Below are 55250 nucleotides of genomic sequence, written 5' to 3'. Positions count from 1 at the left end.
TGCTGTTTCTGTTGAACTGGCATGGAAAAAGGGCAGCCCCACCGGGCCGCCCTTTCCCTGTTCTATCCGAGAGGGATTAGAAGCGGAAACCGATACCGACGACGCCGGCGTCACGGCCGCCAGCATTGTCTTCATATTCGGTGCGCTGATATTCAGCCGAGATATAGGTGTTGCCGGTCACGGCGAATTCCACGCCGCCGCCATAACGCACGCCTTCCAGATTGGTGCTGCCCAAGCCGGCGACCTCGAAGCGGGTGGTGGCATAGCCGACCTTGCCGAACGCCAGAACGCGCGGGGTCAGGATGTAGCCCAGGCGCACCGAAGCGGCCAGATCGCGGCTGACATCCAGACCGGCCTCATCCACGGTGGAATCGCCGAACGACACTTCCGGGCCGAAGGTGATGTTCGGGGTGACGGCCAGATCGTAACCGGTGCTGACGCCATAGCTGAAGCCTTCTTCGCCGCCAACTTTGTCATAGCCCAGCGTCACGCCGGCGCGCGGGCCGGTGAAGGGCGCGGCGTCCTGAGCGAAAGCGGGAGCGGAAACGGCGGCAGCAGCAAGGGCTGCGAAAATCACAGTCTTCATAAAATCCTCATGTCATCAGAAACGAACAGTCCGGTGATGTGGACTGCCGCTTGTTCTCTTTACGGGGATGACGTTGCGTGTCGTTATTTCATCGTCATTTGGAATACCGAGATAATTCGGTTCATCCCCCGTCCTGCACGCAGCGACATGCATCGCTGACGGCGCGCATATGTAACGCGATCGTGATTGTTGCAATATGGATATGAACTTTACAAATGTATGATGCTTTTCCGCAACAGTATGAGTTTGCATGAAAATGGGGCGGCCCCAGCGGGACCGCCCCTTGTCATACCCAACGGCACCCAACTCAGAAGCGGAAGCCGATCCCCACCACGCCCGCATCGCGGCCGCCGAAATTGTCTTCATATTCGGTCCGCTGATATTCGGCCGAAATATAGGTGCGCGGAGTCACCGAATATTCGACGCCACCGCCATAGCGCACGCCTTCCAGCGTCTGGTGGTCGCCAGGGACTTCGAAGCGGCTGTTGGCGTATCCTACCTTGCCGAACGCCAACACCTGCGGCGTCACGACATAGCCAAGGCGCACCGATGCGGCGAGATCGCGGCTCGCATCCACCCCACTGAACTTCGCCGTTGACTCGCTGAGCGAGACTTCCGGACCGAAGGTCACATGCGGGGTGACGGCCAGATCATAGCCGGTCGACACGCCATAGCTGAAGCCGTCGTCGCCCTGAACCTTGTCATAGCCCATGGTAATGCCGGCGCGCGGACCAGTAAAAGGCGCGGCATCCTGAGCAAAGGCAGGAACAGAAACGGTGGCAGCAGCAATCGCTGCGATAATCGCAGTTTTCATGGTATTCCTCATGACTTGTTCGATACCCTGAACCGGGTGAGATCGATTTATGTTCTCAATCGGTTTTTAAAAGAGACGGATCTGATAAATATTTTCATATCATCCCTATTGAACTTACAGGGCATCTATCCATAGGAGCTTCAAAAAATCCGGAAACTTTACTCGATCCCGGCAGCGGCGCTTATGGACCCACAATCTGGCTCCCACATGAACGGGATCATGAAAAATGATTCATGCGCGTAACGGCATCGTCCTTTTTGACGCTGTTGGTGCAAAAGGGTAACAGCAGCCTATGGATAGCGCCTCATCCGAGCCGATAGCCGCCGAACCGAAGCTGGTGCTGCGCCACAAAGGACCGACGCGCCTGTGGCATTGGCTGAATGCGCTGCTGCTCTACGTGCTGTTCGCCAGCGGGCTTGGCATCTTCAATGCGCATCCCCGGCTTTATTGGGGGCATTATGGCGCGAATCTCGACCGCCCGTGGCTGGTGCTGGAGCGGTTCGGAAGCTGGATCACGCTGCCCGCCCACTATAATCTGGCGATGTCGCGGCACTGGCATCTGAGCGCCGCGCCGATCTTTGCCTTCGCGCTGCTCTTCTACATGGTCTGGAGCCTGTTCGGCGGACATCTGGCGCGCGACCTGGCCTTCCGGCGCGACGAACTGGCGCCGCGCCATGTCTGGCAGGACATAAAGGACCATGCCCGGCTGCGTTTCCCAACCGGCGAAGCGGCGCTGCGCTACAATATGTTGCAAAAGGCCAGCTATATCGGCGTGATCTTCGTCGCGCTGCCGATCCTGATCCTGACGGGCCTCACCATGTCGCCAGGCATGAACGCGGCATGGCCCTGGCTGGTCGACCTGTTCGGCGGGCGCCAGTCGGCACGCTCGATCCATTTCATCACGGCCTTCATGCTCGTCGCCTTCTTCCTGGTGCATATGCTGATGGTGGTGCTGGCCGGGCCCCTGAACGAAATCCGCTCGATGATCAGCGGACGCTATCGCGTGCCGGAGGCGCGGCGATGAGCCTGATCCTCGACCGTCGGACCCTGGTACTGGGCGGCGCCGCGACGCTGGCGGGATGCGACCGGCTGGCGAAGAACGAGACGGTGCGCGAGGCGCTGTTTTCCGCCGGGAATTTCCACAAATGGGCGCAGCGCAGCCTGATGGCCCGCGACGCGCTGGCGCGGGAATTCCGGCCGGACCAGATTTCTCCCTTCTTCCGCCCCAACGGCACCGCCAATCCGAACACAGCCGAATATAAGGCGCTGTGGCGCAACGGCTTTGCCGACTGGCGGCTGCATGTGACCGGACTGGTGGGACGGCCGCTTTCCCTCTCCTTGGCGCAGCTCCACGCCCTGCCCCATCGGGAGCAGATCACGCGCCACGACTGCGTCGAGGGGTGGAGCGCCATCGGCAAATGGCGCGGCGTGCCGTTAAAGCCGATCCTCGACGCGGCGCGGCTGCGGGACGGGGCGCGGTACATCGTCTTCCACTGCGCCGACGATATGGGCGGCGGGCGCGGCTATTATGAAAGCATCGATCTGGTGGACGCCTTCCACCCGCAGACGATCCTCGCCTTCGCGCTCAACGACGAACCCCTGCGCGTGGCCAATGGCGCGCCGCTCCGGCTGCGGGTGGAGCGGCAACTGGGCTACAAGCAGGCGAAATATCTGATGAAGATTGAAGCGGTTGCGAGTCTGGACGGCATAGGCGGCGGCAAGGGCGGCTATTGGGAGGACCGCGCCGGCTATGACTGGTATGCGGGCATTTGACGGCAGCGGAATGACCTGACAGGGTGGCCCCATGAAATTGTTCGATCGCGTCATCAAGCGGCTGGTCACGCGGGGCCAGCTCAGCATCTATTATCATGACGGCAGGAAGATCACGGTCGGAACCCCCGAACCGGGCTTTCCGTCGCTGGCGCTGAAATTCCACGATGCGCGTGTGCCGTTCGACATCGTCAGGGACCCGCGCCTCGGCATGGCGGAGGCCTTCATCGATGGACGCGTCGCGATAGAGGGCGGCGGGATCATGGAACTGATCTCGCTCATCCGCATGAACAATGCCTGGGAAACGGGCAAGTCGATCAGCGATCTCGGCTCCGTCAAGCGCGGCTTCAAGGCGATCCGGCGCAAGCTCTGGGCCGCCAATCACCGGGCGCGGGCGAAAGCCAATGTGGCGCATCATTACGACCTGTCGGGCGCGCTCTACGCCCTCTTCCTCGATCGGGACCGGCAATATAGCTGCGCCTATTTCCCCGATGCCGACAATGAGGCGGGGATCAGCCTGGAACAGGCGCAGGAGGACAAGAAGGCGCATATCGCGGCCAAGCTGCACCTGAAGCCGGGCATGAAGGTGCTCGACATAGGCTGCGGCTGGGGTGGCATGGCGCTGTACCTGCATCGCACCTGCGGCGTCGACGTGACCGGCATCACCCTGTCGGAAGAGCAGCTCAAGGTCGCGCGCCAGCGGGCGCAGGATGCCGGCGTGGCCGACCATGTCCGCTTCGAACTGATCGATTATCGCGACATGGACGGGTCGTTCGACCGCATCGTGTCGGTCGGCATGTTCGAGCATGTCGGGACCAAGGATTACCGCACCTTCTACACCAAGTGCCGCGAGCTTCTGACGCCGGAGGGGGTGATGCTGATCCACACCATCGGCCGGGTCGACGGGCCGGGCATCACCGACGCCTTCACCCAGAAATATATCTTCCCCGGCGGCTATATCCCCGCCCTGTCGGAGATGATCCAGGGCAGCGAGGGCACGCGGCTGATGGTCACGGATGTCGAGGTGCTGCGCATCCATTACGGCCTTACCATCCGCGAATGGTACAAGCGGACGCTGGCGCACAAGGCGGACATCGTCGCCCTGTACGACGAGCGGTTCTTCCGCCTCTGGACCTTCTATCTGGCGGGCGCGGCGACCGTGTTCGAACATGGCGGCATGGTGAATTACCAGGTCCAATATGTCCGCGACCGCCGCAGCCTGCCGATCACCCGCGACTATATGCTGGAGGCGGAAAGCGCCCTGCGGGGCCGCTGATCCATCCATGAATATTGGCTGACGACACCGTTCCCGGACGGTTCAGTAAGGCCGGTGCATCTTCCCTTCATGACCCCGGCGACGGGCGTGCATGCTGAGGAGAGAAAGAGATGAACATCTTGTGGAAGGGCGCTGCGGCCCTGGGCCTGGCGATCACCGCCATGGGGGCGAGCGTGGCCCCTGCACAGGCGCAATATTATGGCGGCTATGGCTATCGCGACGGGTATCGCGGCAACCATTGGGACGATAGGCGTTGGGACGATAGGCGCTGGGACGGCAGGCGCGACTGGCGCCATGACGACCGCCGCTATTGGCGCGGCGACCGGCGCTCCTGGCGCGGGCATTACCGCCAGCGTTGCTGGACCGAATGGCGCTACAATCATTACCGCGACCGGCGCGTGAAGGTTCGGGTCTGCAATTGATCTGGCCGCATCGGCTGGTTGATGCCATGCGATCCTCCCTGCGCGCAGCGTGGGGAGGGTGCAGGAGAGGCACCCGCCTCTGTTCGACACCCGCGAAGTGAATGGGGAGGGGAAGCTGCGCGGGTTGCGCCATTTTCCTCTCCACCCGTTTCCCCATCGACTGGCAATTGCACCCGGCATCCGCTTGCGGCATTTTGACGCGATGACCGATCCCATGCCCGTCATTCAGAGCCTGCTGTCGGGCCTGCCCATCTTCCTGCTGCACCTGGGTTCCGCAACCTTGGCCTGGCTGGCGGCGCTGGCGCTTTATATGTGGATCACGCCGCATGACGAATTCGCACTGATCCGGGCAGGCAATGCTGCCGCGGCGATCTCGCTGGGCGGGGCGGCGATCGGGTTGGCCGTGCCGTTGGGCTTTTGCCTCGCGGGCTCGGTGAATGTCTGGGACATCATGATCTGGGGCAGCGTGACGCTGATCCTGCAACTCATCGCCTTTCGCGTGGTCGATTTCCTGCTGGGCTCGCTGCCGACCCGCATCGAGGCGGACGAACGGTCCGCCGCCATCTTCCTCGCCATGATGAAGGTCGCCATCGCCTGCCTGACCGCCGGCGCGGTCGCGGGTTGAGCCGTGGCGGGCCGGCGCTTCGGCTGTCTGCCCGGCCTGCTCGGCATCATCCTCGCCCTGCTGTGGATCAGCGAGGTCATCAGGCCAACGCCGCTGCATGTCGAGGCTTTCGACCCGCGCTCGCCGCGCCGTCCGATGCCGCAATGGAGCGATGAGAGCTTCGTCATCGAGGAACGGACGGAGGCGCCCGCCGACAGCATGGGCACGACCTTCGCCATCGACCGGGACGGCGCATGGCTGACCGCCGAGCATGTCACCCATGGCTGCACCCGGGTCGGCATAGAGCAGGGCGGCTTCGCCCGCCCCGTGTCGCGCCTGGTGGAAAGCCGGGAGGCGGATGCGGCGCTGGTGCGCGGGGGCGTGGCGAGCGACCACGCCCTGCCGCTGTCGGACCGCATGCCGCCGCCCGGATCGGTCGGCTATCATATGGGCTTTCCGGGCGGACAGCCGACGCTCGTCATATCCGAACTGATCGGCGCCGCCCGCGCCCGGCGCGGCGCAGGCGAGGAGACGCAGCCCGTGCTCGCCTGGGCGGAGCATGCGCGCATTCCGATGGGTGACGGCACGCTGTCGGGCATCAGCGGCGGTCCGGTCTTTGCCGAGGACGGCCATGTCGTCGGCGTCAACAGCGCCGCCACCGACCGGCGCGGACGCATATTGACCACGGCGCCCGATGCCATGATGCGGCTGGTCATTGCCAGCCGGGCGGTGGGGGAACGGCCGGTCGCCTATCCCTTCCTGGATCTGGCCGATGCGCATGCCCGCTTCGAATCCTGGCTGGCGCAGGGGGTGATCCGGCGCATCTTCTGCGATGTCGACGATGGACCGCAGCAGTTGACGGCGGGCAGGCCTAAGGGCTAGGTCGCGCCAGATTGACAGGATTTGGACCATCATGAGCGATACGCCCCCCGACCGCCTTTCCACCAACCCGAAGAGCCCCTTTTTCGACATGGACGTGCTCCAGCGGGGCATCGGCATCCGCTTCAAGGACCGCGTCCGCAACGATGTCGAGGAATATTGCATTTCCGAAGGGTGGATTCGCGTGGCGGCGGGCAAGACCCGCGACCGCCACGGCCAGCCGCTGACGATCAAGCTCTCCGGGCCGGTCGAGGCGTGGTTCGAGAATGCGGACGAGGGCGCCGGGGAAGCAGCGGACAAGGCGGAATAGAGTTTCGTCTGCGCTGAAGAAAAAAGGACGCCGCCTCGCCAGAGGGGTGCGCCCTTTTATTCAGCCGCGTTCCGATGAGACGAGAGGCTCATGAGAGCCCGTTCGGACGCCATGTTTTCAGGATAGCCGGGACCGTGTTGCTGCCCGCGCGGGAGCATCGGGCCGCTTCAACGCAGCGCCGCGTCTCGCTTCACGTCCGCGATGATGTCGCGCAACGAACGGGCGGAAGGCGCCGCATCGGCATAGCGGATGGCACGCAGGTCGACCGCCAGCCGCGGCTGGGCGGCGGACCTGCGCAACGGAGCGCTATCCTCCTCCGGATCGTCCTTGGTCACCGTCATGCTGGCGAAGCGCGTGCTGACGCCCAGCGCCGGATCGGTCCGGAACTCGCGCAATTGCGGTTTGTCGGGATAGATGAAGCCGAAGGTGGGGTTGCTGCGCGCGCCCATCCGGTTGGTCGGGCTGTGCCAGACGCGCACCTCGCTCCAGTCGCCTTCTTCGGATACGTCGACGGCGAGAACATCCTCCTCGATCGCGCCCGGCACCGACCAGTTGGCATGCCGGATCAGCACGCGCCGGTCGTCCAGCACCCTGCTGACCACCGCGACATGGCCCAGCACCATCGGGCCGACGGGACGGAAGGCCAGCACCGCGCCCGTGCGGGGCGCATGCCCGCGCTTATAATGATTTTCCGCCTGGTCCCACCAGGTCAGCGCGTCGCCATAGATCTGGACGCCCGACACGGTGCGCGCATAGGGCACGCATTGCAGCACGGTCGCGCCCAGCACAGGCGTCGCTGTCAGGCCGGCCAGCAGCAAGGCCGCCCAGCGCATCATTCCCACTTTCATGCGACCCCAAAAGTCTCAGAATCGCCCCACCGCCGACGAAATTAGGCGGCGACCATTAGGAAATGGTTAAAATGTCAGAAAGCACCCCGCGCGGCGTCGGAGCCTGCCGTCGCGCGATCCGCCATGGCGATCTGCACCGGAGCGTCGCTCGCCTTGTGCGCGTAGATGAAGCCTTTGGCGGGGTTCGGCCGCAGACCCAGATCCCCGATCGGGCCATACCAGACGCGCACATCGGTCCAGTCATTGTTCGGGGACACGTCGATAGCGCGGACATTGCGCTCTACGCCGCCGCGATAGGACCAGTTGGCATGGGTCAACAGCACTTCGCGCTCGCTGACCACCTTGCTGACCATGGCGACATGGCCGACCGGCATCGAACGGCTGGCCGAGAAGGCAAGGACGGCGCCGACACGGGGTTCATGGCCGCGTTCATAGCGGCCATCGGCCTGACCCCACCAGGTGTTGGCATTGCCATATAGCTCGATGCCGGAAACCTGCCGGGCGAAGGGCGCGCACTGGAGGACGCCGGCCGCGGCCGGGGTCGTGATCAGGGCGCCGAGTGCAAGCGTTGCCGCTGCGACAATAGCGCGAAAACCACCGATCATAGGAATGCGACCCCCGACTATTTGAACGACTTAACCCCGTGCCATGCTTTAGGGCAGACGCCGGACGCGTTGAAAAGCAGCCAGCGACGAGTCGTTGTTGCGGCGCGTCAATCTGCGGAACGAAAGACGTGCCCCGCCGTTACGCAAAACCGGCTCGCCACAGGCAAGTCGTTGAAAAGTGCGGATTCCGTCCCCGTCATCCAGACCTGACCGCCGGTTTCCCGCAGCCGGTCGAACAGCGCGGCCCGCCGCGACGGGTCGAGATGCGCCGCCACTTCGTCGAGCAGCAGCACCGGCGGCTGGCCGCGATGAGCCGCCACCAGAGCCGCATGGGCGAGCAGGATGGAGAGCAGCAGCGCCTTCTGCTCGCCGGTCGAACAGAGCGCGGCAGCCTGCGCCTTGGCGGCGTGAACGACGGCGAGGTCTTGCCGGTGCGGGCCGGACAAGGTGCGACCGGCAGCGGCATCGCGGCGTCGTTCGCGGGCCAGGCGAAGCCCCAGGGGCTCGTCGCCCTCCCCTTCCCCCTCGATCGCCAGCAGCGGACGGGCGAAGGGATGGTCGGGCTGGTCCTCCAGCGCGGCCTGCAAGCGGCCGACCAGATCGGCGCGGGCGGCGGCAAGCGCCGCGCCATGCTCGTCCATCTGCGTTTCAAGCGCGCTCAGCCAGGAAGGATCGGCGGCGGACAGATCGTTCAGCAGCCGGTTGCGCGCCCGCATCGCCGCCTCGTAGCGGGCGCTGTGCGCGGCATGGGCGGGGTGAAGCGCCAGCGTCAGCCGGTCCAGGAAACGCCGCCGCCCGCCGGGACTGTCCATGAACAGCCGGTCCATCGCCGGCGTCAACCACACGATGGACAGATGATCCGCCAGCGCATTGGCGGAGGATGCGACGCCGCCGATCCGCACCTGACGCCGGTCGGGGGTGGAAGCGAGAACCCCCGTACCCAGCATCACGCCGTCCACTTCCGCCGCTATGCCGAAACCGCCCGCCCCATCCTGCCGCACCATGTCGCGCAGGGCCGCGCCGCGCAGGCCGCGTCCCGGCGCCAACATCGACACGGCTTCCAATATGTTGGTCTTGCCCGCGCCATTGTCCCCGGTCAGCACGATGAAACTGTGATCGGGCATGATCAGCGCATCCGCATGATTGCGGAAATCGCTCAAGGTAAGACGGCCGATCATGAGGCGGCTCTAACCAGTGCGGCGGCTTTGGGGAAGCTTGGAGTAAGCATTCCGCGCTCCTGCGCAGGCAGGAACCCAATTCTGCCGCCCGATCCCGTTTCCCGCCTTTGCAGGAACAGGCCGAAGATCAACTACACCGCTTCCGCGTCACCGCCCGGCCGTCGTCGATCACCGTCAACTCCCGCCCGCTGGCCGAGGGGCGCAATTCCAGCTTCCTGTTCCAGCTCTGCCCTTCGCCGGTGAAGGCCGCGTCGATGCGGATGCGGCCGTCCGGGCCGTGGGACACGCCGGTCGCCTTCCCCTCGCTCTCCAGAAAGACCAGGCTGGTCGGCGTGATCGTCAGCTCCAGCTCGGTCGCGCGGTCGGCACAGCTTTCGTCCAGGCCCGTCCATCGCCCCTGCACGCTGGCGGGGATGGTCGACCCCACCGGCACGGGCTTGGATGGAATCTCCGGCGCGGGTTCAGCGGTCTGGATACCGTTCGCGCCTTCGGGCACCTGCTGCACTTCGTTCATCGCTTCGTCGACGATATTGGTGGCGATGCCGGGCTGATCGCCCGGCTTGTCGCCGCACGCCGCAAGGACGAGCAGCGGCAGGAGAATCATCGCGCGCATGGGAGGAAAACCGGCATTCCGCCAATGGGTTCCGGCCAGCGCGCGTTCCTGCTTCATCCCTGCCACACTCCTTCTCGGCCACTTCTCAGCCACGGCTTACGCCATGGCGCGCCGGAAGGGGCTGACTTTTCTTCCCCCGCGATCCGGCTGGGCTACTGGCGGACTTGCGCGCGGCGAACGTTGCAGTCATCACCATGGCCGAAGGGATGGACTATCGGAAGCCCCCCACCGCCTGAATGAAGAGGAAGCCGATGATGAGAAGCCTGAAGATCGCTCTCGCCCTTGCCGCTGCCGCCGTCGGTTCGCAGGGCGCCATGGCGGCGCTGGCCGTCGGGGCCAAGGCGCCCGACTTCACCACCCGCGGCGCGCTGGCGGGGAAGACCTTCACCCTGACCCTGTCGCACCAGTTGAAGCGCGGGCCGGTGGTGCTTTATTTCTTCCCCAAGGCGTTCACCCCCGGCTGCTCCGCCGAAGCACGGGAATTCGCCGAACATATCGAGGATTTCAGGAAGGCTGGCGCGACCGTGATCGGCATGTCGGCCGATCCGGTGGACGATCTGGTCGCCTTCTCCACTAAGGAATGCGCGGGCAAGTTCGCCGTGGCGTCGGCTGGTCCCAACATCGTGTCGGGCTATGACGTGGCGCTGAAGATGCGGCCGGGCATGACCGACCGCACTTCCTATGTCATCGCGCCCAGCGGCCGCATCGCCTTCGTCCATAGCGAGATGAACTATGCCGGCCATGTGAAGAGCACGCTCGCCGCCGTCGAGGCGATGAAGCAGAAATAAGGGCAGCCGCCGCCCTGCAAAGCCGTCATGCCGAACTTGTTTCAGCATGACGGTAGAGAATGAACATATGGCAAGGGCGCTGCTTTCAGCTCAGTCCAAGCCGAACGATCCTATCCCTTCACATATTTGCCGAACCAGCCGAGCGTCGCGTCCCACGCGGCCTTGGCGGCGGCTTCGTTGTAGCTGGGGCGATAGTCGGCCATGAAGCCATGGTCGGCGTCAGGATAGACGGTGATCGCGTCCGGCGGCGACTTGCCCGCGATCTTCAGCGCGGCCTGCATCTTCTCGACGTCAGCCACCGGAATGCCCTTGTCCAGCGCGCCATATTGGCCAAGCACCGGGGCCTTGAGCCGGTTCACCTGCTCGATGACGCTCAGCGGCTGCAATTCGGTCTTGTCGCTGATCAGCCGGCCGTAAAATGCGACGCCCGCGTCCAGTTCCCCGCTGTGGGCGGCGTAGAGCCACACGACCCGCCCGCCCCAGCAAAAGCCGGTGATGCCGCGCCGCCTGCCGTCCCCGCCATGGCTGCCCGCCCAGGCATAGGTGGCGTCGATGTCCTTCAACACCTGCTCGTCGGAGGCCTTGGACACGATGGTGCCGACCAGTTGCCTGAAATCAGCCACCTTGGTCGCATCGCCATGGCGCGCGAACAGGTCGGGAGCGATGGCGTAATAACCCGCCTTCGCAAAGCGGCGGCAGATATCGCGGATCCATTCATGCACGCCGAAAATCTCATGCACCACGACGATGACGGGCGCAGCCTTACCGGCGGCGGGACGAGCGACGAAAGCAGGCATGGCAAAGCCGTCGCTCGCCCCGATCGAGACGCTTTCTTCTTTCAACCCTTCACCGGAGGTCTGGACCGCGCTGCTGGACACAGGCCGGCAGGCAGCGGCGAAGCCCGCAGCGAACGCCCCGCCCACCAGCAGCTTGCGCCGGTCGAGGCCGGTCGAACCGATCCAGTTGCTGTCTTCGGGCAAACGTTCCGGCTGATCCCGTTCATCGGTCATGCGCGTCTCTCCTCAAGCCATGGCGGGAGAGCCTAGAGCATCATGCAGAAAAGTGGGAACCGGTTTTCTGCATGATGCTCCAGGCTTTTGTTTTGCCGCGTTTTCCGAGCCAGCAGATCATTCTATCCGCCCGGAAAACGCTCCAGCCGCGCCCGGGCCTCGCGCAAGCCATTCTCAACTCAGGAAATCACCGCTCTCGATCCGTTCCAGCCTGACGACGTCGCGATTGTAGATATAGGTCCATGCCTCCACCGGCCCATGTTCGCCCAGGACGATCAGCCGTTCGCGACGATATTCATGCGGCTGGGGGAAGTGGGCAGCGCATTCCTCATAATCGTCGAGCGCGGCAAGCACCGCCTCCGGATCGGGGAGCGCGAACAGGTCGCCCGTCACGTCACCGGTCCCGCCAGGCACGAAGCCCGGATAGGCCGCCACGCGATAGAGCGCGCCTTGCGCGACGGCTGGGCCGACAGGACGGGCCGCATCGCCCAACCAGCGGGCCATCGGGTCGTCGCAGCCGGGCCGGAGCGTGCCGTAGACGAAGAGAAGCGGTTCCTTCAGACGATCACCCCGCAAATATTCCCGACTTGCAGGAAATTTGCCCAATTAGCGGAAAATTTCCCGCCCAAAAACGATGGATGGGCCGCGAAAATGCCTGAAATCGGGGCGAAATCGAAATTGGCACGGCTCCTGCAATCTTCCCGGCATCACGGCCGGACGGTCCGGCCAAGCACAAATCAGGGAGTATATCATGTTCGCCAAGCTTCAAAACGCCGCCTTTGCTCTTACCGGCGCCCTGCTGGTTTCCGCGCTCTTCATCGGCGCCGCCGTTCCGATCGCGCCGATCGCCTGATCCCGCCATATCTCTTCAAGAAGGCCAGATTCATGAACAACAGCTTCACCCTCGACCGCCGCAATGGAAAGATCATGGGCGTGTGCGCCGGGCTTTCCAACCGCACCGGCCTGGATGTCACGCTGATCCGGATTGCGCTCGTGCTGCTGACGCTGTGCGCCCTGGGTCCGGTCGGCGTCGTCGCTTATCTGCTGGCGGGCTGGCTGGCGGAGGGTTGATCAAGTCCCGCGATAATGAAAGAGCCGCCCATGGCAATATCCAGGGCGGCTCTTCCGATGTCCATCAAGGACTCTTTGGATCGGGTCATGTTGCGTTCAGGCAAACAGCACCGAATAGAAGGTCAGCATCTGCGCGCCGACCGCAACCATAAGGGCAACGCCCTGAACCGTATGTCGCATATCATTCGTCCTGCAAGTCATTGTTATTTATCGCCACCGGGGGCGAGCGGGCCTATGCGCCCGACATGATGTTGTAACAATCGCAAAGGACGATTTCGCAGTTGCAGCAAATGCAACAGTCGATGTTACTGCAAAGCCACAATCATGGCCTGCGCTGCGGCAGGGGCGCGGACCTTCGCTCCGCTGATGAAGAAGGCGTAGACATCGCCTCTGGCGGCCCGTTCGCGCGCCGCCTCCGCCCAGCCCTTGATCTCCTCCGCCGAATAGCCGGTCGGCTCCTCCTCCCGCGTGCGCATCAGACGAGCATAGGAAAAGCCGACCTCCTGGCCTTGCAGCGCTGGATATTCCGGATGGTCGGCATAGACCACAGCCGCGCCGGCCCGCCGCGCGAGGTCGAAAAAGACGGGATCATCGAAACTCTCATGCCGCACCTCCAGCGCGTGGCGCAAAGGCACGCCGTCGATGCTGGCCGGCAGCAGCTTCAGGAAAGCGCCGAAATCCTCCGCATCGAATTTCTTGGTCGGCATGAATTGCCAGAGGATCGGCCCCAACCGGTCGCCCAGCTCGACCAGACCCTGGTTGATGAACTTTGCAATGGATTCTCCCCCCTCCGCCAGCACGCGCCGATTGGTGCAGTAGCGCGACGCCTTGACCGCGAACTGGAAACCATCCGGCACGGCTTTGGCCCAGCCGGCGAAGGTCGCCGGCTTTTGCGTGCTGTAATAGGTGGCATTGATCTCCGTCGCGGTCAGATGCTGGCCCACATAGGCCAGTTCGTCCTTCTGCCGCAGCCCTTCGGGATAGAAGGTGCCGCGCCATGGTTCGAAGATCCAACCGCCGATGCCGACCCTGATCTTTCCGCTCATCCTGGACTCTCCTTTCCCGCCATCCTGATCGGCAAAGGCGATCAGAGCCAGAGGGAAAAGCTGTTGGCACCTATTGCGAACGAATCTTAATTGAGCGGCAACAGGAGCACAGAGCCATGTCCACAGACCTGATCAAGACCGCCACCTATCTCAGCATCCACATGACCGTGGGCTTCTCGGTCGCTTATCTGATGACCGGTTCCGTCGCCATGGCGGGCGGGATCGCGCTGATCGAACCGATGATCAACGCCGTCGCCTTCTTCTTCCATGAGCAGGCGTGGAAGAGGATCACCGCTCGTCCGCCACGCGGCGCGGGGCGGGAATGGGTTCGCGATCAGGCCGCCTTCGCCTGAAAGCCGCAACCTTCGACGGAATCCTGAGGGCGGCCTGCCCGTCGGGCCATGGCGCTGCCCATCATGCGCCGCTGCCGGGCAAGGGCGCAAAAACGATCCGCAAACGCCCGATCCGATCACTTTGCGGATCGAATTCGAAAAGGTCGATCAGGTCGGTATCGACATCGGGCTGGCCATGCCGGCTCCAGCGATAGGCGAAATGGGCAATCAGCCGCTCGGGCTGCGTCGGACTGACGTACAGGCTGTGCAGATCGACGCTGGCGCTGATCGTGTCCGCGAACAGCTTTTCGTAAAATGGGCGGACGGGCTCTTCCCCATAGACGGGCGAAATCACCGTGCCATCGGCTGCAAAGCATTGGAGCACGCCGTTCAGGTCGCCCTTTTCCATGGCGGACAAATAGGCGCGCACGATCCGTTCGCGACGGTCGGACATGATTTCCTCCTTCTATCGGGCTTGGTCTGTTCGCGGGCGGATCAGCCCATCTGCGGGTCCGGGGCGTAGGCGATGGCGCGCATCTCGACCAGCAGCAGCGGATGGGGAAGCTGATGGACGGCGACCGTCGTCCGGGTGGGGCCGGTCTCGTCGAAATATTCCGCCCACACTTCGTTGAAGCCACCGAAATCGTTCATGCTGACGAGAAAGCAACTTACCTCGACCAGATCCGACAGGTCGAGGCCGGCGGCCGCCAATATATCCCTGATATTCTCGATGACGGCGCGGGTCTGCGCCTTGATGTCCAATTGGGTGACGCCCATTTCATCGACATCGGAACCCTCGATGCTGTTGTCCGGCTTTCGCGCGCTGGTGCCCGATATGAAGATGAAGTCCCCGGCCCGCCGATAATGGGGAAATTGCCCGCGCGGCTTCGCCTTGCCCTCCACTATGCCGGCCGGCGCCGCCGCAAGACGGCCATTGGGTGCCGGCTGCAGGCCGATCTTCAATTCATCTGTCATCTTCATTGCACCGTAAACTCTATCGAACCGATCTTTCGAACGCGAAGCCCATGATGAACGCCTGGCCGCCCCGCTTGTGCCGGACGGGCCATTTGCTGCCAGAACCCGCCCCCGGGGCCTAGAGCCAATCGACATTCAGCCCTGACGGCCTGCAAATGACGCTTTTCCGTGCTTCCGGTGCTCACGTACTTTGAGTAGGCTGCGCGCCGGGTCACGGAAAACCACCATTTTCGGCTCGTCATCTTCTGAATGTCGATTGGCTCTAGCGCCTCTCCCGCCGCCGCCGCAAGCGAAGGGGGACAAGCGCGGCCTTCAAGCGCGAAGTCCGAACCGCCCGGCGCGTCCGGCGACATGGAGTCAAGGGAATGGCGATGCCGGCTGACGGCCATGGTCCGCCGGATCAGGCCAGCTTGAACTCGACCACGGCCGCACCCGCGCCATAGGTCGGCCCATAGCCATGGACATGGGCATTTTTGAACTCGCCCACGCCCCCCAACAGCCAGGCCAGATGCTTCATCCCCATGTCGGTCTTCGCCGCCGCGGCGAAGTCATCCAGTCCGGCGCGCAAGCGGTCCGCCCCGCCCTGCTCCATCGCGGCAAGCAGCGCGCGATTGGCGGCGTCGCTCTGCTCATCCACGATACGATCCTCGGCTATGTCGATATCCTTGTCGAAATAGCCGGCGGAAAGGCCGCCGACCGCGATCACCGCCGCGCGCTTGCCCTGAAGATCGGCCTGCTCCGCCGCCACCCGGCCCAGCGCCTCCGTCGTGGCGAAATCATGATAGAGATTGTTGGCGGCGACCACCGTCGGAATCGTTCCGCCGGGGTTGAGGAAGGCGTTGGCGACGATCGTTCCGCTGTCGATCGGAAAGCCTTCATAATCGACCGCCTTGGATCGATGGCCCGCCGCATTGGCCCCCGCGACGCACGCCTGGGCCAGCGAAACATCCGCACGCAAGTCCATCTGGAGGTCGCCATAATCATACCAGTTCTCATCGACATGGACGCCCGTGCTGTGCGGACGCGCCTGCCACAGTTCGTCCAGCACGGCGAACCATTGGGTCGAATAGATCAGCAGCACGTCCGGCCGGCTGGCGCGCAGCGCCTCGCCCGCCGCTTTCGCCGCCGTGGCGAGCGGAGCCCAGGGCGGATTGTCCTGGCGCAGGAAGGGCAGCGGATTGCCCGGCATCAGAAATGCGGAAACGACCGGCATGATATGTCCTCGTATCTCGATTGGGGCTCAGGCCGCCAGGCGCCATTCCATGACGGCGTTGCCGGTGCCGATGACCGTGCCGTAGCCGTGAAGCTCCGCAGGCGTGGTGGGATATTCCATGGCGGAGATCATCCAGGGGAAGGCCCCGGACTTCACTTCGGCAAAGGCTTCCTCCACCCATTCGGGGAACAGGCGCATCACCTCCCGGATCTCTCCCCTGCGCATGAGTTCGATCATGCGCATGTCCCATTTGTAGCCCTTGTAGCTTTGCGGATGCTCCCGGCTCATATCCTCGGGAATCTCCGGCTCCTCATGGAAATGATAGTGCGAGAAGGTGTTGGACGCGAGCAGCACGGCCCGCTTGCCGCTTTTCTCGATCGCCCGCCGCGTCGCTTCGCCCAGCCGCTCCATCTCCTCCACGCCCTCGTCGAGGGTCAGATAATAGGGCGAATTATTGGCCGAGATGCCGACGACCGGGATGTCCCATTGCGGACGGACCATGTGCAGCGTGGTGATCGTGCCATAATCCACCCGGAAGTTCGGATTGCGCATCATCTTGGCGGTCAGGCCAAGCGCCTGCGCCTCGCCGCAACAGGCTTCGGCAAGGTCGACGTCGACGTTCAGGTCGAAGGCAAAGCGGAAGAGATTGGGGAAGATCGGATCGACCGACTTGCCCGACAGACGCTTCACGCCCAGGAAATGGTGGCCGACTGTCGTAATCCAGTGCGGCGAATGGACGAGCAGCACGTCGGGCTTCAGTTCCTCGATGCTCTTGCGCGCCTTTTCATAGGCCCAGCGCAGCGGCTCCCACCCGCCCTCCGAGCGCGGCTCGTTCTGCGGGGGATTTTCGGCATAGACGAGATGGGGAGGATGCGGCGCCACGAAGCCCGCGAGAATCTTACCTTGGGACATGAGCTCTCTCCGATTCTCATTAAGTAAGAAAAATAATTCGTCTTGTAAGATTGGTATCAAGCCCGCAGGAAGCCGTCAACGAAAGTCTGCGGGCCTTGCAACGGGCCGATCATTTGGAACCGGGCAGCCCTTCATGGCTTCGACCGCTTCACATGCCGTTCCAGCATGCGGCGACCAACGACCGCGCCATAGACATTGCCCTGATCGTCGACACCCACGCCTTCGGCCCCGGAATGCCTGGGTTCCGCCGCTTCGGCATCCTCGATGAAGGCGTCGACCCTTCCGGTCCGGGCACTGCCGATGCGGATACCGCGACGGATGCGGGCATCCTGATTACGGCCCTCGACCGGACTGGATTCGGAATCCGCGACATAAAGCCTGTCCTTCCCATCGATATAGATGCCGCTGGGGCGACCGAACTGATGCCATTGGGCCAGGAACTTGCCGTCCTGGCTGAAGATCTGGATGCGGTTATTCTCCCGATCGGCCACGAACAGCCGGCCACGGGAATCGAGCGCCAGACTGTGAGGCTCGCTGAACTCGCCAGGACCGCTTCCCTTGCGCCCCCATTGCCCGATGAACTTGCCGTCCTTCGAGAATTTCAGCACCCGGTTGTTCTTGCCGCCGGGCGAATGACTTTCGGACACGAAGAAGTCGCCCTTGCGCGTGACCACGATGTCATTGGGCTGATCCAGAAAGTCTGTGGCGGAACCCAGCGCATCGTGACCCAGCGTCATCAGCACCTTGCCGTCCGGATCGAATTTCACGATCTTGCCGCCATTGTCGCCCGATCCACGCTCGGCCAGGAAAACGGAACCCAGGTCGGTGACCCACAAATTGCCCTGCGGATCGACGGTCGCCCCATGGGGGAAGCGAAACAGTCCCTGGCCGAATGCCTTCAGAAGACGGCCCTGCGCATCGAATTTCAGGATCGGCGGTTCGGGCCGGTCGATGCAGGAATTCTCATAGCAGCGATGGATGACGTAGATGACGCCGCCCGGCGCCGATTCCACCGCCGTCACCGCCGCCCATTTCATGCCCGCGGGCAAAGTGCCCCAATCCCGGGTCGTTTCATAAGGCTGAGGCAGGTCGTTGCGCGGAGCCGCATCGCGCGCGACCGCAACGGCGGGCAGCAGCATCGTCGCCGCGAAGGCCAATAATCCGGAACCCAGTCGCAATGTCGCCTCCTCCCATCGATGCATTATCCGACGCCATCACGCATCGGGCCGTCCAGCCGCCCCCTCCGTCAGCGGGGCGGGATTTCGTAGGTGACGGGCACCCAGGCATAGCCGCGTTCGGCCTTGCGGATATGCCCCAGTCCGGGAAAGGGCAGGTGCGCGGCGGCGACCAGATAGCGCCCGTCCGCTGCATCCTTCAGCGCCGCCAACCGGCTCGCCGTCGCCTTTGCAGGATCGATGTCGGAATACATGGCCACTTCCGGCAGCTCGAGCTGGACCTGCCCGAAATGCATGATGTCGCCCCAGAAGAACAGGCGCTCGCCCTTCGATTCCACCTCGAAAAAGGCGTGGCCGGGCGAATGCCCGCGAGAGGCGATGGCGCGTATGCCGGGAAGCACTTCCCCCGTGCCGTCGAAATATTGGAGCCTGCCGCGCCGGCTATAGGCGTCCATCGACTCCTTGACCGCCCGGAAGCGATATTTGCCAAGCTTGCCCTGATCCTCCGGCGCCTTCGCCGCTTCGGCCGGGTCCAGCCACAGCGCCGCATCGGTCTTATCGGCATAGACGGTCGCATTGGGGAAGGCCGGCTGCCCATCCTTCACCAGGCCGCCGATATGGTCGGGATGCATGTGCGTGATCAGCACGGCATCGACCTGATCCGGCCGGTACCCCGCCGCCCGCAGGCTTTCGGCAAGCCCGCCCAGTCGCGGCCCCAGAACCTTTCCGGCGCCCGTGTCCACCAGCACCAGGCGGTCGCCCGTGTTGATCAGGAAGGCATTGACGGACGTGGGCACGGCATCCGGCTCGAACCGCTTGCGCAGCATCGCGGCCACCTCGCCCGCCGTCGTGTTCGTCAAGAGCTTTGCCGGCGGGAAGTCGACGACGCCGTCATTGAGCGCCGTGATCTCATAGTCGCCCAACATCATGCGATAAAAGCCCGGCGCCTGGCTTTTCACCATCGGCACCTTCGCTGCCGGAGCCTGCGCCGCGCCACCGCCCGCCGCCGCCAACAGGGCGAGGGCGGCTGCCCGCCAGAACCGGCGACGCGCCTGCCCTCCAGACATTGCGGACCTTCGGCTCAAACGAACATCGGGCATCCACGTCTCTCCCTTCCCGGAACCATGCATGAAATATATTATCTCGATATGCAAGATATAAAAGTCGTTAGGTGAGAATTTATATCGCACGGCCACGGCTGGCGCTCGCGCGACGTCGCACGATTGGAAAGGACAAGGATTAAACAGCAGGCGCGCGATCCCGGCATCGGGTCGGAACCGCCCTGATTTCCCTCCTAACGCGATTTCTCAATCAGCGATCGATCGCGTCGCCTGGAAATCGCTCCGGTCAAGGGCTATGGCGTCATTCGTCCGGGGCGATATGGGAACCCGGCTTGAACGCGATGGCGGTGATCATGATCCCCTGATGGGGATGGGGCAGTTCCTTGACCGCGACGGTGTTGCGCGCAGGGCCTTCGAAGCCGAAATAATCGGCATAGACGCGGTTGAAGGTCTCATAATCGGCCATGTCGAGCAGGTGGACCTGAATATCGACGATGTCCGCCAGCGACGCGCCCGCCGTTGCCAGCATGTCCCGGATCGCGTCGAAGATGAAGCGCGCCTGCCGCTCTATGTCGATCACGACCTTGCCGTCTTCCCCGACGGTCGCACCCTCGAAACTGTCATCCGGCCGCCGCGCGCTGGTGCCCGAAATGAAGAGGAAATCCGCCACGCGCTTCAGGTGCGGGAAATTGCCGCGCGGCTTGGCGCGCGACGGGAAAACCCGGCTTTCGATCGACAGCGACCGTTCGATCTGGGTCACGCTGCCGGCGATCGCGGACCGCGCCTTCGCCAACTGCTCGTCGCCCAGCCGCGAACTGGGCGCCGACAGCGCGATCGCCGCCACCACCTGGCCCCGCATGTTATGCAGCGGCAGCGCGATCGAACGAAGCCCCTCCTCCCATTCCTCATTGTCCACCGCATAGCCCTGCTTCGCGATGCGGCCGAGTTCGGCCATGAGCTGCCCCGGATCGACGATGGTGCCGGGCGTGTAGCGCCTGAGCTCCGCATTGGCGAGGAAGCTGGCGCGGTGACTCTCGCTCATCGAGGCGATGAACAGCTTGCCCGCGGAGGTGCAATGAAGCGGAAACGGCTCGCCCACCGGATGGCTGATGACCAGCGAACGGTCGGGCCGCGCCACGGCCGCATTGATCGCCTGGTTCCCGCTGCGCGCGACGCAGTGGACGGCTTCGCGGAATTCATCGGCCAGAGCCTCCAGATGCGGATGCGCCGCATTCACCAGCAGCACGTCGCCTTCCACCCGGGCGCCAAGGTCGGCCAGGGCCGGCCCCAGATGGAAACCGCCCTTGCGCCCGCGCGCGACCGCGCCCTCGCCTTCCAGCGTCAGCAGGAAGCGATGCACCGTCGCCATATTGCTGCCCACCGCGCGGGCAACCTCCGTCGCGCTCAGATCACGACCCGCGCCCGCTATGGCCCGCAGGATCGCAAACGCCCGCGTCACCGAATTATTCTTCGGCGTTAGAACCGGTCCGCGAATGAATACTTCTCCCAATCCAAACCCAAGGCGCCACCCCGGGCGCGAAACTCCAGCTAGCAGCTTCCTTCCACAGGGGAAACCTTCCTGAACAGATGCCACGCACCCTGATTGCGCCTTGACAGACGCTGCAAATCACCATCATATCGCGATATAGGCAATTGAAATCTTATTAATTAAGATAAATAATGGCTATCATCAGGGCGCGCAACCGCCTGCTGCCACGGCGCTTTCGGAATAACAATATGTTAGGACGCGGGCCCTTTGCTTGAGAGCCTTATTCGGTCGACAATGGGCCCGGAGGGATGACTATGCGGCGCTGTTTCCTTGCCATGGCGATGCTGATCGGCTGCATCGGCTCAGCGCCCGTTCCCGCCCAGAAACCCGCCGCCGACGCCCCCCGGTTCGAACCCGACGCGCAATGGCCAAGGCCCCTGCCCGGCAACTGGATATTGGGCCAGGTCTCGGGCGTCGCCGTCGACAAGGACGATAATGTCTGGATCATCCAGCGGCCGGGTTCGCTGCTCGATGACGAGAAGGGCGCGCAGAAATCTCCGCCTGAGTCGCTTTGCTGCTCGGCTGCTCCGCCGGTCATGAAATTCGACCGGCAGGGCAATCTTCTCGCCGCCTGGGGCGGAGCCGGACAGGGCCATCCATGGGTGCAGATGGAACATGGCATCCATGTCGACGATGCGGGCCATGTCTTCATCGCCGGCAATCTGGACGGCGACCAGGTGCTGGAGTTCACCGGCGACGGCAAGTTCATCCGCCAGTTCGGGGCCGACGACGGCACCAAGGGGTCGAATTCCACGACGCGACTGGGACGCCCGGCGCATATGATGACGGACAGCGCGGCGAACGAACTCTATGTCGCGGACGGATATGGCAATCGCCGGGTGATCGTCTTCGACCTGTCGACCGGCGCATATAAGCGGCATTGGGGCGGCAGCGGTTCGGTGCCCAATGACGACAAGCTGCCGCCCTATTCGCCCGCTTCGGTATCGCAGGGATTCAACAACCCGGTTCATTGCGTGCGCATCGCCCGCGACGGTCTGGTCTATGTCTGCGACCGGGCCAACGACCGGATACAGGTGTTCCGCAAGGACGGCAGCTATGTGCGCGAGTTCAAGGTGGAGCCCCAGACGCTGGGCAGCGGATCGGTGTGGGACCTCGTCCTGTCCGAAGACGCCGCGCAACGCTATATCTTCGTGGCCGACGGCGGCAACGGACAGGTCGTCACCCTGCTCCGCCAGACTGGCGCGTTCGTCACGAAATGGGGCCGCGCGGGCCGCCAGCCCGGCCAGTTCAAGTCGATCCACAACATCGCGATCGATTCGAAAGGCAATCTCTACACGGCGGAAGTCGGTTATGGCCGCCGGGTGCAGCGCTTCAAACGCCAGCATTAAGCCCGGCGGGAAATATCGGCCTCGGCAGGGGAGGGGGCGCTCCTTGCCGCATCGCTCCTTTTAAGCGCGACAAGCCAGAGACAATCCCCGGACCGCGGACTTTCGACGGCCCGGATAGCGGCGCGATGACCTGACGGTCCGTCGAAGCGGCCGTTCGCGGGCAGCATCGCATCGCCCGCCGCCATGAACCGGCGCCCCTCCATCCTGCCGCAGCCGCCTGCAAAAGGCCCGCGACCGGCCGGAATGCGAAATCATGTTGCCAAGATTTGCGCGCGGGAAGAGAAAGGCCTGTCAAAGGAGACTATTTTGCCGCGCAGTAGCACCAAATCCCGGACCGTGACGATCAAGCAGGTCGCGGAGGCCGCTGCGGTTCACCCGTCGACCGTCTCCCGCGCGCTCAACCCAGCGACCCGCTATCTGGTCGCGGAGGAAGTGGCTGAACGCGTGCTCGCGGCGGCGCAGCGCCTTGGCTACCGGCGCAACCTGCTCGCCGCGGGCCTGCGCACCGGCCGCTCGCATCTTGTCGGCATGCTCGTGCCCGACATCGCGAATACCGTCTTTTCCCCGATCCTCAGCGGCGCGGCGGAAAGGCTTGCGGCGGAAGGCTTCTCGACCGTGGTTGCCGATGTGGGGCGGGATTCCAGCCGGCAGCTGGAGATCGTGCGCGAGTTGGCGACGCGGCAGATCGAGGGATTGATTTTGGCGACCGTCCAGCGCGACGACCCGGTCGTCGATTTCTGTCTCGAACAGGGGCTTCCGGCGGTTCTCGTCAACCGGGCGGAGGAAAAGCGCCGATTGTCGGCCGTCGTCTCCGACGACGCGCTGGGAATGCAACTTGCGGTCGACCATGTCGTGGAACTGGGACATCGCAGGATCGCACATCTCGCAGGACCGGAGACGGTGTCCACCGGCCATCTGCGGCGGCGCGCCTTTTATGGCGCGATGGAACAGCACGACCTTCGTTCGACCGAGCCGCTGCACGAAGCAGCCGAAGGCTATTCGCGGGAAGAGGGCGCGATTGCGACCCGCCGCCTGCTGGATCGTGACCCCGACATCACCGCGATCGTCGCCGCAAACGACCTTCTCGCACTGGGCGCCTATGATGCGCTGAAGGAACGTGGCCTTCGGTGCCCGGAGGACATATCGATCGTCGGGCATAACGACATGCCCATGATGGATCTGGTGACGCCGCCGCTGACGACGATACGCATCGGCCATAATGCCCTGGGGCGGGAGGCGGCCGACCTTCTGCTGCAACGCATTCGCGGGGATGATCCGGAGATCCGCAACATCGTGCTCGCGCCTTCGCTCGTCGTGCGGGAATCGACGGCCCGACCCCGGCAGGGGCAGGCAAAGAGGACGCGATCGGCGAAGGCGACGAGAACGGCCGTGGCGGGATAACCGGAAGGTCCAGCCGAACCGAGGCTGGACGTCAGGCATGGAGCGAAACGCAGACGGGTGAATGCCCAAGCCTTCAGGCGGGGCGACAATAGTTCCAGGAGAATAGCCGAAAGCCGACTGGCTCAATCCGCTGGCCGCGCGCGCCCAGATCGGCGCCAGCCACTATCCAACCGCCTCGCAAGGCATTGATAATGGTGACCCCTACGGGAATCGAACCCGTGTTTCAGCCGTGAAAGGGCCGCGTCCTAGACCGCTAGACGAAGGGGCCACATGCAGGTCCGCTTGGGCGTCGCTGCGAAGCGAGGCGGGCATTAGGCGGTGGCTCCGGAACGGTCAACCCCCTTTTCGTCATGAAAAGAGCGCGGGGCGAAAATTTGCCGATCCGCTTCTCAATCGGCCCAGGCGGCGTCCTCCAGATGCAGTTCGGCGGCAGGACGGGGGCCCCAATCGTCGATCTTCGCGCGGCCCGCTATCCACAGGCGCCGGTCGCGCGGCGCGCCGAGAATGGCCTGGCCCAGATCGGATTCCGCCTGGCGGAAGGCGATGGTCTTGATCGACCGGCCATCGTCGCCCGCCATGATCGCGCGCAAATGGCCGTTGCCGACGACATCGGCCTTGACCACCCGCATCGGGCCGGAGGCGATGAGCGGCGCAGGCCACCCCGCCCCATAGGGACCGCCGGCGTCGATGGCGGCGACGAAATCCGGATTGACCCCCGCAGGCGCCAGCACGGCGTCGATCAGCAGCGCCCGGTCGTCCCGCGCCCTCGCGACGGCGTTGGCGAGCCGTTCGTCGAGGAAGTCGGCCAGCGCATCCACCTTGTCCGCCGCGACCGTCAGGCCCGCCGCCATAGCATGACCACCACCCGCGACCAGCAGGCCGCTATCCTTCGCCGCCAGGATCGCCGCGCCCAGATCGACGCCGGAGATGGAGCGGCCCGACCCCTTGCCGACGCCTTCCTCATCCAGGGCGACGACGATGGCGGGGCGCCCCGCCTTCTCCTTGATGCGCCCGGCGACGATGCCGATCACGCCGGGATGCCAACCCGCGCCCGACACCAGCGCCACCGCCCGATTGCCCTGCGCCGCGAGCAGTTCCTCCGCCTCCGCCTGCACCGCCGCCTCTATGGCGCGGCGTTCCTCATTGAGCCGGTCCAGCTCCTGCGCGATCTTCGCCGCTTCCGCCGGATCTTCGGTGATCAGCAGCCGCACCCCCAGATCCGCCTTGCCCACGCGCCCGCCCGCATTGATGCGCGGGCCAAGCGCGAAGCCCAGATCGTGGCACAGCGGCGCCCGCGTCAGGCGGCTGGCGTCGATCAGGGCGGAAAGGCCGATATTGCGCCGCTTCGCCATGATCTTCAGCCCCTGCGCGACGAAGGCGCGGTTGAGGCCCTTCAGTTGCGCCACATCCGCCACCGTGCCCAGCGCGACGATGTCGAGCAGTTCCATCAAGGGCGGCTCGGCACGCCGGTCGAACCAGCCGCGCCTGCGCAGCACGCGGATCAATGCCGCACCGAGCAGGAAGGCCACGCCCACGGCCGCCAGATGGCCGTGCGCCGCCGCTTCCTCCGCTTCGTCCAGGCGGTTGGGGTTCACCAGCGCCAGCGCTTCGGGCAGGGCGGCGGCGCATTTATGATGGTCGACCACCACGACATCGACTCCTGCCGCCTTCGCCATGGCGAGCGCCTCGAACGCCTGCGCGCCGCAGTCCACCGTGACGATCAGCGTCGCCCCCTCGCCCGCCAGCCGCACCAGCGCCTCGCCGGAGGGGCCGTATCCCTCCATCAGCCGGTCGGGAATATAGGGCCGCGCCGCCAGCCCCAGATCGCGCAGCAGGCGTATCAGCAGCGCCGCGCTGGTCGCGCCGTCGACATCATAATCGCCGAAGATGCGCACATCCTCCCCGCGCACCACCGCGTCGGCCAGCCGTTCGGCGGCGGCGTCCATGTCTCGGAACAGGCTGGGGTCGGGCATGAAATGGCGGATGGTGGGGTTGCGGTGCGCCTCCACCGCCTCACGCGGGCAACCGCGCGCCAGCAGCAATTGCGTGACCAGATCGTCGGGCCGATAACCGGGATCGCGCCCATCGCCATTGCCCCCGCGCCACCGCCAGGGCTGGCCAAGGATAGAGCGGGTGATGTTGAGCGCGATGGTCATGCCGCCGGTCTAGACCGGTTGGGATTCGGAGGGAAGCACCTGCCTTCATGACGCAGGCGGAACCGAAGCAACCGCTTGCGCGTATTGGCTGTTCGCGCCCTGCACGGGCGAAGGACAAAAGGGGCAAAGCGGGTTTCCATGGGTTCAAGGCAGAAGCGGGTCCGGCGAGCCTTGGGTCTGATGATGATGGCGGCCTCTCCCCTCCCCCTGATGGCGCAGACGCCTTCGCCGCAACAGCAGGAAGAACCGATCCTGCCCGACAGCGAGTTCGAGGCGCGCCTGCCCAGGACGGGGGAAACGCCAACGGGCACCGGCGCGCCGCTGCCCTCCATAGACCAGTGGATCGACCAGCAGATGCCCGAAGCCGGCGCGGCGCAGCAACTGCCCCCGGCGGTCGAGCCGCAGGAGGAGCGTGAACTGGCCCAGCCGCTGCCGCCGCTCGACAGCGTGCAGGTGCCGGCGCAGGTCGCGACTGACGGCAACCCCGATGAAAAGACCCAGGCGGTGCGTTATTCGGTGGCGTTGGAGGGCTTCGGCAAGACCGGGCTGGAGCCGGCGTTCCGCGATTCCTCCGCCCTGATCGACGGCGGCGGCAAGGCCGACACGGCGGCAATGGTGCAGGCCCGGGCCCATGAGGATGAGGCGCTCGCCATAAGGCTGCTCTATGCTGAGGGCTATTATGACGCGACCGCGCTCGCATCGCTCGACCAGACGGGCGACGGGGCATTGAAGGCCGTCCTCTCGGTCACGCCGGGCAAGCGCTACAGGATCGGGGACATCGTCATCAACGCCGGGCCGACCGTGCCGCCCGGCCTGATCCGCGACAGCCTGCCGCTCAAGACCGGCGACTATATCGTCGCGGCGGCGGTCGAGGGGGCGGAGGCCAATGTCGGCGTCAAGCTGCCGGAAAATGGCTATCCCTTCGCGAAGGTCGGGCAGCGGGACATATTGCTCGACCCCGCGACGGTGACGGGAGACTATACCCTGCCGGTGGAGACGGGCCCGCGCGGATCGTTCCGGGGGATCACCACCACGGGCGAGAAGCAGGCCTTCGGCGCCGATCATATGAAGGTCATCAGCCGATTCAGGCCGGGCGAGCTTTACGACAGCCGCAAGGTCGACGACCTTCGCCGGGCGCTGGTGGCGACGGGGCTGTTCTCCAGCATCTCGGTCGATCCGGTCAGGACCAGCGAGCCAGGACCGGACGGCACCGAATATGTCGACCTGGAAGTCGCGCAGGAGGCCGGCAGGCCGCGCACGCTGGCGGGCGAGCTGGGCTATGGCACCGGCCAGGGCTTCCGCGCGGAGGGAACATGGACCCACCGCAACCTCTTCCCGCCCGAAGGCGCGCTGATCGCCAGCGTGATCGCCGGAACGCAGGAACAGGGCGCGTCAGGCACCTTCCGCCGATCCAATGCGGGCAAGCGCGACAAGACCTTCCAGACCGGCATCACGCTCAATCACCAGAATTACGACGCCTATGAAGCCTATACGGCGGGTCTCAACATCGGCTGGTCGCGGCAGTCGACGCCGATCTTCCAGAAGCGCTGGACCTACAGCTATGGCGCGGAAGTGCTGCTGACCAACGAACAGGTGGTGGTCGATCCGGCGACGGCGGACAAGACGCGGCGGACCTATTTCATCGGCGGCCTGCCGGTGCAACTCGGCTATGACCGGTCCAACGACCTGCTGAACCCGACCAGGGGTTTCCGCGCCAATCTGCGCGCGGAACCGGAAGGATCGTTGCAGGGCAGCTTCTCCCCCTATCTGCGCGCGACATTCGACCTCACCGGCTATTATCCCTTGTCGGACAGCCTGGTGATCGCCGCGCGCACGCGGGTCGGCACGATCAGCGGGGTGAAGCGCGACGATGTGGCGCCCTCACGGCGGATCTATGCCGGCGGGGGCGGGTCGGTACGCGGCTATGGCTATCAGGAACTGGGGCCGAAGGACGCGAACAACGATCCGATCGGCGGCCGGTCCGTCAATGAATTTGCGGTCGAGGGCCGCTATCGCTTCGGGGACTATGGCGTGGTCGCCTTCGTCGATGCGGGCCAGGTCTATGAAAGTTCCATGCCGCAATTTTCCGACATCCGGTACGGCGTGGGCGTCGGCGGCCGCTTCTACACCAATTTCGGTCCCTTCCGCGCCGACATAGCCATGCCGATCAACCGGCAGCCGGGCGAATCCAAATTCGCGCTTTATATCGGCATCGGACAGGCATTCTGATGGCTGAGGAAACCGCCACTGTCGTCGTCAGGCGTCCCCTCTGGCAGAGGATCGTCCTGTGGGTCGTCGGACTGGTCGTCGCCCTGATCGTGCTGGTCGCCGGGCTGCTGCTGTTCCTGAACACCCAGCCGGGCAAGAAATTCCTGATCCGACAGATCGCCGCGCTGAAGCTGGAATCCGGCATGGGCATATCGGTCGGCCGGATCGAAGGGTCGATCTACAGCGACATGGTGATCCACGACCTGGTGCTGCGCGATCCCAAGGGGCCGTTCGCCGCCTCCCCGCGCGTCCATGTGGTATGGAGCCCGTTCCGCTACATCGACAACCATATTTCGGTGCGGCTGCTGGAAAGCCCGCTGGTGGTGCTGGCGCGCAGCCCGCAGTTCAACGTGACGAAAAGCGATCCCAATGCGCCGATCCTGCCCGACCTCGACATCGACGTCGATCGGCTGAAGATCGCGAGGTTCCTCGTCGCCAGGCCGGTGATCGGCCAGAAGCGGGAGATCGCCATCGACGGCGTGACCCATATCGCGGACGGCCGCGCCATATTGTCGGCCAATGCGGTGGTGGACAGCGGCGACCGCCTGCAGGCCAATCTGGACGCCGTGCCCGCGCAGAACCGCCTGTCCATGAAGGGCACGCTGACCGCGCCGAAGGGCGGCGTCATCGCGGCGATGAGCGGCCTGACCGACGGCTTCACCGCGACGCTGGACGGCCGGGGCACGTGGCAGGCGTGGAACGGGCGGCTGGTCGCGACGTCCGGCAAGGGCGAGTTGGCGAATATCGCGCTCGCCGCTCGCGACGGCAATTTCACCGCCAGGGGCCCGCTGCGGCCCGGGCTGGTCTTTGCGGGGACCGTCGACCGGCTGACGACGCCGTCGCTTGACGTCGACCTGTTCGCGGGCCTGAACGAGCGGCGGGTGAACCTCAAAGGCTCGCTGAAATCCCCCGCCCTGTCCGCCACCGCGCAGGGTCTGGTCGACCTTGGCCAAAGCCGGTTCAGCGCGCTCAGGATCGACGCCGCCCTGCTCACCCCCGGCGCGATCATGGAGAAGGTGAAGGGCCGCGATGTGCGCGCTTCGGTGATCCTCGACGGGCCGATGGCGACGCCCTTCATCGACTATGACATCACGGCGAAGCATATCGCCTTCGACGCCACGGGGATCGAAAATCTGAAGGCCAGCGGGCGCGCCGTGATCGACGCCCACCGCATCCGCATTCCGGTAAGCGCCACCGCCAGCCGCGTCACCGGCCTCAATGCCGCGGCGGGCGGCCTGCTCAACAATCTGCGGGTGAAGGGCGACTTCGCCTATGCCGCGGGCAAGCTCATCAGCGACAATCTGAAGATCGACAGCGACCGGGTGGACGCCACCGCCATCGTGCTGGCCGACATGGAAAACGCCATCTATCGCGGCGCGCTCAAGGGCCGGGTCAACGACTACAGGATCGACGGCGTCGGCATCGTCAATCTCAACACCGATGTGAAGCTGGTGCCGGGGCCCCGGGGCGGCTTCGGCCTGTCCGGCCGTTTCGGCGTCCGCACGGCCCGTTGGGAGAACGCCTCCGTCCGCGATTTCCTGGGCGGCAATGCCGTCGCCTCCGGCAGCATCGGCATGACGCCGGAGGGGAAGTTCACCCTCACCGGCCTGAAAGGCGCGGCGCCCAATTTCCGGATCCACAGCGGTTCGGGCAGCTATGATACCGACGGTCGGATCGCCTTCGACGCCAGGGCGACGTCCAACCAATATGGCCCGCTAGCGCTGACCGTGCGCGGCACGATGGAGCGGCCCAATGCCGTGCTCCGCGCCGCCCGGCCCAATGTCGGCGTGCAGCTTTACGACGTGGTGGCGAAGCTGAATGGCGAAGCGGCGGGCTATCGGCTCGAAGCCACGGGCGGGTCCGCCTATGGCCCCTTCTTCGCCAATGTGCTGATCCGCACTGCCAGCGGGCCGCTCACCATCGACATAGCTAGGGCGCGTTTCGCCGGCATCGACATGAACGGCCGCGTGCAGCAGAGCGCCGCCGGTTCCTTCGCCGGGCAACTTGCCATGAACGGTTCCGGCATCACCGGCGCGGTCCGGCTGATGGCGGTTGGCAAGGCGCAGGGCGCGCAGTTGAGCGCCACCGCCAGCAATGCGAAACTGCCGGGCGAAGCGGATGTGGTGATCGGCCGGGCGCTGATCACGGCGAACATGGTGCTGACCGAACAGCCGCAGATCAACGCCGACGTGCAGATGGCGAACGCCGCCTATGGCGACTATATCGTGCGCAAGGCGCGCGGCCGGATCGACTATCGCGGCGGACGCGGCCGGGCGCAGTTGGTCGCTGACGGATCGACCGGCGTGCCCTTCTCCATCGCCATGAACGCCGCGTTGCGCCCGACACTCTATGCCGTCGCGCTGGAGGGACGGGCGAGCAACATCCCCTTCCGCTTCGCCCGGCCTGCCATCATCCGGATCGAGAAGGAAGGCTATCGCCTCGAACCCTCAACGCTGGTGCTGCCGCAGGGCCGGGTCGACCTGGCGGGGCGCTTCGGCCAGCAGACGGCGATGCAGGCGCGGTTCAAGGATTTCGACCTCGCCATCGTCAACATGGCCTCACCGGGATTGGGAATTGGCGGGAAAGCGACCGGCACGCTGGATTTCGCGCAGAATGGCTCCGCCTTCCCCACCGCGACCACACGCCTCGCGATCAACGACTTCCGCCGCTCCAGCCTGACCGCCGTGTCCGATCCGGTGTCGATGGCGATCGAGGGCAAGCTGTCGAGCGCAGGCGGCGACATGCGCGGCCTCATCCGGCGCGGCAATGCGACGCTGGGCCGTTTCGTTGCGACGCTGGCGCCGCCGGGACCGGGGGCGAGTTGGGCGCAGCAATTGCAATCCGCGCCCTTGGGCGGCGGCATCCGCTATGCCGGGCCGGCCGATGTGCTGTTTTCCTTCGCCGGGCTGGCCGACCAGCAATTGACGGGGCCGATCGCCGTCGCGGCGGATTTCGGGGGGCGGCTGACTGCCCCGCGGCTCAACGGGCTGGTCCGCGCCAATGCCCTGACCTATGAGAATGAGACCTTCGGCACGCGCGTCACGCAGATGCGGCTGGATGGGCGCTTCACCAATGACCGGCTCGACCTGCGCGACTTTTCCGGGCGGGCGGGCGAAGGCACGGTGCAGGCCAGCGGCACGGTGGGGCTGGCGGCGGAGAGCGGCTATCCGATGAACATAACCGTGAAGCTGAACCGCGCCCGCCTCGCCCGCAGCGAAGCGATCACCAGCGTGGTCAGCGGCACGCTGGCCATCACCAACAGCCCGGCCAATGGCGGCCTGATCAAGGGCGACCTTTCGCTTCCGGAAACGCGCTACCGCGTCGCCTGGCAGGGGGGCAGCGACATTCGCCAGTTGACGGGCGTGCGCCGCAAGGGCGAAGGGACCGACCTGCTCGACCAGCGCCTTGCGGCACGGCAGGCGGCCGCCAGGCCCACCCCATGGAGGCTGGACGTGCGCGTTCGCGCCGACAACGAAATCTATGTGACCGGCATGGGCCTCGATTCCGAATGGAAGACGAACATGCGCGTCACCGGCACCGCGAACGATCCGCGCGTGGTCGGCAAGATCGAGGTGATACGCGGCCGCTACAGCTTCTCGGGCCATCAGTTCGATCTGGAGCAGGGCATCATCACCTTCAACGGACCGATGATGAATCCCACGCTGGCGATCCGCGCCGAAACCCGGATCGACGATGTGACGGCAGGCATAGCGGTGGGCGGCACGGCGCAACGGCCCGACATCGCCTTCGTTTCCACGCCGACGCTGCCGCAGGACGAGATATTGGCGCGCATCCTGTTCGGGGACAATGTGGCGAACCTGTCGGCCACCCAGGCGATCCAGTTGGCGGCGGCGCTCAACGGTCTGCGTGGGGGCGGAGGCGGGCTCAATCCCATGGGCAAGCTGCAAAATGCGTCGGGCGTCGACCGGATCGGCATCGTCGGCGGCGACGAGGCGACGGGACGCGGCACCTCCCTCGCCGTCGGACAGCATATCTCCAACAACATCTATGTGGAGGTGATCACCGATCCCAAGGGTTTCACCGCCACCCAGCTCGAAATCTCCCTGTCCAAGACGCTCAGCCTTTTGTCGAAGACCGGCACCAATGCGGGTTCTTCAGCCAATCTGCGCTATTCGAAGGATTATTGACGCCATCGGCAGTCGGATGGAAATGTCCGGGGGCGAGTTCAAGGGGCGACTTTGCTGGATGCTTGCGGGCGGGAAACCGGGTCTGAATGCAGGGCGAGATTCCTGCGATTCACCACGCTCCTGAAGGCATGAGTCCAGGTCTCTCCCTCATCTATCACGGCAGCGTCTGGCTTGGGTTCTTATGAGGCACTTGTCTGTTTCGAGGAACCTTTGCAGGGGCGCGGAGTGTTGGACGGCAGCATGACCAATCATCACCCAACGCCTCTGCCCGCAAAGAGAATTCCATGGATAGGACATCCCATCCGGACACCCGGGCCAAAGGTAAAAGGCCCGCTGCGCCAGTCGCGCAGCGGGCCTTTTCAGTGCGTGAAGCGGCAGGCGGGCAGAGCCGCGCTGGAGCCTTCCGGTTGATCCGGCCGGAAAGCCCGTCAGCGCTTATTCGCCATCATCCTCCGCTTCGGGTCCGGCCATCATCCCTTCGGCGACCTCCTCGGTCTTCCCGCGGATCGCCTTTTCCAGCTTGTCCGCCATTTCGGGATGTTCTTTCAGAAAGGTTTTTGCATTCTCGCGACCTTGCCCGATGCGAACCGAGTCATAGGAGAACCAGGCGCCCGACTTCTCGACCAGGCCAGCCTTCACGCCGATATCGAGCAGTTCGCCGATCTTGGACACGCCCTCCCCATACATGATGTCGAATTCGACCTGCTTGAAGGGCGGCGCGACCTTGTTCTTGACCACCTTCACGCGGGTCGCGTTGCCGACAATGTCCTCGCGATCCTTGATCTGGCCGGTGCGACGGATGTCGAGGCGGACCGAGGCGTAGAATTTGAGCGCGTTGCCGCCCGTCGTCGTTTCAGGATTGCCGTACATGACGCCGATCTTCATGCGGACCTGGTTGATGAAGATCACCAGACAGCGCGAGCGGGAGATGGAGCCGGTCAGCTTGCGCAGCGCCTGGCTCATCAGGCGGGCCTGCAGGCCGACATGGCTGTCGCCCATCTCGCCCTCGATTTCGGCACGCGGAACCAGCGCGGCGACCGAGTCCACCACCAGCACGTCGATGGCATTGGAGCGCACCAGCGTGTCGACGATCTCCAGCGCCTGCTCACCGGTATCCGGCTGCGACACGATCAGTTCGTCGATGTCGACGCCCAGCTTCTTCGCATAGCCCGGATCGAGTGCATGTTCCGCATCGACAAAGGCTGCGATGCCGCCGGTCTTCTGCGCTTCTGCAATGGCGTGCAGCGCCAGCGTGGTCTTGCCCGAGCTTTCCGGGCCATAAATCTCCACAATACGTCCGCGCGGCAGGCCACCAATGCCAAGCGCGATGTCCAGCCCCAGCGATCCGGTCGAGATCGCCTCGATCTCGATCTTCTCGCGGCTGCCCAGCTTCATGGCCGACCCCTTGCCGAAGGCACGGTCGATCTGGGAAAGGGCCGCTTCCAATGCTTTCTGTCTGTCCATTGTCCCTGTCTTCTTGGAATCGATGAGTGAGAGCATTGCGGTCATCGGCCTATCCCCTGTCAAGCGGAACGCGCCGGTCCGGATGGCGCGTGGCCACCATGTATCCTGTTTGTTCTAATGGAACAAGAGGGGAACGAAATTTTCTTATGCGGCGCTCAGCGCCTTGTTCAGCGCGCGCTCGACCGCGCCGATCGTGAAGGGCTTGGCCAGGGTTGGCCGGTCGGCATGGCTGGTCGGCAGATCGTCCGCCATGCCGCCCGTCGCAAAGACGAAGGGTATGCCGCTCTGCGCCAATATGTCCGCAACGGGCCAGCTTTTCTCGCCATGCAGGTTGCAATCGAGCAGCGCCGCGTCGAAGCCGCCCTCGCGCGCCTTGGCGCAGGCATCATCGACCGATTCGGCAATGGCGTGCAGCCGGTATCCGAGCGTGTCGAGATAATCCTCCAACATCATGCCGATCATTGCCTCATCCTCGACGATCAGGATGGTCTTGCCGTCAGACATGCTTGCGGTCCCCAATCTTACCCATCGCAACCCCAAAGGCCTTTTCCCACCGGCATAATCGACAAGCCGCGCGGAAGTTCATTCTTCAAATTCATTCCGCCGCAGGACGCATCGCCAGAGCATCCCGCGCCGCTTCCGCCAACTGGCTGACGGAAAAGGGTTTCGGAAGGAAAGCCACATTGGCGATGTCGATCGATTTGCGCAACTGTTCCTCGGCATAGCCCGACATGAACAAGACCGGCAGGTCCGGATGGCTCGCCCGCGCCCGCGCCACCATCGATGGGCCGTCCATGTTCGGCATCACCACATCGGAAATCAGCAGGTCGATCTTCTCGTCTCCGGCCAGCACTTCCAGCCCCTGTTCGCCGTCATTGGCTGTCAGCACCTTATAGCCCTGGCGCGACAAAGCCCGTTCCGCGACGGCGCGCACCATATCCTCATCCTCCACCAGCAGCACGGTGCCGGTGCCCCAGGTTTCGCTGCGGCGCACGGGCGCCTTGGGCTGGGCGGCCTGATCGACATCGGCGCCCTGATAGACGGGCAGGTAGATGACGAAGCTCGCCCCGCGGCCAAGCTCCGATTCCGCGAAGATGAACCCGCCCGACTGCTTGACGATGCCGTAGACGGTGGAGAGGCCAAGGCCCGTCCCCTTGCCCAGTTCCTTCGTGGTGAAGAAGGGTTCGAAGATCTTCGAAAGAATGTCGGGCGGGATGCCCAGCCCCGTGTCGGACACCCGCACCGCCGTATAGTCGGCTGGCGGCAATATGTCCGACCGCATCTCCCGCACCTTGGCGGCGGGCACGCCGTAGGTCTGGATATTGAGCGTGCCGCCGTCCGGCATGGCGTCGCGGGCGTTGACCGCCAGGTTGACGATCACCTGCTCCAGCTGGCCGGGATCGGCCCGCACCGCGCCCAGATTGCGGCCATGGCTGACTTCCAGCTTGACGCTCTCGCCCAGCAGGCGCTTCAGCAGGTTGGAGACGTCCGCGACGATGTCGGGCAACTGCAATATCTGCGGCCGCAACGTCTGCTGGCGCGAGAAGGCGAGCAACTGCCGCGTCAGCCCCGCCGCGCGGTTGCTGTTCGACTTGATCTGCTGGATGTCGTCATAATCGCTGTCGCCCGGCGTATGGCGCATCAACATCAGGTCGCAATGGCCGATGATCGCGGTCAGGATATTGTTGAAGTCATGCGCGACGCCGCCCGCGAGCTGGCCGATCGCCTGCATCTTGGTCGCCTGCGCGACCTGGCGCTTGAGCTTGCTCTCCTCGCTATTGTCCTTGAGGGAGAGCAGCACCGCCGCCTCGCCCAGCCCGCGCACGCCGGCCAGGCTGAGCGCGATCGGCTCGTCCGGTTGGTTGCGCATGCGCACGGCGACATCGCCCGACATTTGCGGCCCGACCGCAAAGCGCCGCACGGCGTCGGCCACCGCCGCCTGATCTTCCCGCACCACCAGGTCGCCGGGATAGCTCGGCTTCTCCTCGGGCTTAACGCCCGCCGCCCGCGAAAAGGCCTTGTTCATGAACAGGACGCGACCGTCGCGATCCGCCATGGCGAGGCCGAAGGGCAGCAGCGACAACAGCGTCTCGATATAGGAAAGCGCCGACGTGCCGCCCGCATTGCCCGCCGGCTCGTCGATCAGCAGCAGCAGCATCGGTCCGTCCTGCGCACCCGATTGCGCGCCCGCCGGCTGGGCGGCGCGCTTCAGCGGCACCTGCAGCAGCCGCAGCGGAATGCCGCCCGATTCCTCCCGCGCCAGGAACAGCCGCGCCTTGTCGTCCACCCGCATGTGGGCGGCGAAATCGCGCCCGGTGATATTGGCGTCGATCCGTCCGGCGGCGCGCAGCAGGAAGGCGCCGTTGGCGGCCCGGATGCGCCCCTCCCCGCCGATCATCACCGCCATGATGCCCGCTTCGCCCAATTGCCGCCCGGCTTCCCCGGTCAGCAGGCGGTGCACATCGTCCAGCGCGCTCGGCTGGCGCACCGGGGAAAAGCGCCACAGCAGATAATCCTCCGACCGGCCGGTGCGGCAGAGGAAGGCATCCAGTCGCAGCGCACCCTGCACGATCCCTTCCACCCGCGCCTCGCCGTCGCGCCAGGCGGCGCGGGCGGCGTTGCCCAGACTGTCGGACAGGCTGCTGTCGCCGGTGACATGGGGCGGCGTGGGGAAACCGGGAAACCATTCCCCGAACAGGTCGCTGGCGCAGACCAGCCGCCCGGCGCGATCGGTGACGGCGATCGCCATATTGGAGGCATCCGCCGCCGCGCGCGCCACGGTCCAGTCGGGCACGGCCTCACCCACGGCCACTTCCTGCGGATAGAGCCGGCGATACCACCCCAGCAGCGCCGCCCCGGCCAGCAGCGCGGCGCCGAACCCGGCGCCCAGCGCCCAGTTGCCGGCGGCATAGACCACCAGCCCGGCGGACATCAGCGCCAGCAGGATGAGCAGCGGCAGGGCCAGGGGCGACGACCTGTCGGCCGCCCAGGCGTCTCCATCCCTGATCACACGCGCGGACACGGCCCGGCTATCCCCCTGCATTCACAATGGACTGCCCGCTCCCGCCGATCAGGCCGAAGCGACCTCCTCCAATGCGCTGCTTTCGCGTGCCTTGCCAATCCTCAATTTGCGGGCATGCCATTTCCGGCCCATGCGATGACGCCAGATCCAGTCGGCCAGGAAGTAGCCGACCACCGCAAAGGCCAGGGAAATCAGCGCCAGCCCCAGCAGCATGGCGGGCGCCGCCTCCGAAAAGAGCCAGGCGCACCATTCGCGGATCGAGGCATGCCGGTCGATCAGCGCCATAAAGCCCGATGCATCCGCCGACCGTCCGAGCAGCCAGTTGCCCATATAGACCGACGCCATCAGGAACAGCGGCGTGGTCGCGGGATTGGAGAGGAAGGTCATCGCCGCCGCCAGCGGGATGTTCGCCCGGAACGGCAGCGCCAGCAGCGCCGCGCCCGCGATCTGCACGCCGGGGATCAGCAGGAAGATGCCGACCAGCAGCCCCAATGCCACGCCGCGCGGCACCGAACGCCGGGTGAAGCGCCACAGCGAGGGTTCCAGCACCCGGTGCGCCACCGGGGCCAAAAAGCGGTTGTTTTCCAGCGATTCGCGGGTAGGCGCATTGGCGTGCCACCAGCGGGAGAGCCTGTTGTCCATCAGCGATGCGCCTTCATGATGCGCTGCTGATCGCGCTTCCAGTCGCGTTCCTTGATCGTGTCGCGCTTGTCATGGGTCTTCTTGCCCTTGGCCAGCGCCAGCTCGACCTTCGCCTTGCCCCGGCTGTTGAAATAGATCGACAGCGGCACCAGCGTCATTCCCTTGCGCTCGACAGCGCCGTGCATGCGGGCGATCTCCCGCTGGTGCAGCAGCAGCTTGCGGGGGCGCTTGGGCTCATGGTTGAAGCGATTGCCATGGCTGAATTCGGGGATGTTGCTGTTGACCAGCCACACCTGCTCGCCCTTCACCTCGGCATAGCTTTCCGCGATATTGCCCTCGCCGAAGCGCAGCGACTTCACCTCGGTCCCTTGCAGGGCGATTCCAGCCTCGAACACATCCTCCAGGAAATATTCGAAACGGGCGCGCCGGTTCTCGGCGACGATCTTCTTCTTGTCGAAGGCTTCGGGACGGGGACGGGCCATTATTCTCTAACTAACTCGCTTCACCATATAGGCCCGCGGGACGATCAAACCAGTCCCGCGATCTCCAGAGCCCGGTCGACGGCGGCACGGCTCGATTCCGACGGCCAGGTGATCGGCAGGCGGACCTCGCCGGACATGTCGGGCCGAACGCGCGTAAGGGCATATTTGACCGGGCCGGGTGAAGAATCGCTGAACAGGGCATCATGCAGGGGGTAGAGACGATCCTGAAGCGCAAGGGCGCCATGCCAGTCGCCGCTTGCCATCGCCCGCTGGAATTCGGCGCAGAGGCGCGGCGCGACATTGGCCGTGACCGAAATGCAGCCCCTGCCGCCCATTGCATTGAAACCCAGCGCCGTTTCGTCATTGCCGGAAAGCTGACAGAAATCGGCCCGGCAGGCGAGGCGCTGTGCGCTGACCCGCCCCAGATTCCCGGTGGCGTCCTTGATGCCGACGATGGTCTGGAATTCCTCCGACAGGCGGTGGATGACCGGCACGCCGATGTCGGTGATCGTGCGGCTGGGCACGTTGTAGAGGATGATCGGCAGCGAACAGCGCTCCGCCAGATGCGCGAAATGCCGGTACACCCCCTCCTGATTGGGCTTGTTGTAATAGGGCGCGACCACCAGCGCCGCATCGGCCCCCGCCGCCTGCGCCGCGAACATATGCTCCAGCGCGATGCGGGTGTCGTTGGAACCGCAACCCGCGATCACCGGCACGCGGCCCGCCGCCTGGTCGACGCAGATGGCGATGACGCGATTATGTTCCTCGACCGTCATGGTCGCGCTTTCGCCCGTCGTGCCGCAAGGGACGAGCGCGCTGCTGCCTTCCCCGATCTGCCAGTCGACGAAGGCGCGAAAAGCCGCCTCGTCCACCGCCCCGTTGCGGAAGGGCGTGATCAGTGCCGGAATCGACCCGGAAAACATGCAACAAACTCCTTCAATTCACCGGGATTCCGGGGCATGATAGCGTGAAACACGCGAACGGCGCGCTATAGCGCGTCATTCAGGGCCTGATAAGGATGCAATTGCGATAATGTCCAGTAGGGTATCGCTCTCCTGTCTTGAAACTGCCCCGGAAGCCCTCACGGTTCGTATGCCACTGATTGCTCTTTTGCTTTTCACAGCCGGCGCCAGCGCCCAGACCGAAACCACCGGCCCCGCGCCAGCCGCGGCCTATCCGCCCGGCGCCGTGGTGCAGCCTGTTCCCAGCTCCAGCGAGCCCAGCCCGTGGCAGCGCGCGCAAAGCCGAATCGGCGTGGCGAGCGATCCCTCGATCTCCGGCACGATCAGCCAGTGGCGCGCGCTCCAGCAGAGCGATGGCCTGGGCTCCTCCACCTATATGAGCTTCATCATGGCCAATCCCGGCTGGCCGGGCGAGGACCGGATGCGGCGGCTGGCGGAAACCGGCATCAATCCCAACAGCTACGATCCCGGGCAAGTCATCGCCTTCTTCACCCGCTTCCCGCCGCGCACCGCCACCGGCAATGCCCGCTATGCGCTGGCGCTGATGCAGCAGGGCCGCATGGGCGAGGCGCGGGTCGCCGCGCGCAACGCATGGGTCGGCGGCACGCTTTCGCCCGATGACGAGGCGCGGCTGCTTTCGCTCTTCGGCGCGGGATGGACATCGGTGGAGCATGACCTGCGCGCCGACGCGCTGCTGTGGAAGGGCGACGTCATGGGCGCGCAGCGGAGGCTTGCCTATGTCTCGCCGGCCCGCCGCCCGGTCTATGAGGCGCGCATCGCCTTCCGCCAGAAGGCGCCCGACGCGGCGATGAAGATGCAGTTGGCGGAGGCCGTGGGCGCGACCGACGCCGGATTCGTCGCGGACAAGGCGACATGGCTGCTCAACACGGGCAACTGGATCGCCGGCCGCCAATATCTCGCCAACCGTCCGGCGTTGACCTTCCGTCCCGGCGACGCGGAAAAATGGTATGAAACGCTGCTGACGCAGGCGCGCGCCGCCGCCAATGACAGCCAGTGGAGCTTCGCCTACGGCATCGCCAGCAAGCTGGACGACGCCTATCTGCCCGGCACCGACGTCAACAGCCGGCCCATTGGCGAGCGCGACGATTATACCAGCCTTGCCTGGCTGGCGGGATCGACGGCCTTCTACAACCTTGGCAAGCCGCTGGACGCGATGGAGATGTTCCGCCGCTACGCCACAGCCGCCAAGTCGCCGCAGACCCAGTCCAAGGGCTTCTACTGGGCGGGCCGCGCCGCGCTCCAGGCCGGCGACGCCGCGACCGCGAACAGCTATTTCGCCCGCGCGGGGGCCTTTCCGGACCAGTTTTACGGCCAGCTCGCGCTCGAACGGCTGGGCCGGCCGATCCCTGCCCCAGCGGCCGTGGAACGTCCGGTCGAAATCTCCGCCGCGGAACGCACGGCCTTCGCCAACCGCTCGGTCGTCCGGGCGGTGAAGGCGCTGGGCCAGATGGGCTATTGGGAAGATCAGAGCAAATTCGCCCGCGCCATCGCCAATAATGCCGACAGCGATGCCGACCATTATCTCGCCGTCGAACTCGCGCAGAGCATCGGACGACCCGACATGGGCGTGATGGTCGGCCGCCGCGCCGTGTCGAGCGGCCTCACCGGCTATGGCGAAAGCGCCTTTCCCCGCGTGCCCGTGCCGTCGGAGGCGCAATATAACTGGACGATGGTCCACGCCATTGCCCGGCAGGAAAGCCAGTTCGACCGGCAGATCGTCAGCCATGCGGGCGCACGCGGGCTGATGCAACTGATGCCCGGCACCGCCCGCGAGCAGGCGGGGAAGCTGGGAATGAGCTATGACGCCAGTTCGCTCAACGATCCCAGTTACAACATCATGCTCGGCTCCTCCTATTTCCAGCGGATGCTCGATTATTATGGCGGCAGCTATCCGTTGGCGGTGGCGGCCTATAATGCCGGGCCGGGCAATGTGAACCGCTGGATCGCCGCCAATGGCGACCCGCGCCTGCCCGGCGCCGACATGCTGCGCTGGATCGAGCAGATTCCGCTTTTCGAAACGCGCAACTATGTCCAGCGCGTGCTGGAAAACGCCGTGGTCTATGAGGCGATGAACCCGCAGCGCGCCCGCTTCCGGGGCACGACGACGCCGCTGTCCAAATATCTCGGCAAGCAGACGCCGGGCTGAACTTGCGCTATGGGCGGGGCATGAGCACTCCCCATCCCAACTATATCACTCCGGAAGGTTTCGCGAAGCTGCGCGCCGAATATGACCAGCTGCTGGGAGTCGAGCGCCCGAAGATCGTGGAAGTGGTAAGCTGGGCGGCGGGCAATGGCGACCGCAGCGAAAATGGCGACTATCTCTACGGCCGCAAGCGGATGCGCGAGATTGACGGCCAGTTGAAGCGCCTCTCGCGCAAGATGAAGGACGCCAGGGTCGTCGACCCGCGCCAGCAGCCCGACAAGAGCAAGGTCTATTTCGGCGCCACCGTCACCATCGCGGACGAGGACGACAACCACCGCACCGTCACGCTGGTCGGCAATGACGAGACGGACGCCGCCGCCGGCCGCATCGGCTGGAGTACGCCCATCGCCCGCGCCCTGCGCGGCGCTGCCGTGGGCGACCTGCGCCGCGTGGTGCTGCCCGCGGGCGAGCGGGAATATGAAGTGATGGCGATCAGCTATCCGGCGTGATGATCGGCCATGCCAAGACAAACCGCCGGAGCAGCCCGCTAATCGTCCCGCCGCAATATCACGTTGAGCCGCTCCATCACCTCGGCGATCGGCTCGATCACGGTGACGCTGCGTCCCTCTCCGAAGCGGATGCGGGTGCCGTCCGTCACCGATGACACGAAGGTGACCTGCGCGGCATTGACGGCGGTTTCGGTCCGGTCGGCGCCCACGAACATGACGAGCATGCATCCTCTCCTTCTTTCTGGAAGGAGAGCCTAACCCGAATTCCGCCCGAAGCCAGCCCTTTTCCCTTCAGGCGGCCTGAATTGCGCGGATGAAGGCGCTGGCGCGGTCATCCAGCCGATGCGCCTCTTCCGACAGGCGGCTCGCCGCGTCGCGCATCGCCTGCGCATCGGCCACCGCTGCCCCCGCATTGACGCTGATCTGACTGGCGCTGGCGCGGACATGCCCGCTCGCCTCGCCCGCCTCCGCCACGCTGTCCGCAATCGCCCGGCTGAATGCGCCATGCCGCGCCACCGCCGTAAAGACGGAGGCCGAAAGCCGATCCGCCGTCGCGATCGCTGCATCCATATGCGCATGGCCCTGCGCGACATGGCCGACGGTCGCGCGGATATGGTCGATCCGCCGCGCAATCTCCGCCGCCGCATCGCGTGTCTGGCCCGCCAGCGTCTTGACCTCCCGCGCGACCACGGCAAAGCCCCGCCCGGCGTCCCCGGCCCGCGCCGCCTCTATCCCGGCATTGAGCGCCAGCGTCGTCGTCGCTCGCGCAATCGCGTCGATCAGCGCGGTCACTTCCCCGATCCCGTCGGCCTGCGCGCTCAGCATCCTTGTCTGCGCCGCACCCGATTGCGTCTGGTCGACGGCGGCGCGAATGGCGGCCCCCGCCTCGCGCACTTCATCCTCCATCGCCTGGAACAGCAGCCCCAGTTCCCGCCCGGACACGGCGATGCCGGCCAGATTGTCGGCGGTCTGCGCCGCCGCCACCGCCATGCCGGCCGACGCATGCCCGTTATGCGCGGACCGTTCCGCCGCATCTTCGGCCAGACGCGACAGCATGTCCGCCATCGCCACCATGTCCCCTGTCAACGCCTGGACATCGGCCCGGAACGTCGCGCTCTCCCGCGTCACCCGTTCCAGCCGCTCGACCCTCGCCAGCGCCACCCGCGCGTCCCGCTCCGCCGCCAGCCGGAGCAGAAGCTGCCCACCCGCGACCCCCGCATAGCGATCCCCGTCCACCACGATCAGGCCTTCGCAGCCCTGCCCCTGCGCGGCATAGAGGTCGATCAGCGCCTCGATGCTGGCGCGCCGCTCGACCGTCGCGCAGTGCCGGACATGATCGTCCAGCCGCCCACCGAAGCTGGGATTGCGCAACAGGGCATGGCCGAAGGGATTGAACAGGATGCGCCGCATGTCGCATTCGTAGATCGCTCCCACGGGCCTGTCGGCAGCATCGAGTACCGGCAGCAGCCGCAGCGCCGGGTCATGCTGGAAATGATCGACCGCCTCGCTGAGCGGCCGCCCCAGCCGGATCGCCGGGCTGGGCGTCATGAGGAGCGGACCGGCCAAATGGTCCAGGGATCGATCTAGCATTGGGGGTGCGTACATAGGGCCGGTTAAGCCCATAATGGTAAATGAGCCGTTAGATTTTGATGACAATTTTGTTACAAGATGTTGATTTTTATTGATTTCTTACGGAACCCTATAGCCGTAGGCCTTGGCGGCCAGCTTCACCACCTCCGGATCGGCTTCCGGAAAATCCATCGGCACCAGCTTTTCCAATCGCTTGGCGACATAGGAGAGCGCCGCGATCCGACCCGCCCGACGGTGATTATTGTCGATGGCATGCCAGGGCGCCACCTTGGTGTCGGTCTTGCGGAACATGTCGTGCATAGCGTCCAGATAATCGGCCCGCCTTGCGCGGTTGCGATAATCGTCCGCGCCGGTCTTCCACCGCTTCCACGGCGTGTCGAGCCGCTGGGCGAGCTGTTCGTCCTGCGTCTCTTGCGTGATGTGGACGAACAGCTTGACGATGTTGGTCCCGGCGTCGACCTGCTGCCTCTCGAAGGCGTTGATCTCTTCATAGGCGCGCTTCCATTCGCCCTTCGAACAGAAGCCCTCGACCCGCTCGACCAGCACCCGGCCATACCAGCTCCGGTCGAAGATCGCGATGTTGCGCCCAGCCGGCAGCCGCGTCCAGAAACGCCAGAGGAAGTGCCGGTCGCGCTCCTCCTCCGTCGGGGCGGAAATGGGGTGGACCTTGTAATAGCGCGGGTCCCAGTCGGCGGTCATGCGCTTGATGATGCCGCCCTTGCCCGCCGCATCCCACCCCTCCAGCAGGATGACGCTGCGCCGGTCGTGGATGATGTGCGCGACCTGGATCTTGGCGAGCCGCTCCTGCAATTCGGCCAGCTTCGCCTCATAATCGCCCTTGAACGTCGCGCCCTTCTCATAATCGGCAAGGTCGATGGTCATGTCTGCACCTTCCACTGGCCCCGGCGGCAAAGCACGAGCTTATACCAAAGCACCGAATCCGCAATCTGGGCGGCGGTTGCAATCAGGCCGGGCCGCCCCTCCCCGGCATCGAGCCAGCTGGTCCAGACCACATAGGCCAGCGCGAGCAGGGTGACGACCGGCGCAAGCGGATAAAGCGGCATGCGATAGGGCGCATGGGCGCTCGCCCCGCTGCGCCGCCCGGCCATGGCGGCCAGCGCGATGCCGCCATAGATCGCCACCAGCCCGGTGCCGTTCAGCACCAGCAGCATGGATAGCGGCAGGAAGCAGGCGAGCGTTCCCATCCCGCCGACGATCAGCGTCCCGATCCAGGGCGAATCGAAGCGCGGATGGATCGCCACCAGCCAGTCGTCGATGCGCGGAATCCAGGCCCGGTCCCGCCCGGTCGAATAGAAGAAGCGGGCGCAGGCCAGCACGCAGGCGATAATCGCGTTCACGATCGCAAGCACGATGCCGACCGACACCAGCGCCGAAAGGCCGGCGCTCCCCCGCTGCCGCACCAGCAGGCCAAAGGGATCGTCGACGGTCAGCAGGGTCGCAAGGTCGATCCTCGCCAGCAGCAGCGCGAGCAAGGGCACGCCTTCGAACAGCAGCGCCAGGCCCAGGGCGGCGAGGATGGTTCCGGCGATCCGTCTGGGCGCCTCATGCATCTCCTCCCCGAAATAGACCGCCATGCCATAGCCGTTGAGCGCGAAGATCGCGATGGTCGTCGCCACCCCGATGGAGGCGGCGCTGGCCGGGACGAAGCCCTGCCCCGTCGCTGCCACCACCGGATGGGTCAGGAATTCCAGCGCCGGCCGCGCATGGTCGGCAAAGCCCAGCACCATCACCACGGCCACGGCTGCCAGTTCGACCAGCAGGAACAGCCCGGTGATGACCGCATTCACGCGGATATTGAGGATCGCGACCAGCGTCGATCCGATCATCACCGCCACCGCGACCGGCACGGCGGGCAGGCCCGGCACCACCGTCGCCATGACCGATGCGATGCCCAGCGCCGCGACAGGCGGGAAGAGCACATTGTTGAAGACATTGACGCCCAGCATGACGAAACCGGCCATCGGCCCCAGCGTCTGCGCCACCGCGACATATTCCCCGCCCGCCACCGGCCAGGCGGAGGAGAGTTCGGCATAGATGAAGGCGGTGGTGACGCAGATCAGGCTGGCGAGGATCATCGCCCAGATCGCGCCGGTCCCGGCCTCCTGCAACATGCCGGGTATGATGACGAAGACGGAGGATGCCGGGGTGGTCGCGGACAGGGTCAGGAACAGGACGCCCGCCACGCCCAGGCTGCGCGCCAGGGCCGGCGGTTTGTCCGGCAACATCTGTTCGTCGAGCATGGCCTGTCCCCCCTGCCCGTCCTTACATCGAAGGTTCAGCGAGAGTGCAAGCCTCTCGCTCAGGGCGAACGGAGGTGGGGGAATCAGGCCTTCGCCTGCGGCTCCACGACGCGGATGTGCAGTTCGCGCAACTGCTTGAACTCCGCCGGGCTGGGCGCCCCCATCAGCAGGTCTTCCGCGCGCTGGTTCATCGGGAACAGCGTGATCTCGCGCAGGTTCTGCGCCCCGCAAAGCAGCATCACGATGCGGTCCACGCCCGCCGCCATGCCGCCATGGGGCGGCGCGCCATATTGGAACGCGCGATAGAGGCCGCCGAAGCGCTCCTCCACATCGGCCTGGCTGAGGCCCACCTTCTCGAACGCCTTGACCATCAGTTCCGGCGACTGGTTGCGGATCGATCCCGAGGCGATTTCATAGCCGTTGCAGACCATGTCATATTGATAGGCCTTGAGGCTCAGCGGGTCCTGATGCTCCAGCGCATCCAATCCCCCCTGCGGCATGGAGAAGGGGTTGTGCGCGAAATCGATCTTCTTCTCATCCTCGTCATATTCGTAGAAGGGGAAGTCGACGATCCAGCACAGTTCGAAACGATCCCTGTCGATCAGGTCGAGCTGCTCGCCCACGCGGATGCGCGCCAGCCCGGCCAGCTTGGCCGCCTGGCTTTCCTTGCCCGCCGCGAAGAAGACGCCGTCATTGGGGCCAAGGCCCAGCGCCTCGATCAGCTTCGCCGTCCGTTCCTCGCCATGGTTCTTGGCGATGGGACCGCCGGGCACGCCGTCCTTGATGTTGATATAGCCAAGGCCCGAATAGCCTTCGCTGCGCGCCCAATTGTTCATGTCGTCGAAGAATTTCCGGCTGCCCGCGCCTGCGCCCGGTGCGGGAATAGCGCGGATCACGCTGCCGCTCTCCACCAGCGAAGCGAAGATGCCGAAGCCGCTGCCATGGAAATGCTCGGTCACATCGCTGATCAGGATCGGGTTGCGCAGGTCGGGCTTGTCCGACCCATATTTCAGCATCGCCTCGGCATGGGGGATGCGCGGGAAGCTGCCCGCTGGCGTCACCGGCCTGCCGTCGGCGAACGCCTCGAACACCTGCGCGATCACCGGCTCCATGGTGTTCCAGACGTCTTCCTGGGTGACGAAGCTCATCTCCAGGTCCAACTGGTAGAATTCGCCCGGCAGGCGGTCGGCGCGGGGGTCCTCGTCGCGGAAGCAGGGCGCGATCTGGAAATAGCGGTCGAAGCCCGCGACCATCAGCAACTGCTTATATTGCTGCGGCGCCTGCGGCAGGGCGTAGAATTTCCCCGCATGGATGCGGCTCGGCACCAGAAAGTCTCGTGCGCCTTCGGGGCTCGACGCCGTCAGGATCGGCGTCGAATATTCGGTGAATCCTGCATCCTCCATGCGGCGGCGCATGTCGGAGATGATCTTCGTCCGCTTGATGATGTTCGCGTGCAGCGTCTCACGCCGCAGATCGAGGAAACGATAGCGCAGGCGGATGTCCTCCGGATATTCCTGCTCGCCAGCCACTGGCAGCGGCAGGTCGGCGGCGGCGGACAGCACCACCGCGTCCAGCGCGCGAATCTCGATCTCGCCGGTCGGCAGGTTGGGGTTCACCGCTTCCTTCGCCCGGGCGACGACCTTGCCCGTCACGGTCACGACGCTTTCGGCCCGCAGCGACTCGATCACCCTGAACACCGGCCCATCCACCTCGGTGACGATCTGCACCATGCCATAATGGTCGCGCAGGTCGATGAACACCAGGTCGCCATGATCCCGCTTGCGATGCACCCAGCCGGACACCCGCACCTCATTGCCGACCTCCGCCGTCGTAAGGGCGCCGCAGGTGTGGGTGCGATAGGCATGCATGGCGTTTTTGGTCTTTCAGCTTCGTTTTACGGAAATGACAAATTGTTGCAGCGCCGCTATGGGCAGTCCTGTCAAGCATTGACGAGCCCGTGCGCGACGGGCCAGCCCATAATAAGATCGAAGACCATATGCAAATCCATCCGCTGATTACCGACAGCAAGACTCTCGCCCAATTCTGCGCCCGGATCGCCAAATCGCCCTATATCGCGGTCGATACCGAATTCATGCGCGAAAACAGCTATTGGCCCGATCTCTGCCTGGTGCAGGTCGCGGACGAGCATGAGGCGGCGGCCATCGACCCCAAGGCGCCCGGCCTCGACCTTTCGCCCCTGCTCGACCTGATGGTCGACAATGAGGATGTGCTGAAGGTCTTCCATGCGGGCGGTCAGGACCTGGAGATCATCTACAACCTGACCGGCAAGACCCCCCATCCGATGTTCGACACGCAGATCGCGGCGATGGCGCTGGGGCTGGGCGAACAGATCGGCTACGGCAATCTGGTCGACGCCTGGCTGGGCGTGCAGCTCGACAAGGGCGCGCGCTTCACCGACTGGGCGCGCCGGCCGCTCGACAAGCGGCAGATCGATTATGCGATCGGCGACGTCACCTATCTGATCCAGATATTCCCCAAGATGCTGGAGGAACTGCGCCGGACCGGCCGTGGCGACTGGCTGGATCAGGAGATGGAGCGGATCAGCGATCCCTCCAACTATGAGAACAGGCCCGACGAGGCCTGGCAACGCGTCCGCATCGCCAGCCGCAAGGCCGATGTGCTGGGCCGCCTGAAGGCGCTGGCGGCATGGCGCGAGATGGAGGCGCAGGACAAGAATCTGCCACGCGGCCGCATCGTCAAGGACGAGACGCTGGCCGACATCGCCAGCCACCCGCCGCGCACGCAGGAGGATCTGGGCAAGGTGCGCGGCCTGTCGGCCACCTGGAAGACCAACGACATCGGCAATCGGCTGATGCTCGCCCTTGCCGCGCACAAGCCGCTGGCCAAGGAGGAAATGCCGGAGCGCGACCCCAAGCGGCCGGGCCTGGGCAAGGATGGCGCGCTGGTGGCGGACCTTCTGAAGCTGCTGCTGAAAATCCGTTCGCGCGACATCAATGTCGCCGCGCGCCTCATCGCCCGCAGCGACGACATCGACGCGCTGGCGGCCGGCGTGCGGGAAGACCTCGCGATCCTGGAAGGCTGGCGCTATGAACAGTTCGGCCGCGATGCGGTCGACTTGGTCGAGGGCCGCCTGGCCTTCGCGGTCAAGAATGGTCGCCTCAAGATGACCCGCACGCAATAGGAGTTCAGGACGGATGCGAACCGCCATGCTTCCCCTTCTCTCCCTGCTTGCCGCCTGCGCCGGCGCGAACGGCGAAGGCCCCGCCACGCCGCCGCACACCGCCGAAGGACCATGCCGCGACGAGGGGCTGGACCGCTTCATCGGCCAGACCGCCAGCGCGGCGACCGGCGCCGAGTTGCTCAGGCTTTCAGGCGCGCGCACGCTGCGCTGGGGCGCGCCGGGCATGGCGATGACAATGGATTTCCGCCCGGACCGGTTGACCGTCAGCTATGACGGGAAGATGGCGATCACGACCGCGCGCTGCGGCTGAGGATCGCAATGGAATAAACCTTACCGCACAGCCGTATCCCATCCGGCGCCGGTCGCGATCCCCCTGATCGCGGGCGGCCAGCCCCACGGGTGGTCCCCAAAGGGCGGCGTAGCGGTGGGGCGGGGAGGCAGGCCCCTTCTGGCACCATCGCTACGCCATTCCCGTTTCGTTGCGATCCGTTTAGGGTGCCGGGCAAGAGGAGCGGCCCGATGAACGACACTGACTCTCCCTCCGCGCTGATCGACCGGCGCATCGCGGAACTCAGCGATTGGCGGGGAGAAACGCTTGCCCATGTCCGCGCGCTGATCAGGGAAGCCGATCCGCAGGCGGTCGAGGAATGGAAATGGCGGGGCGTCCCGGTCTGGTCGCATGGCGGCATCCTCTGCACCGGGGAAAGCTACAAGGCGGTGGTCAAGCTGACCTTCGCGAAGGGCGCTTCGCTGGAGGACCCGGCAGGCCTGTTCAACGCCAGCCTGGACGGCAATGTGCGCCGCGCCATCGACATAAGGGAAGGCGAGACAATCGACGCCGACGCGTTCAAGGCGCTGATTCGCGCCGCCGTGGCGCTCAACATGAGCAGGCTGAGGAAGAAAAGTCAGATGACATCTGAATAATGGAAGAGCGGCGCGCCCATAACCAACGGATCAGACTACAGCGCCGCCCACGCCCCATCAACATTCCAGCCCGATCAGCGTCCCGCTGCCGATCCGCCCGACATAACGCTTCCCGTCGATCTCCAGCCAGTCGGGCGTCACTTCCAGCCGCCGCCCCCTGATCGTGGTGCGCAGATGCTCGACGGCAATGCGGTTGCGCGCCACGATGCGCAGCACCGCCAGCCCTTCGCCCCGCGCCGCCATCATGCTGTAGCGGTCGCCGCGCAGCAGGAAGTGCCAGCTACCGTCCGTCGGCATCCACTCATTGCCGTTCACGACCTGCACCGGCTCGCCATCGGGGCCACCCATGCGCACGCTGATGCGGGTCGCGCCGTTGCTTCGGCGCGGCGGCGCGAAGATCAGGATCGGCTCCCCCTCCAGCGTCAGCGGGATCGGCGTGTCCCTCAGCAATTGCGAGCCGCCCATGATCAGCGTCGGCAATTCCGGCGAGAAGGGCAGGCGGTCCCGCGCGAAATGGCGCTGCCGCACGACGGGATTGGCATGGAAGCCCTGCACCTGCATCGGCGTCAGGCGCCCTTCCTCCACCAGCCCATGGCAGGTGGGGCAGAGCAGCGTCACCCCATGACTTTCGGGCAAGCGAAGATAGCGGTAGATGGTCACGCCACAGCGGACGCAGGCGAAACCGCAAGCCTGACGCACTTCGTCCTGCTGCTGCGCGGTCAGTTCTGGCAGCGACGGCATCACACGCAAGCCCATGCACGACGACCCCTTGCTCACCTGCCCGCGCCACTGCGGACCGGCGTTCCTCCGGCGTCCTTCCTGCTGGCCGTGGGCGCTCCAAAGCACCCCTTCTCGCTATTGCACTATCGTTGAAATAAATGCGGACAAGTCAAGAGGCTGTTCACCATTCTCCTACCGCTGGGGCAGCAGGTCGAGATTGCGCGAAGCCGCGATCGCCCGGATGCGGTCGGGCCGCGGCATGGACCTGATCGCGATTTCCGCCATGTCCCCGGCGCTGAACAGTTCCACATTGCCGACGTTGAAGATGCGCTGGCCCAACGTCTGGGTGATGCGCACGCTGCGGATGCTGGAAAGCGCGATCTCCGTCCGCTGCTTGGCCAGAAGGCCCCGTTCCAGTAGCACTTCCCGGTCGGAAAGCGCCAGCCGCTCCCCCTTGTGCAACACCCACCACACGCCGATGGCGAGGATGCCGACGACAGAGATCAGCAGGAGGATGAACAGGAAGGGATGCGCGCGGAACATCGCGGGATGCTCGTCATACAGCCATGTCTCGCTCATGCCGGTCCCCTGCGGTTGGTCGTGAGCATTGACCATGGACGCCCCGCCGCCGTCAAGGCCGCCGGACTTGCGCTGCGACCGGATAATGGTTATAACATCCGTATGAACACACCGCTCAAGATCACGAAGATCGGCAATTCCGCCGGGGTCATCCTGCCCAAGGAGGTGCTGGCGCATCTCAATGTCGGCGTCGGCGAGACCCTGTCGGTCGTCACCACGCCGCGCGGCATCGAATTAAGCGCAGCCGAACCCGATTTCGACGCTCAGATGGCGGCAGCGCGGGAGGTCATGCAGCGCCGCAAACGCGCGCTGCGCGAGCTTGCGAAATAAACCATGTCCCGCAATTGGGTCTGGGTCAGCGCCGAAGTGGCGATGGCGGCGCATGCCGAACAGTTGGCCGAACATGGCGGCGGTGAAGGCGTGCGCGACGCAGGCCTGCTGGAAAGCGCCATGGCACGCCCGCAGAATCTGGCGGCCTATCATGAACCCGATGCCGCGGAACTGGCGGCTGCCTATGCCTATGGCATTGCGCGCAACCATCCCTTTGTCGACGGCAACAAGCGCACCGCCGCAGTTGTCAGCGAAACCTTCCTGGCGCTGAACGGCTATGTGCTGACGGCCACCGACGCCGAGTTGGTAGTAGCCTTCCTGGCTCTCGCGGCCGGAGAACTGAGCGAGGAGGAAACCACCGCCTGGTTTCGAGACCATCTGGCGGCGGAATGAAGTCCCTTTCGTTCGGACAGGAATAGCGTACTCCTGCACCGGCAGGAGCCTCAGTTCTCATCCCCCATGCGCAGCGCGGCGATGAAGGCTTCCTGGGGGATCTGGACGGACCCATATTCGCGCATCCGCTTCTTGCCCTCCTTCTGCTTCTCCAGCAGCTTCTTCTTGCGGGTGATGTCGCCGCCATAGCATTTGGCGGTCACATCCTTGCGCATCGCCGCGATGGTCTCGCGGGCGATCACCTTGCCGCCGATCGCCGCCTGGATCGGAATCTTGAACAGGTGGCGGGGGATCAGGTCCTTCAACCGCTCGCACATGCCGCGCCCGCGTGATTCGGCGGTGCCCCGGTGGACGATCATGCTGAGCGCGTCCACCGGCTCATTGTTGACGAGGATGCTCATCTTGACGAGGTCGCCTTCCCGCGCCCCGATCTGATGATAGTCGAAGCTGGCATAGCCGCGGCTGATCGACTTCAGCCGGTCGTAGAAATCGAACACCACCTCGTTGAGCGGCAGTTCATAGGTCACCTGCGCGCGCCCGCCGACATAGGTCAGGTTCTTCTGGATACCCCGCCGGTCCTGGCAGAGCTTCAGGATCGAACCCAGATATTCGTCGGGGCAGTAGATCACCGCCTCGATCCACGGCTCCTCGATATAGTCGATATGGTTGGCGTCGGGCATGTCGGCGGGGTTGTGCAGATGCCGGACCGTCCCGTCATTCATGTGAATCTCGTACACCACCGAAGGCGCGGTGGTGATGAGGTCCAGATCATATTCCCGGCTCAGCCGCTCCTGAATGATCTCCAGATGCAGCAGGCCCAGGAAGCCGCAGCGGAAGCCGAAGCCCAGCGCGGCCGATGTCTCCATCTCGAAGGAGAAGCTGGCGTCGTTCAGCCGCAGCTTGGAAATCGATTCGCGCAGCTTCTCGAAATCATTGGCGTCGACCGGGAACAGGCCGCAGAACACCACCGGCTGCACTTCCTTGAAGCCGGGCAGCGGTTCCTTCGCCGGATTCTTGACCGTGGTGATGGTGTCGCCGACGCGGGTCTGGCTGATGTCCTTGATCTGCGCGGTGATGAAGCCGATCTCGCCCGGCCCCAGTTCGCCCAGTTGCTCGATCTTCGGCCGGAAACAGCCGACGCGGTCGATCAGATGCTCGGTGCCGCCGATCATGAACTTGATGTTCTGGCCCTTCTTGATGACGCCGTTGACGACGCGCACCAGGATGACGACGCCCAGATAGGGGTCGTACCAGCTATCGACCAGCATCGCCTCCAGCGGCGCGTCCCGGTCGCCCTTGGGCGCGGGGATCTTGGCGACCACGGCTTCCAATATGTCATCGATGCCGATGCCTGCCTTGGCGCTCGCCAGCACGGCTTCCGATGCGTCGAGGCCGATCACCTCCTCGATCTCGGCCTTCACCTTCTCCGGCTCGGCGGCGGGCAGGTCGATCTTGTTGATGACGGGCACGATCTCATGGTCATGCTCGATCGACTGATAGACATTCGCCAGCGTCTGCGCCTCGACGCCCTGCGCGGCGTCGACCACCAGCAACGCGCCCTCGCAGGCTGCGAGCGAACGGCTCACCTCATAGGCGAAGTCGACATGGCCCGGCGTGTCCATCAGGTTCAGTTCATAGGTCTCGCCATTCTTCGCGACATAGTCGAGGCGCACGGTCTGCGCCTTGATGGTGATGCCGCGCTCCTTCTCGATATCCATGTTGTCGAGCACCTGCGCCGACATTTCCCGGTCGGTCAGGCCGCCGGTGCGCTGGATAAGGCGGTCGGCCAGGGTCGACTTGCCATGGTCGATATGGGCGATGATCGAGAAATTGCGGATGTGCGAGAGATCGGTCATGGCCCGCGCCGATAGCAGCCATTTGAGGGCCTGTCAGCAGGCTCGCACATCCCATGCCCGTTAAGGCTATGGCGGTGATAACCGTTCGCATTACTTGCGCGCCCGCGCGGTTGTGCTAGAGCATGGTGCAAATATCGGGGCGCCACAAAATCAAAACGACTTCAGCAACTTTCAGGGGTGCATGACAATGCGTGTGTTCGCGAAGTTCGTCGCTGCCGCAGCCGGTCTGGCTGTCGCGGCTTCTCCGGCGATGGCCGCTGACAAGGGCTCGTCCGCCCGGCAGCAGCAGGCCAAGAAAACCGCCGAAATTCCTCATTGCACCCGGCGCCTCGGCACGGTGGCCATCGTCGAGCCGGACAACCAGTGGTGGCGTGAGCTGAACCTGGGCAGCCCGGAGGCGATCCTCAAGGTGTTCATCCAGCAGTCGGGCTGCTTCGGCATCGTCAACCGCGGCCGCGCCATGGCCAGCCGCAATATGGAACGCGCCATGGCGGACTCCGGCGAATTGCAGGCGGGGTCCAATCTGGGCAAGGGCCAGGTGAAGGCGGCGGATTATTATCTGCAGCCCGACATCGTCTCCTCCAACAAGAATTCAGGCGGCAATGCGCTGGGCGGCATGCTCGGCGGCTTCCTGGGCGGCCGGACCTTCGGCGCGCTGGCGGGCGGCATTTCGGTCAAGAAGAGCGAGGCCAATGTGACGCTCTCCATCGTCAACGCCCGCACGACCGAGGAAGAGGCGCTGACGGAGGGCTATGCGCGCAAGTCGGACCTGAGCTTCGGCGGCGGCGGCGGCGCCGGCTGGTGGGGCGGCTTCGCCGCGGCCGGCGGCGGCGGCTACCAGAATACGGAGATCGGGCAGGTGATCGTGCTCGCCTATCTCGACGCCTATACCAAGCTGGTGACGCAGCTTGGCGGCCTGCCCGCCAATGCGGCCGCAGCGGCGCCCCGCGCACAATAAAGGACGGTTTTGAAGGGAAGGGCGCTGCCGGAGCTTCCGGTGGCGCCTTTTTTTCACTGGTCTCGCCATCCTGCTGCGCGATATTCTAGCCTTCCCATGTCCTGAGCGCCCGTTCATAGCGTTTTGCCGCTGCGTCGCGGGCTTTCTCCAGCGGGTGCCTTTCGGCTTGATGCCGTTTTTCCAGGTCCTGACGCGCGCGCCGAAGGGCGGCTTCGCGGCGGGCCAGTTGACGGCGCTCCGCTTCCTGCTGCCGGTCGAGAGCCGCCAATGCCTCCTCCGCCGCCTCCAGCGGTGCGCGGTCGGGGCGGGGCCTGGGCCTGGGCCTGGCCGCGCCGCGCGCCTTCGCCTTTCTGGGGCTTGCGGGCTTCTCCTCAGGCAGCGCGGCGAGATGTTCCGCCATGGAACCGCGCGGGCGCCTGATGACCTGGCCTGGATGGGCGAGCGGCTCGGCCATGAGGGCCGGATCGGTCACGACCTCCGCCACGCCGCGGGCGAAGAGATTGGCGTCGGCGCCCCAGGCCTCCAGCGCCGCCTTCTGGCTGGGCGCGGCGACATAGGCGTCGTGAAAGCCGATGGCGGTGCGATAGGTCTTGAGCGCGCGGGGCATGGGCGGGAAACGCCCGGGACAGGCGGCCGGCTCCCTGCCGCTACTGGACTCACGCGCGATTCCCTACTAGCCGCTCCCCTGCATGGACCCGCCGTGCGGGGCGGGCCTTAGATTAGGGACCAGGGTAGATGACCGTCATCAAGACCGCCGATCTGATCGAGAGCGTGGCCGACGCGCTCCAGTTCATCAGCTATTATCATCCGATGGATTATATCCGCGCACTGGGCAAAGCCTATGAAGCGGAGGCCAATCCGGCGGCGAAGGA

The 55250-nt window shown here is 65.1% G+C and carries 55 protein-coding genes and 1 tRNA gene (1 of these 56 running past the window's edge); 23 read left to right on the top strand and 33 right to left on the bottom strand.

Annotated features, from left to right (window positions below; translation table 11 throughout):
* Nucleotides 1-76 precede the first annotated feature (76 nt).
* Together A0J57_RS16640 and A0J57_RS16635 are read right to left on the bottom strand one after the other, a co-directional pair.
* Complete coding sequence (locus tag A0J57_RS16640; protein ID WP_025549672.1) at nt 77-586, bottom strand: outer membrane protein; 510 nt, start codon at nt 584-586, stop codon at nt 77-79.
* Between the two features lie 307 nt (nt 587-893).
* Complete coding sequence (locus A0J57_RS16635) at nt 894-1400, bottom strand: porin family protein (RefSeq protein ID WP_061937938.1); 507 nt, start codon at nt 1398-1400, stop codon at nt 894-896.
* 292 nt (nt 1401-1692) lie between these two features.
* Here A0J57_RS16635 and A0J57_RS16630 point away from each other — a divergent pair, with 292 nt between their 5' ends.
* The 7 genes from A0J57_RS16630 (at nt 1693) to A0J57_RS16600 (ending at nt 6661) form a co-directional block, all read left to right on the top strand.
* Nucleotides 1693-2424, top strand: coding sequence for a cytochrome b/b6 domain-containing protein (locus A0J57_RS16630; RefSeq protein WP_061937935.1), 732 nt, complete (start codon nt 1693-1695; stop codon nt 2422-2424).
* On the top strand, nt 2421-3173 hold the full coding sequence (locus A0J57_RS16625) for a molybdopterin-dependent oxidoreductase (protein WP_061937932.1): 753 nt from the start codon (nt 2421-2423) through the stop codon (nt 3171-3173). Before A0J57_RS16630 ends, A0J57_RS16625 begins: the two co-directional genes overlap by 4 nt.
* 31 nt (nt 3174-3204) lie before the next feature.
* On the top strand, nt 3205-4446 hold the full coding sequence (locus A0J57_RS16620) for a cyclopropane-fatty-acyl-phospholipid synthase family protein (protein ID WP_061937930.1): 1242 nt from the start codon (nt 3205-3207) through the stop codon (nt 4444-4446).
* A 110-nt stretch (nt 4447-4556) separates the two neighbouring features.
* The gene (locus tag A0J57_RS16615; protein WP_048575847.1) at nt 4557-4868 is read left to right on the top strand and encodes a hypothetical protein; all 312 of its coding nucleotides are present in this window, start codon (nt 4557-4559) and stop codon (nt 4866-4868) included.
* Between the two features lie 202 nt (nt 4869-5070).
* On the top strand, nt 5071-5493 hold the full coding sequence (locus A0J57_RS16610; RefSeq protein WP_025549678.1) for a DUF350 domain-containing protein: 423 nt from the start codon (nt 5071-5073) through the stop codon (nt 5491-5493).
* Nucleotides 5494-5496: 3 nt separating this feature from the next.
* Nucleotides 5497-6354 carry a serine protease gene (locus tag A0J57_RS16605; protein ID WP_025549679.1) on the top strand — a complete coding sequence of 286 codons (858 nt, stop codon included), beginning with the start codon at nt 5497-5499 and terminating at the stop codon, nt 6352-6354.
* Nucleotides 6355-6385: 31 nt separating this feature from the next.
* A complete protein-coding gene (locus A0J57_RS16600; RefSeq protein WP_025549680.1) occupies nt 6386-6661 on the top strand; it encodes a DUF3297 family protein in 276 nt (91 codons plus the stop codon).
* 167 nt (nt 6662-6828) lie between these two features.
* Here A0J57_RS16600 and A0J57_RS16595 read toward each other — a convergent pair whose 3' ends face one another.
* The 4 genes from A0J57_RS16595 to A0J57_RS16580 form a co-directional block, all read right to left on the bottom strand.
* Entirely contained in the window at nt 6829-7497 is a 669-nt protein-coding gene (locus A0J57_RS16595) for a CHAP domain-containing protein (protein WP_061937927.1), read from the bottom strand.
* Nucleotides 7498-7583: 86 nt separating this feature from the next.
* Entirely contained in the window at nt 7584-8114 is a 531-nt protein-coding gene (locus A0J57_RS16590; protein ID WP_025549682.1) for a CHAP domain-containing protein, read from the bottom strand.
* 107 nt (nt 8115-8221) lie between these two features.
* Complete coding sequence (recF, locus tag A0J57_RS16585) at nt 8222-9292, bottom strand: DNA replication/repair protein RecF (RefSeq protein ID WP_061937924.1); 1071 nt, start codon at nt 9290-9292, stop codon at nt 8222-8224.
* Between the two features lie 127 nt (nt 9293-9419).
* A complete protein-coding gene (locus A0J57_RS16580; protein ID WP_025549684.1) occupies nt 9420-9962 on the bottom strand; it encodes a hypothetical protein in 543 nt (180 codons plus the stop codon).
* A 197-nt stretch (nt 9963-10159) separates the two neighbouring features.
* On the opposite strand from A0J57_RS16580, the gene A0J57_RS16575 reads away from it, so the two are divergent.
* Nucleotides 10160-10693, top strand: coding sequence for a peroxiredoxin (locus tag A0J57_RS16575; RefSeq protein ID WP_061937974.1), 534 nt, complete (start codon nt 10160-10162; stop codon nt 10691-10693).
* 110 nt (nt 10694-10803) lie between these two features.
* Here the strand turns inward: A0J57_RS16575 and A0J57_RS16570 are convergent, their stop codons facing one another.
* Both A0J57_RS16570 and A0J57_RS16565 read right to left on the bottom strand, forming a co-directional pair.
* A complete protein-coding gene (locus A0J57_RS16570; RefSeq protein ID WP_061937910.1) occupies nt 10804-11703 on the bottom strand; it encodes a dienelactone hydrolase family protein in 900 nt (299 codons plus the stop codon).
* Between the two features lie 174 nt (nt 11704-11877).
* Nucleotides 11878-12264, bottom strand: coding sequence for a gamma-glutamylcyclotransferase (locus tag A0J57_RS16565; protein WP_101756478.1), 387 nt, complete (start codon nt 12262-12264; stop codon nt 11878-11880).
* Nucleotides 12265-12588: 324 nt separating this feature from the next.
* On the opposite strand from A0J57_RS16565, the gene A0J57_RS16560 reads away from it, so the two are divergent.
* Entirely contained in the window at nt 12589-12774 is a 186-nt protein-coding gene (locus A0J57_RS16560; protein ID WP_048575843.1) for a PspC domain-containing protein, read from the top strand.
* A 305-nt stretch (nt 12775-13079) separates the two neighbouring features.
* On the opposite strand, the gene A0J57_RS16555 is transcribed toward A0J57_RS16560, so the two are convergent.
* Complete coding sequence (locus tag A0J57_RS16555) at nt 13080-13820, bottom strand: DUF72 domain-containing protein (protein WP_061937907.1); 741 nt, start codon at nt 13818-13820, stop codon at nt 13080-13082.
* 116 nt (nt 13821-13936) lie between these two features.
* Here A0J57_RS16555 and A0J57_RS16550 point away from each other — a divergent pair, with 116 nt between their 5' ends.
* Complete coding sequence (locus A0J57_RS16550) at nt 13937-14173, top strand: DUF2061 domain-containing protein (RefSeq protein ID WP_061937904.1); 237 nt, start codon at nt 13937-13939, stop codon at nt 14171-14173.
* Between the two features lie 61 nt (nt 14174-14234).
* On the opposite strand, the gene A0J57_RS16545 is transcribed toward A0J57_RS16550, so the two are convergent.
* The 7 genes from A0J57_RS16545 to A0J57_RS25390 form a co-directional block, all read right to left on the bottom strand.
* A complete protein-coding gene (locus A0J57_RS16545; protein WP_061937901.1) occupies nt 14235-14606 on the bottom strand; it encodes a nuclear transport factor 2 family protein in 372 nt (123 codons plus the stop codon).
* Between the two features lie 41 nt (nt 14607-14647).
* The gene (locus A0J57_RS16540) at nt 14648-15133 is read right to left on the bottom strand and encodes a RidA family protein (protein ID WP_229742342.1); all 486 of its coding nucleotides are present in this window, start codon (nt 15131-15133) and stop codon (nt 14648-14650) included.
* Nucleotides 15134-15527: 394 nt separating this feature from the next.
* Nucleotides 15528-16340, bottom strand: a complete 813-nt coding sequence (locus A0J57_RS16535; RefSeq protein WP_061937899.1) for a tRNA U-34 5-methylaminomethyl-2-thiouridine biosynthesis protein — start codon at nt 16338-16340, stop codon at nt 15528-15530.
* Between the two features lie 27 nt (nt 16341-16367).
* Nucleotides 16368-17252, bottom strand: coding sequence for a tRNA U-34 5-methylaminomethyl-2-thiouridine biosynthesis protein (locus tag A0J57_RS16530; RefSeq protein ID WP_061937891.1), 885 nt, complete (start codon nt 17250-17252; stop codon nt 16368-16370).
* Between the two features lie 131 nt (nt 17253-17383).
* Nucleotides 17384-18454, bottom strand: a complete 1071-nt coding sequence (locus tag A0J57_RS16525; protein ID WP_101756476.1) for a peptidyl-alpha-hydroxyglycine alpha-amidating lyase family protein — start codon at nt 18452-18454, stop codon at nt 17384-17386.
* Nucleotides 18455-18498: 44 nt separating this feature from the next.
* The gene (locus A0J57_RS16520; RefSeq protein WP_061937887.1) at nt 18499-19494 is read right to left on the bottom strand and encodes an MBL fold metallo-hydrolase; all 996 of its coding nucleotides are present in this window, start codon (nt 19492-19494) and stop codon (nt 18499-18501) included.
* A gap of 295 nt (nt 19495-19789) precedes the next feature.
* Complete coding sequence (locus A0J57_RS25390; RefSeq protein WP_137710225.1) at nt 19790-20947, bottom strand: IclR family transcriptional regulator C-terminal domain-containing protein; 1158 nt, start codon at nt 20945-20947, stop codon at nt 19790-19792.
* Nucleotides 20948-21291: 344 nt separating this feature from the next.
* On the opposite strand from A0J57_RS25390, the gene A0J57_RS16510 reads away from it, so the two are divergent.
* A complete protein-coding gene (locus A0J57_RS16510) occupies nt 21292-22386 on the top strand; it encodes a hypothetical protein (RefSeq protein WP_201030944.1) in 1095 nt (364 codons plus the stop codon).
* Nucleotides 22387-22692: 306 nt separating this feature from the next.
* Complete coding sequence (locus tag A0J57_RS16505; RefSeq protein WP_037482940.1) at nt 22693-23787, top strand: LacI family DNA-binding transcriptional regulator; 1095 nt, start codon at nt 22693-22695, stop codon at nt 23785-23787.
* 192 nt (nt 23788-23979) lie between these two features.
* Here the strand turns inward: A0J57_RS16505 and A0J57_RS16500 are convergent.
* Both A0J57_RS16500 and recJ read right to left on the bottom strand, forming a co-directional pair.
* Nucleotides 23980-24055, bottom strand: a tRNA-Glu gene (locus A0J57_RS16500).
* A gap of 121 nt (nt 24056-24176) precedes the next feature.
* On the bottom strand, nt 24177-25943 hold the full coding sequence (recJ, locus tag A0J57_RS16495) for a single-stranded-DNA-specific exonuclease RecJ (RefSeq protein ID WP_061937882.1): 1767 nt from the start codon (nt 25941-25943) through the stop codon (nt 24177-24179).
* Between the two features lie 138 nt (nt 25944-26081).
* Between recJ and A0J57_RS16490 the strand changes: the two genes are divergently transcribed.
* Nucleotides 26082-28172 carry an autotransporter assembly complex family protein gene (locus tag A0J57_RS16490; RefSeq protein WP_061937879.1) on the top strand — a complete coding sequence of 697 codons (2091 nt, stop codon included), beginning with the start codon at nt 26082-26084 and terminating at the stop codon, nt 28170-28172.
* Nucleotides 28172-32359 (top strand): translocation/assembly module TamB domain-containing protein, encoded by a 4188-nt coding sequence (locus A0J57_RS16485; protein WP_061937875.1) that lies wholly within the window; start codon nt 28172-28174, stop codon nt 32357-32359. Before A0J57_RS16490 ends, A0J57_RS16485 begins: the two co-directional genes overlap by 1 nt.
* 435 nt (nt 32360-32794) lie before the next feature.
* Here A0J57_RS16485 and recA read toward each other — a convergent pair whose 3' ends face one another.
* The 6 genes from recA to dapA all read right to left on the bottom strand — a co-directional run bounded on the left by recA (nt 32795) and on the right by dapA (nt 38892).
* Nucleotides 32795-33868 (bottom strand): recombinase RecA, encoded by a 1074-nt coding sequence (gene recA, locus A0J57_RS16480; RefSeq protein ID WP_025547442.1) that lies wholly within the window; start codon nt 33866-33868, stop codon nt 32795-32797.
* A 99-nt stretch (nt 33869-33967) separates the two neighbouring features.
* Complete coding sequence (locus A0J57_RS16475; RefSeq protein WP_025547444.1) at nt 33968-34327, bottom strand: response regulator; 360 nt, start codon at nt 34325-34327, stop codon at nt 33968-33970.
* A 91-nt stretch (nt 34328-34418) separates the two neighbouring features.
* Complete coding sequence (locus tag A0J57_RS16470) at nt 34419-36845, bottom strand: response regulator (protein WP_044662815.1); 2427 nt, start codon at nt 36843-36845, stop codon at nt 34419-34421.
* Nucleotides 36846-36893: 48 nt separating this feature from the next.
* On the bottom strand, nt 36894-37487 hold the full coding sequence (locus A0J57_RS16465) for a DUF2062 domain-containing protein (protein WP_025547448.1): 594 nt from the start codon (nt 37485-37487) through the stop codon (nt 36894-36896).
* On the bottom strand, nt 37487-37969 hold the full coding sequence (gene smpB / locus A0J57_RS16460) for an SsrA-binding protein SmpB (protein ID WP_007683053.1): 483 nt from the start codon (nt 37967-37969) through the stop codon (nt 37487-37489). The genes A0J57_RS16465 and smpB overlap by 1 nt, the downstream gene beginning before the upstream one ends.
* A 44-nt stretch (nt 37970-38013) precedes the next feature.
* The gene (gene dapA, locus A0J57_RS16455) at nt 38014-38892 is read right to left on the bottom strand and encodes a 4-hydroxy-tetrahydrodipicolinate synthase (protein ID WP_061937872.1); all 879 of its coding nucleotides are present in this window, start codon (nt 38890-38892) and stop codon (nt 38014-38016) included.
* Nucleotides 38893-39061: 169 nt separating this feature from the next.
* Here dapA and A0J57_RS16450 point away from each other — a divergent pair, with 169 nt between their 5' ends.
* Nucleotides 39062-41098 carry a lytic transglycosylase domain-containing protein gene (locus A0J57_RS16450; RefSeq protein ID WP_025547455.1) on the top strand — a complete coding sequence of 679 codons (2037 nt, stop codon included), beginning with the start codon at nt 39062-39064 and terminating at the stop codon, nt 41096-41098.
* Between the two features lie 20 nt (nt 41099-41118).
* On the top strand, nt 41119-41604 hold the full coding sequence (gene greB, locus A0J57_RS16445) for a transcription elongation factor GreB (RefSeq protein WP_025547457.1): 486 nt from the start codon (nt 41119-41121) through the stop codon (nt 41602-41604).
* A gap of 38 nt (nt 41605-41642) precedes the next feature.
* Here greB and A0J57_RS16440 read toward each other — a convergent pair whose 3' ends face one another.
* The 5 genes from A0J57_RS16440 to aspS all read right to left on the bottom strand — a co-directional run bounded on the left by A0J57_RS16440 (nt 41643) and on the right by aspS (nt 47323).
* Complete coding sequence (locus tag A0J57_RS16440; RefSeq protein ID WP_025547459.1) at nt 41643-41828, bottom strand: hypothetical protein; 186 nt, start codon at nt 41826-41828, stop codon at nt 41643-41645.
* A gap of 67 nt (nt 41829-41895) precedes the next feature.
* Complete coding sequence (locus tag A0J57_RS16435) at nt 41896-43152, bottom strand: methyl-accepting chemotaxis protein (protein WP_328587040.1); 1257 nt, start codon at nt 43150-43152, stop codon at nt 41896-41898.
* A 141-nt stretch (nt 43153-43293) separates the two neighbouring features.
* Complete coding sequence (locus A0J57_RS16430; protein ID WP_025547463.1) at nt 43294-44076, bottom strand: polyphosphate kinase 2 family protein; 783 nt, start codon at nt 44074-44076, stop codon at nt 43294-43296.
* The gene (locus A0J57_RS16425; RefSeq protein ID WP_082718714.1) at nt 44073-45455 is read right to left on the bottom strand and encodes an APC family permease; all 1383 of its coding nucleotides are present in this window, start codon (nt 45453-45455) and stop codon (nt 44073-44075) included. Before A0J57_RS16425 ends, A0J57_RS16430 begins: the two co-directional genes overlap by 4 nt.
* Before the next feature lie 83 nt (nt 45456-45538).
* The gene (aspS, locus tag A0J57_RS16420) at nt 45539-47323 is read right to left on the bottom strand and encodes an aspartate--tRNA ligase (RefSeq protein ID WP_061937866.1); all 1785 of its coding nucleotides are present in this window, start codon (nt 47321-47323) and stop codon (nt 45539-45541) included.
* A 128-nt stretch (nt 47324-47451) separates the two neighbouring features.
* On the opposite strand from aspS, the gene rnd reads away from it, so the two are divergent.
* From rnd to A0J57_RS16405, 3 genes are all read left to right on the top strand, one after another.
* Nucleotides 47452-48618, top strand: coding sequence for a ribonuclease D (gene rnd, locus A0J57_RS16415; RefSeq protein ID WP_025547468.1), 1167 nt, complete (start codon nt 47452-47454; stop codon nt 48616-48618).
* A gap of 13 nt (nt 48619-48631) precedes the next feature.
* Entirely contained in the window at nt 48632-48928 is a 297-nt protein-coding gene (locus tag A0J57_RS16410) for an I78 family peptidase inhibitor (protein ID WP_082718713.1), read from the top strand.
* Nucleotides 48929-49137: 209 nt separating this feature from the next.
* Nucleotides 49138-49542 carry a DUF1801 domain-containing protein gene (locus A0J57_RS16405; RefSeq protein ID WP_061937863.1) on the top strand — a complete coding sequence of 135 codons (405 nt, stop codon included), beginning with the start codon at nt 49138-49140 and terminating at the stop codon, nt 49540-49542.
* Between the two features lie 57 nt (nt 49543-49599).
* Here A0J57_RS16405 and A0J57_RS16400 read toward each other — a convergent pair whose 3' ends face one another.
* Nucleotides 49600-50283 carry a hypothetical protein gene (locus tag A0J57_RS16400; RefSeq protein ID WP_025547473.1) on the bottom strand — a complete coding sequence of 228 codons (684 nt, stop codon included), beginning with the start codon at nt 50281-50283 and terminating at the stop codon, nt 49600-49602.
* 171 nt (nt 50284-50454) lie between these two features.
* On the bottom strand, nt 50455-50841 hold the full coding sequence (locus A0J57_RS16395; RefSeq protein ID WP_025547475.1) for a PH domain-containing protein: 387 nt from the start codon (nt 50839-50841) through the stop codon (nt 50455-50457).
* Nucleotides 50842-50943: 102 nt separating this feature from the next.
* Between A0J57_RS16395 and A0J57_RS16390 the strand changes: the two genes are divergently transcribed.
* Both A0J57_RS16390 and A0J57_RS16385 read left to right on the top strand, forming a co-directional pair.
* The gene (locus tag A0J57_RS16390; RefSeq protein ID WP_025547477.1) at nt 50944-51171 is read left to right on the top strand and encodes an AbrB/MazE/SpoVT family DNA-binding domain-containing protein; all 228 of its coding nucleotides are present in this window, start codon (nt 50944-50946) and stop codon (nt 51169-51171) included.
* Between the two features lie 3 nt (nt 51172-51174).
* On the top strand, nt 51175-51564 hold the full coding sequence (locus A0J57_RS16385; protein ID WP_061937860.1) for a type II toxin-antitoxin system death-on-curing family toxin: 390 nt from the start codon (nt 51175-51177) through the stop codon (nt 51562-51564).
* 50 nt (nt 51565-51614) lie between these two features.
* On the opposite strand, the gene lepA is transcribed toward A0J57_RS16385, so the two are convergent.
* Entirely contained in the window at nt 51615-53420 is a 1806-nt protein-coding gene (gene lepA / locus A0J57_RS16380; RefSeq protein WP_061937857.1) for a translation elongation factor 4, read from the bottom strand.
* 187 nt (nt 53421-53607) lie between these two features.
* Between lepA and A0J57_RS16375 the strand changes: the two genes are divergently transcribed.
* Nucleotides 53608-54378, top strand: a complete 771-nt coding sequence (locus tag A0J57_RS16375; protein ID WP_025547481.1) for a CsgG/HfaB family protein — start codon at nt 53608-53610, stop codon at nt 54376-54378.
* Between the two features lie 85 nt (nt 54379-54463).
* Here A0J57_RS16375 and A0J57_RS16370 read toward each other — a convergent pair whose 3' ends face one another.
* Nucleotides 54464-54985: a hypothetical protein gene (locus A0J57_RS16370; RefSeq protein WP_061937854.1), complete on the bottom strand. Its 522-nt coding sequence runs from the start codon at nt 54983-54985 to the stop codon at nt 54464-54466.
* A gap of 128 nt (nt 54986-55113) precedes the next feature.
* Here A0J57_RS16370 and A0J57_RS16365 point away from each other — a divergent pair, with 128 nt between their 5' ends.
* On the top strand, nt 55114-55250 hold the beginning of the coding sequence (locus A0J57_RS16365) for a fumarate hydratase (protein ID WP_025547484.1). The gene runs 1384 nt beyond the window's last position; only the first 137 of its 1521 coding nucleotides appear in the window; the start codon lies at nt 55114-55116; the stop codon falls past the right edge of the window.

Origin of the sequence: Sphingobium sp. 22B (genome assembly GCF_001580035.1) — a bacterium.
GTDB lineage: Bacteria > Pseudomonadota > Alphaproteobacteria > Sphingomonadales > Sphingomonadaceae > Sphingobium > Sphingobium fuliginis.
This window is presented reverse-complemented; position numbering and strand designations above follow the sequence as displayed.

Excerpts from the sequence above, each read along its gene's own strand:
- A0J57_RS16370 (WP_061937854.1), bottom strand. The coding sequence starts at position 54,985 with ATGCCCCGCGCGCTCAAGACCTATCGCACCGCCATCGGCTTTCACGAC.
- A0J57_RS16400 (WP_025547473.1), bottom strand. The coding sequence starts at position 50,283 with ATGCCGTCGCTGCCAGAACTGACCGCGCAGCAGCAGGACGAAGTGCGT.
- A0J57_RS16545 (WP_061937901.1), bottom strand. The coding sequence starts at position 14,606 with ATGTCCGACCGTCGCGAACGGATCGTGCGCGCCTATTTGTCCGCCATG.
- aspS (WP_061937866.1), bottom strand. The coding sequence starts at position 47,323 with ATGCATGCCTATCGCACCCACACCTGCGGCGCCCTTACGACGGCGGAG.
- A0J57_RS16570 (WP_061937910.1), bottom strand. The coding sequence starts at position 11,703 with ATGACCGATGAACGGGATCAGCCGGAACGTTTGCCCGAAGACAGCAAC.
- A0J57_RS16550 (WP_061937904.1), top strand. The coding sequence starts at position 13,937 with ATGTCCACAGACCTGATCAAGACCGCCACCTATCTCAGCATCCACATG.
- A0J57_RS16540 (WP_229742342.1), bottom strand. The coding sequence starts at position 15,133 with ATGAAGATGACAGATGAATTGAAGATCGGCCTGCAGCCGGCACCCAAT.
- A0J57_RS16425 (WP_082718714.1), bottom strand. The coding sequence starts at position 45,455 with ATGCTCGACGAACAGATGTTGCCGGACAAACCGCCGGCCCTGGCGCGC.
- A0J57_RS16510 (WP_201030944.1), top strand. The coding sequence starts at position 21,292 with ATGCGGCGCTGTTTCCTTGCCATGGCGATGCTGATCGGCTGCATCGGC.
- A0J57_RS16580 (WP_025549684.1), bottom strand. The coding sequence starts at position 9,962 with ATGAAGCAGGAACGCGCGCTGGCCGGAACCCATTGGCGGAATGCCGGT.
- A0J57_RS16530 (WP_061937891.1), bottom strand. The coding sequence starts at position 17,252 with ATGTCCCAAGGTAAGATTCTCGCGGGCTTCGTGGCGCCGCATCCTCCC.
- A0J57_RS16375 (WP_025547481.1), top strand. The coding sequence starts at position 53,608 with ATGCGTGTGTTCGCGAAGTTCGTCGCTGCCGCAGCCGGTCTGGCTGTC.
- smpB (WP_007683053.1), bottom strand. The coding sequence starts at position 37,969 with ATGGCCCGTCCCCGTCCCGAAGCCTTCGACAAGAAGAAGATCGTCGCC.
- greB (WP_025547457.1), top strand. The coding sequence starts at position 41,119 with ATGAGCACTCCCCATCCCAACTATATCACTCCGGAAGGTTTCGCGAAG.
- A0J57_RS16465 (WP_025547448.1), bottom strand. The coding sequence starts at position 37,487 with ATGGACAACAGGCTCTCCCGCTGGTGGCACGCCAATGCGCCTACCCGC.
- A0J57_RS16555 (WP_061937907.1), bottom strand. The coding sequence starts at position 13,820 with ATGAGCGGAAAGATCAGGGTCGGCATCGGCGGTTGGATCTTCGAACCA.
- A0J57_RS16385 (WP_061937860.1), top strand. The coding sequence starts at position 51,175 with ATGTCCCGCAATTGGGTCTGGGTCAGCGCCGAAGTGGCGATGGCGGCG.
- A0J57_RS16635 (WP_061937938.1), bottom strand. The coding sequence starts at position 1,400 with ATGAAAACTGCGATTATCGCAGCGATTGCTGCTGCCACCGTTTCTGTT.
- A0J57_RS16430 (WP_025547463.1), bottom strand. The coding sequence starts at position 44,076 with ATGACCATCGACCTTGCCGATTATGAGAAGGGCGCGACGTTCAAGGGC.
- A0J57_RS16525 (WP_101756476.1), bottom strand. The coding sequence starts at position 18,454 with ATGCATCGATGGGAGGAGGCGACATTGCGACTGGGTTCCGGATTATTG.
- A0J57_RS16615 (WP_048575847.1), top strand. The coding sequence starts at position 4,557 with ATGAACATCTTGTGGAAGGGCGCTGCGGCCCTGGGCCTGGCGATCACC.
- A0J57_RS16535 (WP_061937899.1), bottom strand. The coding sequence starts at position 16,340 with ATGCCGGTCGTTTCCGCATTTCTGATGCCGGGCAATCCGCTGCCCTTC.
- A0J57_RS16620 (WP_061937930.1), top strand. The coding sequence starts at position 3,205 with ATGAAATTGTTCGATCGCGTCATCAAGCGGCTGGTCACGCGGGGCCAG.
- recF (WP_061937924.1), bottom strand. The coding sequence starts at position 9,292 with ATGATCGGCCGTCTTACCTTGAGCGATTTCCGCAATCATGCGGATGCG.
- A0J57_RS16410 (WP_082718713.1), top strand. The coding sequence starts at position 48,632 with ATGCGAACCGCCATGCTTCCCCTTCTCTCCCTGCTTGCCGCCTGCGCC.
- A0J57_RS16450 (WP_025547455.1), top strand. The coding sequence starts at position 39,062 with ATGCCACTGATTGCTCTTTTGCTTTTCACAGCCGGCGCCAGCGCCCAG.
- A0J57_RS16490 (WP_061937879.1), top strand. The coding sequence starts at position 26,082 with ATGGGTTCAAGGCAGAAGCGGGTCCGGCGAGCCTTGGGTCTGATGATG.
- A0J57_RS16390 (WP_025547477.1), top strand. The coding sequence starts at position 50,944 with ATGAACACACCGCTCAAGATCACGAAGATCGGCAATTCCGCCGGGGTC.
- A0J57_RS16640 (WP_025549672.1), bottom strand. The coding sequence starts at position 586 with ATGAAGACTGTGATTTTCGCAGCCCTTGCTGCTGCCGCCGTTTCCGCT.
- recA (WP_025547442.1), bottom strand. The coding sequence starts at position 33,868 with ATGACCGCAATGCTCTCACTCATCGATTCCAAGAAGACAGGGACAATG.
- A0J57_RS16600 (WP_025549680.1), top strand. The coding sequence starts at position 6,386 with ATGAGCGATACGCCCCCCGACCGCCTTTCCACCAACCCGAAGAGCCCC.
- A0J57_RS16595 (WP_061937927.1), bottom strand. The coding sequence starts at position 7,497 with ATGATGCGCTGGGCGGCCTTGCTGCTGGCCGGCCTGACAGCGACGCCT.
- A0J57_RS16575 (WP_061937974.1), top strand. The coding sequence starts at position 10,160 with ATGAGAAGCCTGAAGATCGCTCTCGCCCTTGCCGCTGCCGCCGTCGGT.
- recJ (WP_061937882.1), bottom strand. The coding sequence starts at position 25,943 with ATGACCATCGCGCTCAACATCACCCGCTCTATCCTTGGCCAGCCCTGG.
- A0J57_RS16440 (WP_025547459.1), bottom strand. The coding sequence starts at position 41,828 with ATGCTCGTCATGTTCGTGGGCGCCGACCGGACCGAAACCGCCGTCAAT.
- A0J57_RS16590 (WP_025549682.1), bottom strand. The coding sequence starts at position 8,114 with ATGATCGGTGGTTTTCGCGCTATTGTCGCAGCGGCAACGCTTGCACTC.
- lepA (WP_061937857.1), bottom strand. The coding sequence starts at position 53,420 with ATGACCGATCTCTCGCACATCCGCAATTTCTCGATCATCGCCCATATC.
- A0J57_RS16395 (WP_025547475.1), bottom strand. The coding sequence starts at position 50,841 with ATGAGCGAGACATGGCTGTATGACGAGCATCCCGCGATGTTCCGCGCG.
- A0J57_RS16435 (WP_328587040.1), bottom strand. The coding sequence starts at position 43,152 with ATGACGCCCAGCCCGGCGATCCGGCTGGGGCGGCCGCTCAGCGAGGCG.
- A0J57_RS16485 (WP_061937875.1), top strand. The coding sequence starts at position 28,172 with ATGGCTGAGGAAACCGCCACTGTCGTCGTCAGGCGTCCCCTCTGGCAG.
- dapA (WP_061937872.1), bottom strand. The coding sequence starts at position 38,892 with ATGTTTTCCGGGTCGATTCCGGCACTGATCACGCCCTTCCGCAACGGG.
- A0J57_RS16625 (WP_061937932.1), top strand. The coding sequence starts at position 2,421 with ATGAGCCTGATCCTCGACCGTCGGACCCTGGTACTGGGCGGCGCCGCG.
- A0J57_RS16520 (WP_061937887.1), bottom strand. The coding sequence starts at position 19,494 with ATGTCTGGAGGGCAGGCGCGTCGCCGGTTCTGGCGGGCAGCCGCCCTC.
- A0J57_RS16630 (WP_061937935.1), top strand. The coding sequence starts at position 1,693 with ATGGATAGCGCCTCATCCGAGCCGATAGCCGCCGAACCGAAGCTGGTG.
- A0J57_RS16405 (WP_061937863.1), top strand. The coding sequence starts at position 49,138 with ATGAACGACACTGACTCTCCCTCCGCGCTGATCGACCGGCGCATCGCG.
- A0J57_RS16610 (WP_025549678.1), top strand. The coding sequence starts at position 5,071 with ATGACCGATCCCATGCCCGTCATTCAGAGCCTGCTGTCGGGCCTGCCC.
- A0J57_RS16475 (WP_025547444.1), bottom strand. The coding sequence starts at position 34,327 with ATGTCTGACGGCAAGACCATCCTGATCGTCGAGGATGAGGCAATGATC.
- A0J57_RS16560 (WP_048575843.1), top strand. The coding sequence starts at position 12,589 with ATGAACAACAGCTTCACCCTCGACCGCCGCAATGGAAAGATCATGGGC.
- rnd (WP_025547468.1), top strand. The coding sequence starts at position 47,452 with ATGCAAATCCATCCGCTGATTACCGACAGCAAGACTCTCGCCCAATTC.